Origin of the sequence: Mycobacterium sp. UM_11, from assembly GCF_001414075.1 — a bacterium.
Lineage (GTDB): Bacteria > Actinomycetota > Actinomycetes > Mycobacteriales > Mycobacteriaceae > Mycobacterium.
In genome coordinates this window covers 1-54,635 of sequence record NZ_LATC01000022.1, presented here as the reverse complement: position 1 = coordinate 54,635, position 54,635 = coordinate 1, and the positions used below count along the sequence as shown (strand labels likewise).

Here is a 54,635-nt window from a genome sequence, read left to right as displayed (position 1 = left end):
GGAAGGTGAACCACCAGTGGTGGGCGGGCGTGGCCATCGGACTCACGCTGACGCTCAAACCGGTGCTGGGCCCGCTGCTGTTGCTGCCGCTGCTGAACCGCCAGTGGCGGACGCTGGTGCCCGCGTTCGTCGTCCCGGTCGTCATCAATGTTGTGGCGTGGCCGCTGGTGAGCGACCCGATGGACTTCGTCACCAAGACGCTCCCCTACATCGGCGGCGTCCGCGACTATTTCAACAGTTCGATCGAGGGCAACGGCGTGTACTTCGGCCTACCCACGTGGCTGATCGTGTTCCTGCGGATCCTGTTCACGCTCCTGGCGATCGCCGCGCTGTGGCTGCTGTACCGCTACTACCGCACCCGCGACCCGCTGTTCTGGTTCACCAATTCGTCGGGCGTGCTGCTGCTGTGGTCGTGGCTGGCGCTGCCGCTGGCCCAGGGCTACTACTCGATGATGCTGTTCCCGTTCCTGATGACCGTCGTGCTGCGCAATTCGCTGATCCGCAATTGGCCGGCGTGGCTGGGAATCTACGGCTTCATGGCGCTGGACGACTGGCTGATCTACCGGTACATGAGGTACGGCCGGGCGCTGCACTACCTGAAGATCACCTACGGCTGGTCGCTGCTGCTGATCGTGGCGTTCACGGTGCTGTACTTCCGGTACCTGGACGCCAAGGCCGAGAACCGGCTGGAGGAGGGCATCGATCCTTCTTGGCTATCGGCTGAGTCCGATCGCGCTACCGTGGAGGCATGACTGAGATCGCCCCGCCGAAGCTGCAACTCTCCGACGACGAGTGGCGCAAGAAGCTGAGCCCGGAAGAGTTTCACGTGCTGCGCCGCGCCGGCACCGAGCGGCCGTTCACCGGTGAGTACACCGACACCAAAACCCAAGGCGTCTACCAATGCCGGGCGTGCGGCGCCGAATTGTTCCGCAGCACAGAGAAATTCGAGTCCCACTGCGGGTGGCCGTCGTTCTTCGACCCGGCGAACTCCGACGCGGTGATCCTGCGGCCCGACCACTCGATGGGGACGACGCGCACCGAGGTGCTGTGCGCGAACTGCCACAGCCACCTGGGCCACGTGTTCGCCGGCGAGGGGTACCCGACCCCCACCGATCAGCGCTACTGCATCAACTCCATCTCGCTGCGCCTGGTGCCGGCGTAGCGGTCTTCGCGGCCGGCCGCCGCGACACTGAAACGACGCACACGACACGCCGGAAAGCGCCGCCGTAGTTTCAGTTTCGCGGAGCCTCGGGGGCCGTCGTGGCGTCTTCCAGGTGTGGATGACGTGTTTGTCGGCAGCGAGGCCTTGCAGCAGGGGACCATCAGTCGGCACCTGCTGCGAGCCCAGTTCCGTGCCATCCATCCCGACGTCTACCTGCCGGCCTACGCGGTGCCCTCGCTATACACACGGTCGGTCGCCGCGTGGTTGTGGTCAGGTCGGCGCGGCGTGCTCGCCGGGCTGACCGCGGCGGCGCTGCACGGTTCCCGGTGGATTGACGACGACGAGCCGATCGAGCTGATCTGGCGCAATACTCGTCCCCCGGCCGGCGTGCTCACGCGCAATCAGCGCGTCGAGCAGGACGAGGTAACCCGCGCCAAGGGCTTGCCGGTGACCTCGCCCGCGCGGACGGCCTTCGACTTGGCCAGGCGACTGCCCACCGGCGAGGCGGTCATGCGACTCGACGCGTTGATGCGGGCAAAACCGTTCTCGAGCGAGGACGTAATGCTGCTCGCTGAGCGGTACGCACGGGCACGCGGCTTACGGAAACTGCGGACGGCACTCCCCCTGGTCGATCCGGGCGCCGCCTCACCCAAGGAAACCTGGCTGCGCCTGGTGCTGATCGACGCCGGCCTTCCGATCCCCACCACGCAGATCCCAGTACAGCGGAACTGGCGGTTGCTTGCCGTCCTCGATATGGGCTGGGAGAGATACAAAGTGGCCGTCGAGTACGACGGCGACCACCATCGCGCCGACCGCCGGCAGTACGCCCGCGACCAGCATCGGCTCCGCACTCTTGACGAACTTGGCTGGGTCGTCATCCGGGTGATCGCCGAGGACAACCCCGAAGACGTCATACGCCGGGTCCGCGGCGCGCTTCTCCGTCGCGGCTACCGCGACACTGAAACGACGCACACGACACGCCGTAAAGCGGCGCCGTAGTTTCAGTTTCGCGGAATGACCGGCCGCGAAAAGCGGCCCGGCGAACTCAGTCCAGCCGGGTGGCGTGCACTTCCCAGAACGGGGCGTGCACCCGGCCACCCTCCAGCCACGGCTCCATCGCCCGGAACCGCTTCAGCAGATCCTGCGCCTGCTCGGCCATGTCGGGGTTGCGCGCCGCCATCATCTCGATCTGCTCGGCGCTGATGTTCACCAGATAGGTCGTCGTCCCCAGGTAGGTGATCTCCCAGCCGCCCTGGGGCAGCACGTCGCGAAAGTCGTTCTCCGACAAGGACCGCATCATCTTGAAGCCGTTGACGTCGTGCTGCCCGAACTCGAACATGTACAGCCGCGCGCCCGGCTTGCTGGCCCGGTGCAACGCCTGGGCGTACGAGCGGGCGAGCTCGGGTTCGGTGCTGAAGGTGTGGTAGAACGCGCAGTCGACGACGGTGTCGAAGCGGCCGTCGAAACCGTCGAGCTTGGTCGCGTCGGCCACCTCGAAGTTCACCGATACCCCGGCCTTGCGCGCGTTCTCCCGCGCCCGTTCGATCGCGGCCGCCGAGCCGTCGATGCCGGTCGCCGAATAACCCTTGGACGCGTAGTAGATCGCGTGGTGGCCCGGTCCGGTTCCCGGGTCGAGCACCTCGCCCTTGATCGCGCCCAGCGCGACGAGCCGCTGCACCACCGGCTGCGGGCCGCCGATGTCCCACGGCGTGGCGGCGGGCAACCCGTGCGACGTCCGCTCGTCGCGGTACATCTCCTCGAAACGGGCGGGGTCGGTGACGTCGGGCTGACTCATATGGCGCCGCTCCTCCTCATCGCTTCGCTCTGCATCGTCACCGGCGCAGTCATATGGCGCCGCTCCTCCTCATCGCTTCGCTCTGCATCGTCACCGGCGCAGTCATGGCAGGGCGTTCACCAACTGCTCGACGGACACGCGCGGCCCGGTGAAGAACGGCGTCTCCTCCCGGGTGTGTCTGCGGGCGTCGGTGGCGCGCAGCTCGCGCATGAGGTCGACGATGCGGTGCAGTTCGGGGGCCTCGAACGCCAGGATCCATTCGTAGTCGCCGAGCGCGAACGCCGGCACCGTGTTCGCGCGCACGTCCTTGTATTCCCGGGCCGCCATGCCGTGTTCGGCGAGCATGCGGCGCCGCTCCTCGTCGGGCAGCAGGTACCACTCGTAGGACCGCACGAACGGATACACGCAGATGTAGTTGCCGGGCTCCTCTCCGGCCAAAAACGCCGGGATGTGGCTCTTGTTGAACTCGGCCGGCCGGTGCAGTGCGACGCTGCTCCACACCGGCGAGCAGGCCCGCCCCAGCGCGGTGGTGCGCCGGAAATCGGCGTAGGTGGCCTGCAGCGCCTCGACGGTTTCGGCGTGGGTCCAGATCATGAAATCGGCGTCGGCCCGCAGCCCCGCCACGTCGTAGAGGCCGCGCACCACCACCCCGCGCTCCTCCTGCTGCTTGAGGAACCGCGACGCTTCGTCGATCACGGCGTCGCGCTGTTCCCCGAGCTCGCCCGGGCGCACGGAGAACACCGAGAACATCAGGTAGCGGATCGTCGCGTTGAGGGTGTCGAAGTCGAGCTTGGCCATGGAACCTATCGTGCCACTTTCACTTCGAGGGCCTCGATCGCGCGCGTGGCCGACCCGATGCACGCCGGCACCCCGATGCCGTCGAGGTAGCTGCCGGCCACCGCAAGCGTCGGGGGCAGGCCCGCACGTATCTGGGCGACCAGCTGCGCGTGGCCCGGCCCGTACTGCGGCATGGCCCGGATCCAGCGCTGCACGCGGGCGTCGACCGGGTCGACGGCCAACCCGAAGACGGCGGCCAGGTCGTCCAGCGCCCAGGCCAGCAGCTCGTCGTCCGACGCCGTCTCGGCCAGGCCGTCACCGCACCGCCCGAACGACAACCGCAACAGCTGGTTCTCCCCGCGCGCACCCCACTTGCGCGACGAGAGGGTAATCGCCTTGGCGCGCAACGGTTCTCCGGTCGCTACCAGCACACCGGAACACTCCGGAAAGGGTGTGTCGCCCGGCACCGCGAGCGCGACCACCACCGACGACGCGCTGACGATCCGGCCGGCGGCCGCGGCGCCGGCCGGGGCGATGTCGGCGATCAGGCGTGCCACCCGCGGGGCGGGCACCGCGAGGACCACCGCGTCGGCGTGCCGGCGGGCGCCGCTGTCGTCCAGCACCGCCCACCCCGCCCCGTCGGGTTCCAGCCCCTGCACGGCGGCGGGAATCCAGTCGGGCCGGGCCCGCTCGACCAGCGCGTCGAGCAGCACGCGGTAGCCGCCGTCCAGCGCCCCGAACACCGGCGCGCCGGTGGCCGGCGGCAGCGCCCGCCGGACCGCGTCGGTCAGGCTGGTCGCGCCGCGGTCCAGGGCGGCGGCGACGCCGGGGGCCGCCGCGCGCAGGCCGATGGTGGCCGCCGAGCCCGCGTAGACCCCGCTCAGCAGCGGGTCCACCGACCGGGTGACGACCTGCTCGCCGAACCGCTCGCCCACCAGGTCGGCGGTGGCGGGGTCGCTTCCCGGTTGCCACGCCAACGCCCGGCCGGGCTCGGCCTCGATGCGCGCGACGGTCGCCTCGTCGACCAACCCCGCGACCGAGCCGGCCGCCGACGGGATGCCGATGACCGTGCCGGTGGGCAGCGGGTACAACTCCTGCCGGCTGTAGATCAGCGGCCGCGCGCCGGTGGACACCAGTTGGCGCCCCGCGAGGCCCAGCTCGGCCAGCAGCGCCGGCATCTCGGGGCGGCGCAGCACGAACGCCTCGGCGCCCAGGTCCATCGTCTGCCCGCCGACCCGCTCGGTGCGCAGGATCCCGCCCAGCCGGTCGCCGGGATCGAACAGCGTGATAGGCGCGTCGTCGCCCACCGCCGCGCGCAGCCGGTACGCCGCCGTCAGGCCCGAAATACCGCCCCCCACAACGCAATACGAGGCGGCGGTCATAGGGAGTGGACCAGCGACACCAGATCGGTCAGCACCCCGGGGTCGGTCTCGGGCAGCACGCCGTGGCCGAGGTTGAAGACGTGGCCGCGCGCCCCCGCGTCGACGGCGCAGCGTCCGTCGTCGACGACGGCCCGGGCGGCGCGTTCGACGGCCGGCCAGCCCGCCATCAGCACCACCGGGTCGAGGTTGCCCTGCAGCGCCGTGCCGGGCGCGACGCGCGTCGCCGCGTCGGCCAGGGAGGTCCGCCAATCCACCCCCACCACCGTCGCGCCGACCGTCGACATGGCCCCGAGCAGTTCGGCGGTGCCCACCCCGAAGTGCGTCATCGGCACGCCGTGCTCGGCCAGCGCCCCGAAAACGCGGGCGCTGTGCGGCTGCACGTAGGCGCGGTAGTCGGCGAGCGACAGGGCGCCCGCCCACGAGTCGAACACCTGGATGGCGTCCACCCCGGCGTCCAGCTGCGCCCGCAGGAAGCCGACGGTGATGTCGGTCAGCTTTTCCAGCAACGCGTGCCAGCTGCCCGGGTCGGCGAGCATCATCGCCTTGGTGCGGGCGTGGTGACGGCTCGGGCCGCCCTCGATCAGGTACGACGCCAGGGTGAACGGCGCACCCGCGAACCCGATCAGCGGGACGCCCCCGAGGGCGGCCACCAACAGCGTGACCGCGTCGGCCACCGGCTGAATGCGTTGCAGGTCAAGGGGTTTCATCGCGTCCACATCGGCGGCGGTGCGCACCGGCGACGCGATCACCGGCCCGACGCCCGCGACGATGTCCAGGTCGACGCCCGCGCCGAGCAGTGGCACCACGATGTCGGAGAACAGGATCGCCGCGTCGACGTCGTGCCGGCGCACCGGCTGCAGGGTGATCTCGCAGACCAACTCGGCGTCGAAACAGGCCGACAGCATGTCGGTCTGGGCCCGCAGCGCCCGGTATTCGGGCAGCGATCGACCCGCCTGCCGCATGAACCAGACCGGGAGCCGGCCGGGTTTGCGACCGGTGACGGCGGCCAGGTAAGGCGACTCGGGAAGGTCGCGGCGAGTAGTCATTGCGTTCAATGCTGCCACGGCGGCGGCCCCCTCCCCGCGCTGCGTACTATCACGACCGTGCCAGTCAGCCAGCCGCCCGTGAATTACGACGAGTTCCCCAGCCTGCGCTGCGAGGTGGACGACGACGGCATCCTGACCCTGGTTCTCGACTCCCCCGGCCTCAATTCCGTCGGGCCGCAGATGCACCGCGACCTCGCCGACATCTGGCCGGTGATCGGCCGCGACCCCGCGGTGCGCGTGGTGCTGGTCCGCGGCGAGGGGAAGGCCTTCTCCTCCGGCGGCAGCTTCGACCTGATCGACGAGACCATCGGCGACTACGAAGGCCGGATGCGCATCATGCGGGAGGCCCGCGATCTGGTGCTCAACATGGTCAACTTCGACAAGCCCGTCGTCTCGGCGATCCGCGGCCCGGCCGTCGGCGCGGGCCTGGTGGTGGCCCTGCTCGCCGACGTCTCGGTGGCCGGTCGGACCGCGAAGCTCATCGACGGGCACACCAAGCTGGGCGTGGCCGCCGGCGACCACGCCGCGATCTGCTGGCCCCTGCTGGTCGGCATGGCCAAGGCCAAGTACTACCTGCTCACCTGCGAGACGCTGCTGGGCGAGGAAGCCGAGCGCATCGGCCTGGTGTCCGTCTGCGTCGACGACGACGACGTGCTGCCCACCGCGACGCGAATCGCCGAGGACCTGGCGCGGGGGGCGCAGAACGCGATCCGCTGGACGAAGCGCAGCCTCAACTCCTGGTACCGCATGTTCGCGCCCACCTTCGAGACCTCGCTCGGCCTGGAATTCCTCAGCTTCAGCGGCCCCGACGTGCAGGAAGGGCTGGCCGCGCACCGGGAAAAGCGGCCCGCCCGATTTACCGGCGGAAACGCCTCCTGAGCAGCGGCGATACCGTCGGATGAGGTCTGGTAACGGGTTGGTAGCGGTCGGCGCGCCTGATTCCGCGTGTCGGCCGATGGGTCTACCGTCGGACCCTGTGACCCGTGCCGCGCCGACGAAGGACGGCCGGGATGAACAGGAGCGGCGTCAAGTGACCTCAGCTGAACCGGAGCCATTCCGCGAGGCAGTCGCGGCCATGAACGCCGTCACCGTGCGGCCCGAGCTGGAGTTGGGCCCCATCCGCCCGCCGCAGCGCCTGGCCCCCTACAGCTACGCGCTGGGGGCCGAGGTGAAACATCCCGACCGCGAGATTGTCCCCGAGCGATCCGACGGCGACGCCTTCGGCCGCCTGATCCTGCTCTACGACCCCGAAGGCGCCGACGCGTGGGACGGCACCATCCGGCTGGTCGCCTACATCCAGGCCGACCTGGATCCCAGCGAGGCCGTCGACCCCCTGCTGCCGGAGGTGGCGTGGAGCTGGCTGGTGGAGGCCCTGGAGTCGCGGATGGAACAGGTCACCGCCCTGGGCGGCACCGTCACCGCCACCACGTCGGTGCGCTACGGCGACATCTCCGGCCCGCCGCGCGCCCACCAGTTGGAGTTGCGGGCGTCCTGGACGGCGACCACGCCGCAGGTGGGCGTCCACGTCGAGGCCTTCTGTGAGGTACTGGAACACGCGGCGGGCCTCCCGCCGACGGGCGTCACGGATCTGAGCTCTCGGTCACGCGCCTGACATGTGCGAACCGGAGGCCGACGGGCCCGGCAGCACCGCGCCCGACAGCGCCGAACCGGAGCCCACGCCGCTGCTGCACCCGGCCGAAGGGATCCCCGATCTTTCGGTGACGGTCCGCCAGATCGAGGAGGCCGCGCGGCGCCTGGATCGGGGGCGCGGCCCGTTCGCGGTGGACGCCGAGCGGGCGTCGGGTTTCCGGTATTCCAACCGCGCGTATTTGATCCAGATCCGGCGGGCCGGTGCCGGCACCGTGCTCATCGACCCGGTCACCCACGGCGCCGACCCGCTGGAGGCGCTGCGGCCCGTCGCCGAGGTGCTGGGCGAGGACGAGTGGATCCTGCATTCCGCCGATCAGGACCTGCCCTGCCTGGCGGAGGTCGGCCTGCACCCGCCGGCCCTGTACGACACCGAGCTGGCCGGGCGGCTGGCCGGGTTCGAGCGGGTGAACCTGGCGACCATGGTGGAGCGGCTGCTGGGGGCCGGGCTGGCCAAGGGCCACGGCGCGGCGGATTGGTCCAAACGGCCCCTGCCCGAGGAATGGCTCAACTACGCGGCGCTGGACGTCGAACTTCTCATCGAACTGCGCGCCGCGATCGCCGACGTGCTGAACCAGCAGGGCAAAAGTGGTTGGGCCGCTGAGGAATTCGACTACCTACGCGCGGTCGGATCCCGCGATCCGAGCGCGGCGACGCGGCGGGACCGGTGGCGGCGCACGTCGGGAATCCACCGGGTGCGCGACCAGCGCGGCCTGGCAGCGGTCCGCGAACTGTGGCTGACGCGCGACCGCATCGCCCAGCGCCGCGACATCGCGCCGCGCCGCATCCTGCCGGACTCGGCCATCATCGAGGCCGCCATCGCCGACCCGAAGACGGTCGAGGAACTCACCGCGCTGCCGGTGTTCGGCGGGCGCAATCAACGGCGCAGCGCCGCCACGTGGCTGGGGGCGCTGGAAGCCGCCCGGCAGACCAAGAATCCGCCCGTGGACGCCGAACCGCCGAACGGGCCGCCGCCGCCGGCGCGGTGGAGCCGGCGCAAACCCGAGGCCGCCGCGCGGCTGGAGGCGGCGCGGGCCGCGCTGTCGGAGGTGTCGGAACGGGTCAACGTCCCCACCGAGAACCTGGTCTCGCCCGACCTGGTGCGGCGGCTGTGCTGGGACTGGGAGGCCGCGCCCGATCCCTTCGAGGCGGTCGAGACGTTCCTGCGCGCCGGGCAGGCCCGGCCGTGGCAGCGGGAATTGGTCGATCCCGTGCTGGCGCGCGCGCTGCAGCCGCCGGTCGAGGACGTCTAGTTCCGGAGTGTGCGCGCGTCGGGTGTGAATCGTGGGCATCGCGCGTGCGCGCAGGGCGGAAAAATCAGCTAAATCCCTCCCTGAGCGCACACTCAAAGCCCTGAATGCACTCCCGGTTGGGGCATTAGTCGGTGGTGACAACCCGGTTCGCACGGCTCCGCCGCGCTCCCGAGCGTCTAGTCGAGGTGCTCGCGGATCTCCGCCTCGGTGACGGGGCTGTTCAGGGCCGCGACCCAGCCGGTGATGCGGCGGGCCACGTCCTGATCCGTCAGCCCCAGGTCGGCCAGCAGCTCACCCCGCGCGGCGTGCTCGTAGAACCGCTGCGGCAGGCCGACGTCGCGGCACGGAACGTCGATGTCCGCGCCGCGCAGGGCCGACGACACCGCCGACCCGACACCGCCGTTGACCCCGTTGTCCTCGCAGGTGACGACGAGCTTGTGCTGCCGGGCCAGTTCCAGCACCGCGTCGGACACCGGGAGCACCCAGCGCGGGTCGATCACCGTCACGCCGATCCCCTGGTTATGCAGCCGCTTGGCCACCTCGAGCGCTATCGGGACGAACGCGCCGACACCCACCAGCAGCACGTCGTGGTTCAAGCCGGCGGCCGGCACGGCGAGCACGTCGACGCCCGACCGGCGCTCGAGGGCCGGAATGTCTTCCCCCACATCGCCTTTGGGGAACCGCAGTGCGGTCGGGCCGTCGTTGACGTCGAGGGCCTCGCCGAGTTCCTCACGCAGCCGGGTGGCATCCCTGGGCGCCGCCACCCGCATGCCGGGCACGATGCCCAGCATCGAGAGGTCCCACATGCCGTTGTGGCTCGCGCCGTCGTTGCCGGTGATCCCGGCCCGGTCCAGCACCATGGTGACGGGCAGCTTGTGCAGCGCGACGTCCATCATGATCTGGTCGAAGGCCCGGTTGAGGAACGTCGAGTAGATGGCCACCACCGGGTGCATGCCGCCCATCGCCAGGCCCGCGGCCGACGTCAGCGCGTGCTGCTCGGCGATGCCGACGTCGAACAGGCGATCGGGAAACTGTTGCCCGAACGCCGACAACCCCGTCGGGCCGGGCATCGCCGCGGTGATGGCAACGATGTCGCGGCGTTTCCTCGCGTAGCCGATGAGCGCTTCGGAGAACGTGGCGGTCCAGCCCGGGCCGGCGATCTTGGTGGCCTGCCCGGTGACCGGGTCGATCACGCCGCAGGAGTGCATCTGCTCGGCCTCGTCGTCCTCGGCCGGCGCGTAACCCATGCCCTTGCGGGTGACGACGTGCACGATCACCGGCCGGCCGAAGCCGCGCGCGTGGCGCAGTGCCATCTCCACCGCCCGTTCGTCGTGACCGTCGACCGGGCCGACGTACTTCAGGCCGAGGTCGGTGAACAGCAACTGCGGGGACAGCGAGTCCTTGATGCCGGCCTTGACGCTGTGCATGAAGCGATACGCCATCTGACCCACCAGCGGCAGCGAACGCACCGCGTCGCGGCCCCGCTCCAGGACCTGCTCGTAGGCCGGCTGCAGGCGCAGGGTGGCCAGGCGGTCGGCGACGCCGCCGATCGTCGGCGCATAGCTGCGCCCATTGTCGTTGACGACGATGATCACCGGCCGGCGCGACGCGGCGATGTTGTTCAGCGCCTCCCAGCACATGCCGCCGGTAAGCGCGCCGTCGCCGACCACGGCGACGACGTGCCGGTTGCGGTGGCCGGTCAGCTCGAACGCCTTGGCCAGGCCGTCGGCGTAGGACAGCGCCGCGCTGGCGTGGCTGGACTCCACCCAGTCGTGTTCGCTCTCGGCGCGTGACGGATAGCCCGACAGGCCGCCCTTCTTGCGCAGGCTCTCGAAGTCCTGCGAGCGCCCGGTCAACATCTTGTGCACGTAGGCCTGATGACCGGTGTCGAAGACGATCGGGTCGTGCGGCGAGTCGAAGACGCGGTGCAGCGCCAGCGTCAGTTCGACCACGCCCAGGTTGGGCCCCAGGTGTCCCCCGGTGGCAGCGACCTTGTGGATCAGGAACTGGCGAATCTCGGCGGCAAGTTCGCGCAGCTGCTGTTGGGACAGGTATTGCAGATCAGCGGGCCCGCGGATCTGTTCCAGCATCCCGACAGTCTACGCAGCCGGCGGGGGGTGGCGCCGGTGCGGAGTTTGCGATTTCGCTCGCCGTCGCCGCAGCCGCGCCTTTGGTAACCTCAGTCTCGCGGTGAGCCGGGAAGCCTGGTCGGCACGTTGTCCCGCCGACCCAGGAGTACGCCGTGGCCGCCGGCCCTCGCCGCACACCCCCCGCGGACGTATCGTCGCTTCATGCGCGCCGAGCAGATCGTCGAGGACTTTCCGGTGGTCAGCATCGACGCGAACGCCCTGGACGCCGCGCGAATGCTCGCGGAACACCGGCTGCCCGGGCTGCTGGTGACCGACAGCTCGGGACGCCCCTACGCCGTGCTGCCCGCCTCCCAGGTGGTCCGCTTCATCGTGCCCCAGTACGTCCAGGACGACCCGTCGCTGGCCGGCGTGCTCAACGAATCGATGGCCGACCGCTGCGCGGAGAAGTTGAGCGGCAAGAAGGTGCGCGACGTGTTGCCGGACCATCTGGTCGACATACCGCCGGCCAACTCCGACGACACCATCATCGAGGTGGCGGCGCTGATGGCGCGGCTGCGCAGCCCGCTGGTGGCGGTGGTCAAGGAGGGCCGGCTGATCGGGGTGATCACGGCGTCACGCGTGCTTGGGGCGGCGCTGAGGCATTGATCCGCACAGGTGAATAAATGAGCATCATCGCGATCCTGGTGTTCGTCATCGCGTATGCCCTGATTGCCAGCGATCGCGTCAACAAAACCTTCGTGGCGCTCGCCGGCGCGGCCATCGTGGTCATGTTGCCGATCATCCATTCCGACGACGTGTTCTATTCGCACGAGACCGGAATCGATTGGGACGTCATCTTTTTGCTGCTCGGCATGATGATCATCGTCAGCGTGCTGCGCCAGACGGGCGTCTTCGAATACGTGGCGATCTGGTCGGCCAAACGCGCCCGCGGTTCCGCGTTGCGCGTCATGATCCTGCTGGTCCTGGTCACCGCGATCGCGTCGGCCCTGCTGGACAACGTCACCACGGTGTTGCTGGTCGCCCCGGTGACGCTGCTGGTGTGCGACCGCCTGGCGGTCAACGCGGCGCCGTTTTTGATGGCCGAGGTATTCGCGTCAAACATCGGCGGCGCGGCCACGCTGGTGGGCGACCCGCCCAACATCATCATCGCCAGCAAGGCAGGCCTGACCTTCAACGACTTCCTGATCCATCTGGCGCCCATCGTGGTCATCGTCGTCGCCGTGCTGATTGCCTTGCTGCCGCGCCTTTTTCCCGGCGCCTTCACCGTCGACCCCGAGCGTGTCGCCGACGTGATGTCGCTGGAGGAAAAGGAGGCCATTCGCGATCCGCGGCTGCTCATCACGTGCGGCGTCGTGTTGCTGGCGGTGTTCACCGCGTTCATCGCGCACTCGCCGTTGCACATGGAGCCCTCGGTCATCGCGCTACTGGGCGCCGGCATCCTGATCGTCGCGTCCAGGCTGAAGTCCTCGGATTACCTGTCCAGCGTCGAGTGGGACACGCTGCTGTTCTTCGCCGGCCTGTTCATCATGGTCGGCGCCCTGGTGAAGACCGGTGTCGTCAAACAGCTTGCACGCGCGGCGATCACGGCCACCGGCGGCAACACCCTGATCGCGACGATGACCATACTCGTCGCGTCGGTGGTGATCAGCGGGATCGTCGACAACGTCCCGTATGCCGCCACCATGGCGCCCGTCGTCGCCGATCTGGCCCCCGCCCTGGGCGACCACGCCCACTCCGGCGTCCTGTGGTGGGCGCTGGCCCTGGGCACCGACTTCGGCGGCAACCTGACCGCCATCGGCGCCAGCGCCAACATCGTGCTGCTCGGAATCGCCCGGCGCGCCGACAATCCCATCTCGTTCTGGGAGTTCACCCGCAAGGGCGTGGTGGTCACCGCGGTGTCGTTGGCGCTCGCGGCCAGCTACCTGTGGCTGCGCTACACCGTGCTGGCCTGAGCGCGGGTCAGCAGCGCGACGCACTCGGTGTGATGGGTGAGCGGGAACGCGTCGAACACCTTGATCTGCTCGACGGCGTAGCCGTGGCCGAGGTAGAGCCCGATGTCGCGGGCGAAAGAGGCCGCCTCGCAACCAATGTGCACCATGCGCGGGACACCGGCGGCCGCGAGGAGGTCGATGATTTCCCGCCCGGCGCCCGCCCGCGGCGGGTCCAGCACCGCGACGTCCGCGCGCGATCGTTGGGCGCCGAGCGCACGCCGCACCGAGTCGGTGACGACCCGCACCTGGGGCAGATCGTCCAGCGCGGCGCGGGCGGCCCGCGTGGCGGCGCGCGAGGTGTCGACGCTCAGCACCCGCCCGGACTCCCCGACCGCCACCCCGAGCGCCGCGGCGAAAACGCCCGCGCCGCCGTAGAGATCCCAGGCGGTCATGCCGGCGCCCGCCTGCGCCCAGTCGGCGACCAGGCGGCTGTACACCGCGGCCGCGCCGCGGTGCGCCTGCCAGAAGGCGGTCACCGGTATCTGCCAGGTGCGCCCGCCCACTCGCTGCACCGCCTCGTAGGCGCCCTCCACGACCTTGGTCACGGTCCGTCTGCCCTGCCGCAGCGTGCGCACCACGTGGCGCGCACCGTCGTCGTCCACCACGACGTGCAGCTGCGCGGTTGGGGGCCAATCGGATTCGGCTAGCCCGTCGAGCATGCCGGCCGGCAATTGCGCGCAGCGCAGGTCGGTGACCAGCTCGTCGCTGTGGTAGCGGTGGAAGCCGGGGCGCCGGTCCGCGCCCACGTCGAGCCGGACGCGGGTGCGCCACCCCGTCGGCCCGGAACCCGGCAGCGGTTCGGCCTCGCCGTCCCAGTGGTGCCCGCCCAACCGCTCGAGCTGATTGGCCACCACCTGCGCCTTGAGCGCGCGGGCCGCCTCCGGCGCGGCGAACGCCAAGTCGCAACACCCGGCGCCGTCCACCCCGGCGATCGGGCACAGCGATTCGACACGGTCGTCCGACGGGTCGAGCACCTCGACAACCTCTGCGTGCCAATAGGATCCGCGGTCGGCGGTGACCCGCACCCGCACTCGCTCACCCGGCAGCGCGTAGCGGACGAACACCACGCGTCCTTCGTGATGCGCGACGCAACTGCCGCCGTTGGCCGGCGCGCCGGTGACCAGCGTCAGCTGCTCGCGCGCGGGCAGCACCGCGCCAGGTGATTCGCGGGTCAATCGAAGATTCCCCTGCGAGCGTCACCCGGGGCGGCGTGCGGCTGCAAGGTCTTCAGCCGCTCCGACGAAGTCAGTTGCCACGGAACGGAAGTCACCATCACGTTGGGCATGAACAGCAACCGGCCCTTGAGCCGCAGCGCGCTCTGGTTGTGCAGCACCTGTTCCCACCAGTGGCCCACCACGTACTCGGGGATGAACACGGTGACGACCGTTCGCGGCGACTCCTTGCTGACGCGTTTGACGTAATCGAGTATGGGCCGGGTGATTTCGCGGTACGGCGAGGCGATGACCTTCAGCGGCACGCTGATGTCGCTCTCTTCCCACTGGTGCACCAACTCGCGGGTTTCGCCCTCGTCGACGCTGACGGTGAGCGCCTCGAGGACATCGGGCCGGGTCGCGCGGGCGTAGGCCAGGGCGCGCAGCGTCGGCAGGTGCAGCTTGGACACCAGCACCAGGGCGTGATTGCGGCTGGGCAGCACCACGTCGTGCTGGGCGGCCGCCTGCTGCTCGAGTTCCCGGCTGACGGTGCGGTAGTGCCGGTGGATCATCTTCATCATCCCGAACAGCAAACCCATCGCGAACAACGCGATCCACGCACCGGCGACGAATTTGGTCACCAGGACGACCAGCAGAACGGCGCCGGTGGAAAGCAATCCGATGGTGTTCACCACCCGGGACCGCATCATCTTGCGGCGCGCCCGCGGATCGGTCTCGGTGCGCAGCAACCGGGTCCAGTGCCGCACCATGCCGATCTGGCTCAGCGTGAACGAAATGAACACGCCGACGATGTAGAGCTGGATCAGGGCGGTGACCTCCGCCCGGAACGCGATGATCGCCAGCAGCGCCGCCCCGGACAGAAACAGGATTCCGTTGGAGAACGCCAACCGGTCGCCGCGGGTGTGCAGCTGGCGCGGCAGGTAGCTGTGCTGCGCCAGGACCGAACCGAGCACCGGGAAACCGTTGAACGCGGTGTTGGCGGCGAGCACCAGGATGAGCGCCGTCACCGTGGCGATCAGCAGGAAGCCGATGTGGAAGCTGCCGAAGACCGTTTCGGCCAGCTGGGTGACCAGTGTCTTCTGGTAGTAACCCGGCGGGGCGCCGGTCAGTTGCCGGGCGGGATCCTCGACCAGCTGGACCTTGATCTGCTGGGCCAGCACGATGATCCCCATCAGCAGGGTCACCGCGATCCCGCCCAGCAGCAGCAGCGTCGTCGCCGCGTTGCGCGACTTGGGCTTCTCGAAGGCCGGGACGCCGTTGCTGATCGCCTCCACACCGGTGAGCGCCGCGCAGCCCGAGGAGAACGAGCGGGCCACCAGGAAGGCGAGCGCGAAGCCGACGACCTGGCCGTGCTCGGCGTGCATCTGGAACCCGGCGGACTCCGCCCGCAGCGGGTTGCCCAGCACGAAGATCCGGATCAGCCCCCAGCCGATCATCACGAAGACACCGACGATGAACGCGTACGTCGGGATGGCGAACGCCACCCCGGATTCGCGGATGCCCCGCAGGTTCAACGCCATCACCAGCAGGATGGCCGCCACGCAGAACCACACCTTGTGCTGGGCCACGATCGGGATCGCGGAGCCGATGTTGGACATCGCCGACGCCGTCGAAACGGCAACGGTCAGAACGTAATCCACCATCAGCGCGCTGGCGACCACCAGGCCGGCCGTATCGCCGAGGTTGGTGGTGACCACCTCGTAGTCACCCCCGCCGGACGGGTAGGCGTGCACGTTCTGCCGGTAGCTGGCCACCACGACCAACATCACCGCGGCCACGGCCAGACCGATCCACGGCGTCAGCGCGTACGCGGTGACGCCGGCCACCGACAGCATCAGGAAGACCTCTTCGGGGGCGTACGCCACCGAGGACAGCGCATCGGAGGCGAACACCGGCAAGGCGATCCGCTTGGGCAGCAGGGTGTGACTCAACCGGTCGCTGCGAAACGGCCGGCCAATTAGCAACCGACGCGCTGCGGTGGAAAGTTTGGACACGAGAGCCAACACTAAGCCCACCGGGGTGTGGCGGTAGCTTCGTAGGTGAGAATGTTTGCCGACCCGAAATCGGCTGGCCGACGTGGGTTGCCGATGGGGGCCGCAGGACGCAGCCGAGAGGATCGGAAATTGCGAGTAGTGGTGATGGGCTGCGGCCGCGTCGGTTCCTCGGTGGCCGACGGGCTGTCGCGGATCGGCCACGACGTCGCGGTCATCGACCGCGACAGCACGGCCTTCAACCGGCTCAGCCCGGAATACGGCGGGGAACGGGTGCTCGGCCAGGGGTTCGACCGCGACGTGTTGCTGCGGGCCGGCATCGAGGAGGCGGACGCGTTCGCCGCCGTGTCCTCCGGGGACAACTCGAACATCATCTCGGCGCGGCTGGCCCGGGAGACCTTCGGCGTGAAGCGCGTCGTGGCCCGGATCTACGACGCCAAGCGCGCGGAGGTGTACGAGCGCCTCGGCATCCCCACCATCGCCACCGTGCCCTGGACCACCGACCGCCTGCTCAACGCGCTGCTGCGGGACACCGAAACCGCCAAGTGGCGGGACCCGACCGGCACGGTGGCCGTCGCGGAGGTCGTCCTGCACGAGGAGTGGATCGGGCACCGGGTCACCGATCTCGAGCAGGCCACCGGCGCCCGGGTCGCCTTCCTGATCCGGTTCGGCGCCGGCGTCCTGCCCGAGCCCAAGACGGCCCTGCAGGCCGGCGATCAGGTCTACGTCGCGGCGATCTCGGGCCGCGCCGCCGAGGCCGTGGCCATCGCCGCGCTGCCACCCAGTGAAGAACTCGGTTAAGGAGCGGCGCAAATGAAGGTAGCTGTCGCCGGGGCCGGCGCGGTGGGCCGCTCCGTAAGTCGCGAACTCGTCGGCAACGGCCACGACGTGACGCTCATCGAGCGCAACCCCGATCACGTCGACGTCGACGCCATCCCCGCAGCGCACTGGCGGCTCGGCGACGCCTGCGAGCTGAGCCTGCTGGAATCGGTGCACCTGCAGGAGTTCGACGTGGTGGTGGCCGCGACCGGCGACGACAAGGCCAACGTCGTGCTCAGCCTGCTGGCCAAGACGGAATTCGCGGTGCCCCGGGTGGTGGCCCGGGTCAACGACCCCCGCAACGAATGGTTGTTCACCGACGCCTGGGGCGTGGATGTGGCGGTGTCCACCCCGCGCATGCTCGCCTCGCTGATCGAAGAGGCCGTGGCGGTCGGTGATCTGGTGCGGCTCATGGAATTCCGCAGAGGTCAGGCCAACCTCGTCGAGATCACCCTGCCCGACGACACCCCCTGGGGCGGCAAGCCGGTGCGCCGGCTGCAGCTGCCCCGGGACGCCTCGCTGGTGACCATCCTGCGCGGCCCGCGGGTGATCGTGCCCGAGGCGGACGAACCGCTGGAGGGCGGCGACGAGCTGCTGTTCGTCGCGGTCGCCGAGGCCGAAGAGGACCTGCGCAAGCTGCTACTGCCGGACGGCCCGGCGCTCAGCGACTAGGGCTAGGCCCATGGCGGTGACCCGCAGCGCCCGGCTCCGCCGCGCTCGCGATCACCGCTAGTCGCGGACCGGGTCGGCCGCGATCTGGGTGCCGGTGTCACCGGCCGCCAACATGGCACGCTGGGCCGACTTGATCGCCAGGTACGTGACCAGCGCGGCCGCCACGGTCAGCGGCCAGCCCATCGCGATGCGCGCGAACGCCAGCCAGCCGGTCTGGTCGGCGTCGTAGAGCATGCCCTGGACCACGAACCGGGCGGCGAAGACCAGCACCCAGAAGACCGATGCGATGTCGAACGCGTAGACGGCCCTCGGCACGTCGCGCCAGGCGCGGCCACGCCCGGTGGCCCAGCTCCACACGTAGCCGACCAGCGGCCGCCGGATGATCACCGACGCCGCGACCACCACCGCCCAGAGCAGCGACGTCCAGATGCCGATCAGGAAGTAGCCCTTGGACTCCCCGACGATGTAGGCGACCAGCGCGCAGATGGCCACGCCGAAGAACCCCGAGAATGCGGGCTGCGGCGATTCCCGTCGGATCAGCCGCCACAGCAGGACCAGCGCCGCCGCGGCCAGCGCGGCGCCGATGGCCACGAACAGGCCCCACAGGCTCGACGCGATGACGAAGATCACAACCGGCAGCGACGAATAGATGACGCCGCTGACCCCGCCCGCCTGTCGCAGCAGCCGTTCCGCGGTAAGCCGGTTAACGCTCGCGCGTTCGGGCGCGGTCGAATCGTGCGGTCCCGGACTCGACTCCCGATCGTCGGGAAGCGTCACCGCTGAATTTCGTAGTGCGGGTTGTAGATGGCCTTGGTGCCGTTCTCCAGCTTGCCCAGCCGCCCCCGCACCCGCAGCTTGCGGCCCGAGTCGATGCCCGGGATCCGCCGCTGGCCCAACCAGACCAGGGTGACCGTGTCGCTGCCGTCGAACAGCTCGGCGCGGACGCCGCCCGCGCAGGCCTTGCCGTTACATTCCACGCTGCGCAGCGTGCCGATCATGGTGACCTCTTGCCCACGCTCGCAATCGATAACCCGTTGCGCGCCGGTGCTTGCGACCTCGTCGGACAACTCTTCAGAGTCGCGTTGCTCCGGCGCCTCCGTCAACCGACGGGTGAGCCGGCGAAGATATCCTTGGGCCCCCATGGCCACTCCTGACAATGCTGATAAGCCTCGGCGCTTCCACTTATGCCAACGGACACCGTAGACCTGTTGGTTCCCGCGCGCCAACCGACTCAAACGTGGTGCCACTATCGGGGTGTGGCTGTCGATCTGCGGGGTGTCACGACGGTGTTGTTGCCCGGCACCGGGTCCGACGACGACTACGTCTACCGGGCCTTTTCCGGTCCGTTGCGCGGTGCCGGCGCCGTCCTGGTGGCCCCGCCGCCCCAGCCGGATCGGTTGATCGACGGCTACGTCTCGGCGTTGGACGCCGCCGCGCGCACCGGCCCGATCGCGGTCGGCGGCGTCTCGATCGGCGCGGCGGTGGCGGTCGCCTGGGCACTGACCCACGCGGACAAGGCGGTCGCGGTGCTGGCCGCGCTGCCGGCCTGGGCCGGGGCGCCGGAGGAGGCGCCCGCGGCGCTGGCGGCGCGGCACACCGCCGCGCAGCTGCGCGCCGACGGGCTGGAGGCGACGACCGGCCAGATGCGGGCGTCGAGCCCGGCGTGGCTGGCCGACGAGCTGGCCCGTTCGTGGCGCGCCCAGTGGCCGCAACTGCCCGACGCGATGGACGAGGCCGCCGCCCATGTGGCGCCGGACCACGCCGAGCTGGCCCGGCTGGCCGTGCCGATGGGTGTGGCGGCCGCCGTCGACGACCCCATCCATCCGTTGCGGGTGGGCGAGGAGTGGGTGCACGCCGCGCCGCGCGCGGCACTGCGGACGGTGACGCTCGACCAGATCGGCTCGGATCCGGCCGCGCTGGGCGCGGCGTGCCTGGCCGCCCTCGCCGACGTGGACTAGCCGGTTCGGGTCAGCCGCCGGTGGTGGTGCGCAGCTGCTGCATGGCCGAGCCATCGGCGCCGCGGCGCGCCGCCGGCTCGGGCGGCCCCTGCTCCGCGGCCTCTTGCGCGGCGGCCTGCTGGGCGGCCGCGGCCTCGCGCAGTTGCTGCGCCATCGGCTCGGGCAGCTGCACGGTCAACGGGGTGCGCACCGGCAGCGGTGTGTCACCGCGGCGAACGACGGTGTCCGCCAACGCCGCTCGCGCCTCCTGCTCGAGGGCTTCCATCGTCTCGTGCGCCCCGTTGACGACGCAGCGGATCATCCAGCGGTAGCCGTCGACGCCGATGAAGCGGACCGCGCCGGACGCGGAGCCGACCACCTCGCGGCCCCACGGGCCGTCCTTGATGCTCACTTGGGCCCCGTCCTTGCGCAGCGAGTCGGCGAGCTCGCTGGCCACCTCACGCCACAGCCCACCGGTTTTCGGTGCCGCGTAGGCGGCGATGGTGAACCGGCCGTTGGGCGTGACGACCCACACGGCGCTGGGGACCCCGGTCTCGGTCAGCTCGACCTGTAACTGGCCCGCCTCCGGCATCGGGATGAGCACCGAGCCCAGGTCCAGCCGCGCGAGCTCCGCGACGGAGGGGTCGTCGAAATCGTCGATGTCGAACGGGCCCTCGAGCTCTTCGTCGAACTCCTCGTCGATCGGGTCGGCGGCGGCTTCCGCGTCCACCGGTTTGTCACTGTCGTCGTTGTTTCTCTTAAGTGCCGCCATCAGTGCCGCTCCTCCTCCTCATCGCTCCGCTCTGCATCGTCGCTAGCGGTCACAAACTCGCATGTCCGCCGGAGGAACCGTGGCCACCGTCGCCACGGGATGTTTCGGCCAGGCCGGCCTCGTCGAACGACGACACCTCGACCAGCTCGACCAGCTCGACCCGCTGCACCAGCAGTTGGGCGATGCGGTCACCACGATGCACGACGATCGGCTCGGCGGGATCGAGGTTGATCAGCGCGACCTTGATCTCGCCGCGGTAGCCCGCGTCGATGGTGCCCGGGCTGTTGACGATCGAAAGCCCCACGCGCGACGCCAAACCCGAACGTGGGTGGACCAGCCCGACCATCCCGAACGGGATCGCGACCGCCACCCCCGTGCGCACCAGGGCGCGTCGCCCGGGTTCCAGCTTGAGGTCTTCCGCGCTGTAGAGATCCACCCCGGCGTCGCCCTCGTGGGCGCGCACGGGCATAGGGAGCTCGGGATCGAGGCGGACGATGGCCAGACTGGTCGACACGGGGCCACAGATTACCCTTGACTGCGTGTCCGGTACGCGCGTCGCGCCGCACAGTGTGCGATATCGCGAACGACTGTGGGTGCCCTGGTGGTGGTGGCCGTTGGCCTTCGGGCTGGCGGGGCTGCTCGCATTCGAAGTCAACATGGGCGTCGCCCCCCGGCCGTCCTGGCTGCCGTACGCAACGCTTTTCGCGGTGGCGACCGGAACCCTGCTGTGGCTGGGCCGCGTGGAGATCCGGGTGACCGCCGACCCGAGCGTGCCGGGCGGGGTGGAACTGTGGGCCGGCGAGGCCCACCTGCCGGTCACAGCGGTCGCCCGGTCCGCCGCGGTTGCGCCGTCGGCCAAATCCGCGGCGCTGGGCCGCCAGCTCGACCCCGCGGCTTTCGTGCTGCACCGGGCATGGGTCGGCCCGATGATTCTGGTCGTCCTGGACGACCCGGACGACCCCACGCCGTACTGGCTGGTGAGCTGCCGCCACCCCGAGCGGGTGCTGTCGGCATTGCGCAGCTGACCCGGGTCAAGCCGCGCAGTCGGTACAGATCATCAGGCCGTTCTTCTCGCTGGCCAGCCGGCTTCGGTGTTGCACCAGGAAACAGCTCGAGCAGGTGAACTCGTCAGCCTGCTTCGGAATGACGCGGACCGACAGTTCTTCTCCGGACAGGTCGGCACCGGGCAGTTCGAAAGATTCGGCGGTTTCGGATTCGTCGACGTCGACCACGGCCGAAGCCGCCTCGTTGCGTCGTGCTTTGAGCTCCTCCAGCGAGTCCTCCGAGACGTCATCAGTCTCGGTGCGCCGTGGAGCGTCATAGTCGGTAGGCATTGCCCTATCCCCTCACATGCCCTCATTGCTCAAGCATCGCTTTGTACCAGCGTCGAACGCATCCACCAAATGATTCGTGCCCGGATCACGGTCCGTTAATGTGTGATTTACGTCACACACTCATTCTGGGCCTTGCGTTCGCCTTTGAACAGTGCGTTTAGGGTGCGACTAGAGTGCACCTGTGGTCGCACAAATCACCGAGGGTACCGCCTTCGACAAGCACGGTCGGCCCTTCCGGCGACGCAATCCCCGGCCCGCCATCGTGGTGGTGATTTTCCTGGTCGTGGCGACGGCGGTGGTGTGGACCATCGCGCTGACCCGGCCGGCCAAGGTGCACGAGGTCGCGGTGTGCAACCCGCCGCCGAAGCCGAGCGGCTCGGGGACGGCTCAGCTCGGCGAGCAGGTGTCGCGCAGCGCGATGATGGACGTCACGCCCGCCAAGCTCGGCGACACCAAGGTCCGCGTGCTCAACGCCAGCGGCCGCGGCGGGCAGGCCGGCGACGTCGCGGGCGCGCTGAAAGACCTCGGGTTCGCCCAGCCGACCGCGGCCAACGATCCGCTGTACGCCGGCGCCCGGCTCACCTGCCAGGGGCAGATCCGGTTTGGCACCGCCGGGCAGGCCTCCGCGGCGACGGTCTGGCTGGTGGCGCCGTGCATGGAGCTGTTCAACGACAACCGCGCCGACGACTCCGTCGACCTGGCTTTGGGGACCGACTTCACCGCCCTGGCCCACAACGACGACATCGACGCCGCCCTGGCCGCCCTGCGCCCCGGCGCCACCGAGCCGTCGGATCCCGCGCTGCTCAACAAGATTCACGGCAGCGCCTGCTGACGTCAATCGAGGATCGGGTCCAGCCCGTCGATGTCGTCCAGGGCGGCCAGCAGCTCGTCGGCGATCCCCGGCGCGGCGGCCAGCACCAGGCCCGCACCCTCGATGTCGTTCGCCGGCAACGAAACTCGCGCGCCGGCCTCGGCGGCGATCAGCGCACCCGCGGCGCAATCCCACGGTTGCAGGCCGTGCTCGTAGAACGCGTCGAGCCGGCCCGCCGCGACCATGCACAAATCCAGGGCCGCCGAACCGATCCGGCGAACGTCGCGGACCAGCGGCAGCAGCCGGGCCAACAACGCCGCCTGCGTCGCCCGGCGCTGCCGTGAGTAGCCGAAACCGGTGCCCAGCAACGCCATCGACAAATCGTCGACCGCGGCGCACCGCAACGGTCTGACCCCCTGCCCGTCGCTGACATGCGCACCCAGGCCGGTTGCCGCCGAGTACACCTGGCCGCCGACGACGTCGGCGACCGCGCCCGCCACCGACACCCCGGCGACCTGGACACCGACCGACACCGCGTACGCCGGGATGCCGTAGACGAAGTTCACCGTGCCGTCGATGGGATCGAGCACCCAGGTGATCGCGTCGGCGGGGGTACCCGCCGGGTCGGCCGGGCCGCCGCCCTCCTCGCCGAGAATCGGGTCGCCCGGGCGCAATTCGGCCAACCGCTCCCGCAGCAGGCGCTCCGTTTCGGTGTCGACGACGGTCACCGGATCGGTCGGGGTGCTCTTGGAGCGCACCGCCCCGCCGCCGGTGACCGTCGAGCCCGAACCGAACACCTCGGCGCGACGACGGCGCACGAACGCGGCCGCTTCCGTGGCCAGCGACTCGGCCACCGTGCGCAACCGGGCGGGCTCGTCATCTCCTCGGCTCACCGGTCTATCGCATCACAGGCGGCGCGGCCGCGCAGATACCCCGTGGCCACATCGGCGCCGGGCTAAGGTGGGCGGACAGCCGCAGCCACGCCCAGGAGCTCCGATGACCAGCACCGACTCGACCACGGACACGCCCCGCACCGGCCCCGCCGGGGGCAGCCCACAGCGTCGGGGATTCGGCATCGACGTCGGCGGCAGCGGCATCAAGGGCGGCATCGTCGACATGGACACCGGGCAGCTGATCGGCGAACGGGTAAAGCTGTTGACCCCGCAGCCGGCGACCCCGGCCGCGGTCGCCAAGACCATCGCCGAGGTGGTCAACGCGTTCGGCTGGACCGGCCCGCTCGGCGTGACCTATCCCGGGGTCGTCACCCACGGCGTCGTCCAGACGGCGGCCAACGTGGACAAGGCGTGGATCGGCACCAACGCCCGCGACATCATCAGCGCCGAGCTGAACGGCCAGGACGTCACCGTGCTCAACGACGCCGACGCCGCCGGGCTGGCCGAGGAACACTACGGGGCCGGCCGCAACCAGTCCGGCCTGGTGGTGTTGCTGACGTTCGGCACGGGAATCGGCTCGGCCGTCATTCACAACGGCACGTTGATACCCAACACCGAGTTCGGGCACCTCGAGGTCGGCGGCAAGGAGGCCGAACTGCGGGCGGCGTCGTCGGTCAAGGAGCGCAACAACTGGACCTACGAAAAGTGGACCAAGCAGGTCACCCGGGTGCTGGTGGCGATCGAGAACGCGGTGTGGCCGGACCTGTTCATCGCCGGCGGCGGCATCAGCCGCAAGGCCGACAAGTGGCTGCCGCTGCTGGAAAACCGCACCCCGGTGGTGGCCGCGGCCCTGCTCAACACGGCCGGGATAGTGGGCGCGGCCATGGCCTCGACCTCCGACGTGACCCACTGATTTTCCCCGGCAGAGCCGTTCGGCCGCTCACTGTCGTTACAATGGTCATCGGCGACCGCCCGACCGACAGCGTACGAATGCCGACGCTGATCCAACGCCGACATCGACATAGCAGACACTTTCGGTTAACCATGCCCAATACCCACCGAAGGTGAGCCCAAACGAAGGGGTGTAAGTGGCAGCCACCAAGGCAAGCGCGGCAACCGATGCGCCGGTAAAACGGACCGCGACGAAGTCTTCGCCCTCCCCCGCCAAGCGACCCGCGGCCAAGGCCGCGCATGCCGCCGCCCCCGCGAAGCGCGCCGCCAAGGCGCCGGCCCGGGCGGCCAAGCCCGAGGCCGCCGGCGAGGCCAAGAAGCCCCGCGCGGCCAAGGCCCCGTCGGGCCGCGGAACGAAGGCGGCCAAGGCCGCCCCGGCGGACGCCGAGGTCGATCTGGAGGCCGTCGAAGATCTCGACGACGCCGAACTCGACGCTGAGCCCGGCGACGACCTGGAGATCGACGCCGGCGACCTGAACCTCGAGGACCTCGAGGACGACGTCGCGGCCGACGGCGACGAGGCGGAGATCGAGCCGGCCGACGCCGAGGACAGCGAGGAGGCGGCCGCCCCGGTCGCCGCGGCCGGCGAGGCCGCCGCCGAGGAGGACGAGGAGATCGCCGAGCCCTCCGAGAAGGACAAGGCCTCCGGCGATTTCGTCTGGGACGAAGACGAATCCGAGGCGCTGCGCCAGGCCCGCAAGGACGCCGAACTCACCGCCTCCGCGGACTCGGTCCGCGCCTACCTCAAGCAGATCGGCAAGGTGGCGCTGCTCAACGCCGAGGAAGAGGTGGAGCTGGCCAAGCGGATCGAGGCCGGCCTATACGCCACCCAGCTGATGAGCGAGATGGCCGAGCGCGGCGACAAGCTGCCCGCCGCTCAGCGCCGCGACATGATGTGGATCTGCCGCGACGGCGATCGCGCGAAAAACCATCTGCTGGAAGCCAACCTGCGTCTGGTGGTGTCGCTGGCCAAGCGCTACACCGGCCGGGGCATGGCGTTCCTCGACCTGATCCAGGAAGGCAACCTGGGCCTGATCCGCGCGGTCGAGAAGTTCGACTACACCAAGGGCTACAAGTTCTCCACCTATGCGACGTGGTGGATCCGCCAGGCGATCACCCGCGCGATGGCCGACCAGGCCCGGACCATCCGCATCCCGGTGCACATGGTCGAGGTGATCAACAAGCTGGGCCGCATCCAGCGCGAGCTGCTGCAGGACCTGGGCCGCGAGCCCACGCCCGAGGAGCTGGCCAAGGAGATGGACATCACGCCCGAAAAGGTGCTCGAGATCCAGCAGTACGCGCGCGAGCCGATCTCGCTGGACCAGACCATCGGCGACGAGGGCGACAGCCAGCTGGGTGACTTCATCGAGGACAGCGAGGCCGTGGTGGCCGTCGACGCGGTGTCCTTCACCCTGCTGCAGGACCAGCTCCAGTCCGTGCTCGAGACGCTGTCCGAGCGCGAGGCCGGCGTGGTACGGCTGCGCTTCGGCCTCACCGACGGCCAGCCGCGCACCCTCGACGAGATCGGCCAGGTGTACGGCGTGACCCGCGAGCGCATCCGTCAGATCGAGTCCAAGACGATGTCGAAGCTGCGCCACCCCAGCCGCTCCCAGGTGCTGCGCGACTACCTGGACTGACACTCACCGTCCGCGCGGCGAGTCCCAGGCACCCAGAACATACGAGGCGTCAGCCGCCACCGGATTTCCCGGTGGCGGGCCCGACGGCCGTGACGGCTTCAATGTCGTTGCGTCGCTTACATTTTCCGGGTCAACACGGGTGCGTGGCTCGGCGGCACCGGTCGATGGGGGTTCGTGCGCGCCGGCGCATCGGTGACCACCGTTTTCCCGCCCGTGCAGGTGACGAGCTTGCCCCCGACGATCACGCCCTGGCCCTCATCGATCGGGATGTCGTAGCCGTCAGGGTCGGTGTAGTGGCAGCCGCCGCTCGGGCCAGAGGACCCATTGGGCTCGGCGTAAGCGGTGGCAGGGGCCAACGCGGCAATGGCCAGAGCGCCAAACAGCGCGGCGGCGTAGTGGATGCGAGTGGGCTTGCGGGTGGCGTTCTTCATGGTGATCTCCTTGGGTCGTCGCGGCCCGTCCTTCGGGCTGCGTTCATCGACCTAGGGCAACCACGAGCACCTAAGGGGACACTTTCTTTTCGCCCGTGCGCGATCATCCAACTACAGAGCCAGCCGTCCGCCCACCGAACCGGTTGCCGCACAAGGGCGCTCAGCCGCAGAAGAAAACCCGTCGCGTCGGCGGCGCCACCGTCGTACGGTGACGGCCATGAATCGCACACTGGTCTCGTCTGGCTCCGAGTTCGAATCGGCCGTCGGTTATTCGCGCGCCGTCCGGGTCGGCCCGCACGTGGCCGTGGCCGGAACGACCGGCGCAGGGCGAGACATCGCGGCTCAGGCCCGAGATGCCTTGCGCCGCATCGAGATTGCGCTGCACGAAGCGGGTGCGTCGCTGACCGACGTGGTCCGCACCCGCGTCTACGTCACCGACATGTCCCGGTGGCGCGACGTCGCGGCGGTGCACGCGCAGGTCTTCGGCGCCATCCGGCCCGCGGCCACCATGGTGGAGGTGTCCGCGTTGATAGCCCCCCAGCTCCTGGTCGAGATCGAGGCCGACGCCTACGTGGACTCCCCCGCCGGCGCGAACGTGCCGTCGGCGCCGGGCCGGTAATCGGTGACCCGAATCACAGCGTCGATGGGCAACGGACCGTACAGGTGCGGGAACAGCATCGCCTCCGGGTCCGTTGCTACGCCTGGCTCCCAACGCACTTCGGAGTCCAGCCTCGCAGGGTCGATGGTCAGTAGCACCAAGTCATCGCGCCCGCGGTAGAGCCGGTTGGCCGGCAGGTGGACCTGTTCGGGGGCCGAAAGATGGATGAACTCACCACCGCCGGATGCGTCGGGACGAATCTCGCCGGTGGCGCGGGCCCGCGACCACGCGTCGCGGCCGCACAGATGTACCAGCACTTCAGGAGCGAAAGCCACGAATGATCAGCTTAGAAAGTTCGCCGAAACCAAACGTTTACAGGCCGTGAGAAACGACACACCCGATAACGATCGGGGAACAACGCGAAAACCCCATACGTCTGAGAGAGTGAATAAAAGCAAGAACGGAGAAGCCATGAATGCAACTCTGACCAGTCCCGAGCTAACCCGTGCGGACCGCTGCGATCGCTGCGGTGCCGCGGCTCGAGTCCGCGCCAAGCTGCCTTCCGGAGCCGAGCTTCTCTTCTGCCAGCACCACGCCAACGAGCACGAGGCGAAACTGACCGAGTTGTCGGCCGTCCTGGAGTTCAGCGGGAGCTGATTGCGCCCAACTCACCCGTGGGCAATGTGGCTGAGTGCGGCGGTCTTCGGTAATGCTGGACGGGTATGAGCGATCAAATCGCAAAACCGTCCCGCCATCACATCTGGCGACTCACTCTGAGGACCATCTCCAAAAGTTGGGATGACTCCATCTTTTCCGAGTCGGCGCAGGCGGGTTTCTGGTCGGCGCTGTCGCTCCCCCCATTGCTGTTGGGGATCCTGGGCAGCCTGGCCTACGTGGCGCCGCTGTTCGGCCCGGACACGATGATGTCGATCGAGAAGAGCATCATCTCCGCGATCCGCAGCTTCTTCTCGCCCAGCGTCGTCAACGAGATCATCGAGCCGACCATCCGGGACGTCACCGCCAACGCCCGTGGCGAGGTCGTGTCGGTCGGGTTCCTCATCTCGATGTGGGCCGGATCGTCGGCGATCTCGGCCTACGTCGACGCCGTCGTGGAGGCGCACGACCAGACCCCGCTGCGGCATCCCGTGCGGCAGCGGCTGTTCGCCCTGTTCCTGTACGTGGTGATGCTGGTTTTCGTGGTGTGCGCGGCGCCGGTGTTGGTGGTGGGTCCGCGCAAGGTGAGCGAGCACATCCCGGACAGCCTGGAAAACGTCCTGCGCTACGGCTACTACCCGGCACTCATCCTCGGCCTGCTGGTCGGGGTGGTGATCCTGTACAGGGTGGCGCTGCCCGAACCCCTGCCGACGCATCGCCTGATCTTCGGGGCCGTGCTCGCCACGGCCGTGTTCCTGATCGCCACGCTGGGCCTGCGGGTCTACCTGCGGTGGATCACCAGCACCGGCTACACCTACGGCGCGCTGGCCACCCCAATAGCGTTCCTGCTGTTCGCGTTCTTCGGCGGATTCGCCGTGATGCTGGGCGCCGAGCTGAACGCCGCGATCCAGGAGGAGTTCCCGGCGCCCAAGACGCACGCGCACCGGCTGCGCAAGTGGCTGGAACACCGCGTGCCCGTGCTGAAGCGGTCAATGGTTTCGGAGCCGGAGCCGGAGCCGGAGCCGGCGCCCGACAGCGCGACGCTGTGAGGGCCGGGCCTAGTCCTTCTTCATCCGGTCGTAGATCTGCTTGCAGTCCGGGCACACCGGTGAGCCGGGCTTGGCCGCCTTGGTGACGGGAAAGACCTCGCCGCACAGGGCCACCACGTGGCTGCCCATGACCGCGCTCTCGGCGATCTTGTCCTTCTTGACGTAGTGGAAGTACTTCGGCGTATCGCTGCCGGTCCCGTCGTCGACGCGTTCGTCGGTCTCGGTGCGTTCGATCGTCTGGGTCTGCATACCTGACATTGTGCCCCGTGACTCGCTCCTGCCGGAATTCCTCGGGTGTGGGACAGTGGAAAACGAGGCGCAGAAAGAAAAGAGGCGCGGGGAGATATGAAGCGCTCTGAGTTGGGTTTCGACGACGATGGCAGGCCAGTCCTCATCACCGGCGCGGCCCAGTCCTACGAGGAGCAGCACCGCGCGCGGGTGCGTAAATACCTGACGCTGATGGCGTTCCGCATTCCGGCGCTGATCCTGGCCGCCGTCGCCTACGGCGCCTGGCACAACGGTCTGATCTCGCTGGCGATCGTCGCGGTGTCGGTGCCGTTGCCGTGGATGGCGGTGCTGATCGCCAACGACCGGCCGCCCCGCCGCTCCGAGGAGCCCCGGCGGTTCGACGACGCCCACCGGCGCACCCCGCTGTTCCCGACGGCCGAGCGCCCGGCGCTCGAGCCGCGCCGCCAGCCGCAACCGGACTGGCCCCCGGGCCCCGGCGGCGACGCCTTTCCGTAGCCGAGAAGGGTGTCCCCCCGACTTCTCAGGACATTCTCAGGTCGGCGGCACATTTCTGCACGTCAAGACGTGTGAGATGGCAAGGGGCTGGGAACTCTCAGGGCTGATCTGTCGTTGAACTCAATGACAGTACAAGCCGAACGGGAGGTCGCTATGGCGAACGCCAGCACGAGCAGATTTGACGGCGATCTGGATGCTCAGAGCCCGGCCGCGGACCTCGTGCGCGTATATCTCAACGGCATCGGTAAGACGGCGCTGTTGAACGCCGCGGGCGAAGTGGAACTTGCCAAGCGCATCGAGGCCGGGCTGTATGCCGAGCATCTGCTCGAAACCCGTAAGCGGCTGGGCGAGAACCGTCGACGCGACCTGGAGGCCGTCGTGCGCGACGGCGCGGCGGCGCGGCGTCACCTGCTCGAAGCGAACCTGCGCCTGGTGGTGTCGCTGGCCAAGCGCTACACGGGTCGCGGGATGCCGCTGCTGGACCTGATCCAGGAGGGCAACCTGGGGCTGATCCGCGCGATGGAAAAGTTCGACTACACAAAGGGTTTCAAGTTCTCCACGTACGCGACGTGGTGGATTCGTCAGGCCATCACCCGCGGCATGGCCGACCAGAGCCGCACCATCCGGCTGCCCGTGCACCTGGTCGAGCAGGTCAACAAGCTGGCCCGGATCAAGCGGGAGATGCATCAGAACCTGGGTCGGGAGGCCACCGACGAGGAGCTGGCCGCCGAGTCCGGCATTCCGGTCGAGAAGATCAACGACCTGCTCGAGCACAGCCGCGACCCGGTGAGCCTGGACATGCCGGTCGGCTCCGAAGAGGAAGCGCCGCTGGGCGATTTCATCGAGGACGCCGAGGCGATGTCGGCCGAGAACGCGGTGATCGCCGAGCTGCTGCACACCGACATCCGCAGCGTGCTGGCCACTCTCGACGAGCGCGAGCATCAGGTGATCCGGCTGCGCTTCGGCCTCGACGACGGTCAGCCACGCACCCTCGACCAGATCGGCAAGCTGTTCGGGCTGTCGCGTGAGCGGGTCCGGCAGATCGAGCGGGACGTGATGTCCAAACTCCGCCACGGCGAGCGCGCCGACCGGCTACGGTCGTACGCAAGCTGAGGCCGCAACGTAAGAGATCGCGGCGACCCGCGGCGCCCGGCTCCCGCCGCGCCTGCGATCGCCGCCCGAGCTAGGTAGCAGACGGTATGCCCGCCGCACACGCGGCGGGCATACTGCTTGTCGGGGAAGCGTTACACCCATTCGCGCAGCTGGCCAAGTAGACTCGGCGTCGATGGAGGGTGCTGAATGAACGACCTGGTTGACACCACCGAGATGTACTTGCGGACCATCTACGACCTCGAAGAAGAGGGCGTGACGCCGCTGCGTGCCCGCATCGCCGAACGCCTCGAGCAGAGCGGGCCGACCGTCAGCCAGACCGTATCCCGCATGGAGCGCGACGGGCTGCTCCACGTCGCCGGCGACCGCCACCTCGAGCTCACCGACAAGGGCCGGGCGCTGGCCATCGCCGTCATGCGCAAGCACCGGCTGGCCGAACGATTGCTCGTCGACGTCATCGGGGTGCCCTGGGAGGAAGTGCACGCCGAGGCGTGCCGCTGGGAGCACGTGATGAGCGAGGACGTCGAACGGCGGCTGGTGAAGGTGCTCAACCACCCGACCACCTCCCCCTTCGGCAACCCGATCCCGGGGCTGTTGGACCTGGGCGTGGGCCCCGACTCCGGTGCCGACGACGCCAACCTGGTCCGGCTGACCGAGTTGCCGCCCGGCTCGCCGGTGGCCGTCGTCGTCCGCCAACTGACCGAGCACGTGCAGGGCGACATCGACCTGATCACCCGCCTCAAGGACGCCGGCGTCGTCCCCAACGCCCGGGTCACCGTCGAGACCGGTCCCGCCGGGGTCACCATCGTCATCCCCGGCCACGAGAACGTCACCCTGCCGCACGAGATGGCGCACGCGGTCAAGGTCGAGAAGGTCTAGCACGCGCGGCGGCCGAACGGCCGCCGCGGGGGTAACCGCACACCCAGCTGTTTGGCCAGCCGATAGCCGGTGAGCGCCAATTCGCGGATGTCCTCCGGCCGCAGCCCCGACTGCAACGCCGTGTCCAGCATCCCTGCCATCCGATGCTCCGGCTCGCAACGCAGCGCGGCCTCCAGCGACACCCCGGCCAGCGGACCGTCGCCGCGGGCGTAGGCGCTGAACGCCAGCAGGACCAGGGCCTCGACCCGCCAGGGCGGGGGCAGGGTGCGCGCCAGCAGCGCCCACAACGACTCGGCCGCGCCGGCGCTCTCGCCGACCGCCAGGGCGTAGAAGATGTCGCGCACCTGCGCGTCGCCCAGCGCGCAGCTCAGCTTCGCGAGCTGCCCCCGGGACAGTGCCTGGCCGGCGGCCACCCGCGAGGCGGCCGCCATGGCCTGCTTGACGTCGGCGCGCGCGCAGCGGGCCGGGTCCGCGAGATGGGCCGCCCGGCGCCTGCCCTCCTGCCGGTCGATGGCGCCGGCCAAGGCGGCGCTGCGCGCCGTGTCCTGCACCGCGATCACCGCCTGCAGGTCGGCGCGCCGCGCGTAGAGCCGCCTGCCGTCGAGCACCGCGGCGGCCGCCAGTGGCGAGGCCGACGGATCGTCGACGAGGCCGCTCGCGCCGCAGTTGTCCACGCAGTGCCAGCGCCCCCCGGCCGCGACCCGGTCCACCACGTGGGTGGCCCACAGCTCGATATCGTTGTCCGACAACGACTTTGCCAGGTTTTCGGACAGCTGCCGGTATTCCTCGGTGCAGCAGGGACAGTCCGCCCCGTCCGCGTCGACGATCACCGCGATGGCGCCGTCGGGCCGGGCGGCGGCGGCGACCTGGGCCAGGTGTCCCACCCGGGCTGCGAGTTCATCGGAGAGGTCGACCCGCAGCACGGCTCCCAGCTCGCCACGGTCCAAAGACACCAGGACCAATGAATTTTCGGGAACGAAGCCGAGAACGGCCGGCAGTGCGGCGATGAGTGCGCCGGGTCGGTTGAGCTTGAAGTCGGGTCGATGCGTCGTCATGGGGACCACGCTGGTGGCCCGCACCGTCAGCCGGTGCTCGCGGGAACCGGTCGGATCCCGGGCCTGTGAATGAACCCAGCACTGTGAGTTGTGCTGATCTACTGTTGTTCGCATGGGTTCGGCGCAAGAGTACGACATGGTGGTCATCGGTTCGGGGCCCGGCGGGCAGAAGGCCGCCATCGCCTCGGCCAAGCTCGGCAAGTCGGTCGCGGTCGTCGAACGCGGCCAGATGCTCGGCGGCGTGTGCGTCCAAACCGGCACCATCCCGTCAAAGACGTTGCGCGAGGCCGTGCTTTACCTCACCGGGATGAGCCAGCGCGAACTGTACGGCGCGAGCTACCGGGTCAAGGAGAAGATCACGCCGGCCGACCTGCTGGCCCGCACCCAGCACGTGATCGGCAAGGAAGTCGACGTGGTGCGCAACCAGCTGATGCGCAACCGCATCGACCTGTTGCTGGGCCACGGGCGGTTCCTCGACCCGCACACCATCGAGGTCGAAGACCCGTCCCGCCGCGAAAAGCTAACGGTCACCGGCGAACACATCGTCATCGCCACCGGCACCCGGCCGGCGCGACCGTCGGGTGTCGAGTTCGACGAGGAGCGGGTGCTGGACTCCGACGGGATCCTCGACCTCAAGTCGCTGCCCACCTCGATGGTGGTGGTCGGCGCCGGGGTGATCGGCATCGAATACGCCTCGATGTTCGCGGCGCTGGGCACCAAGGTCACCGTCGTGGAGAAGCGCAGCGACATGCTGGACTTCTGCGACCCCGAGGTCGTGGAGGCCCTGAAATTCCACCTGCGCGACCTCGCGGTGACGTTCCGGTTCGGTGAGGAGGTGACCGCGGTCGACGTCGGCTCGGCTGGCACGGTCACCACCTTGGCCAGCGGCAAGCAGATCCCCGCCGAGACGGTGATGTACTCCGCCGGGCGGCAGGGCCAGACCGACCACCTCGACCTGCACAACGCCGAACTGGAGGCCGACAACCGCGGCCGGATCTTCGTCGACGACTTCTTCCAGACCAAGGTGCCGCACATCTACGCCGTCGGCGACGTGATCGGCTTCCCCGCGCTGGCCGCGACGTCCATGGAGCAGGGCCGGCTGGCCGCCTACCACGCCTTCGGGGAGCCGACCGACGGCATCACCGAACTGCAGCCGATCGGCATCTACTCCATCCCCGAGGTGTCCTACGTGGGGGCCACCGAGGTCGAGCTGACGAAGAACGCGATCCCCTACGAGGTCGGGGTGGCCCGGTACCGGGAACTGGCCCGCGGCCAGATCGCCGGCGACTCCTACGGCATGCTCAAGCTGCTGGTGTCCACCGACGACCTCAAGCTGCTGGGCGTGCACATCTTCGGGACCAGTGCCACCGAGATGGTGCACATAGGGCAGGCCGTCATGGGCTGCGGCGGCACGGTCGAATACCTGGTGGACGCCGTGTTCAACTACCCCACTTTTTCCGAGGCCTACAAGGTGGCCGCGCTCGACGTGATGAACAAGGTGCGCGCGCTCAACCAGTTCCGCAGCTAACAGCTGTCGTCGAGCTGGCCGGTGAGCGGGTCGCCGGGGCCGCCCGCCTCGGCGCGGGCCAGCAACTGCGCGGTCTGGGCGTCGAACGGCGCCGAATACGACACGTTCGCGGCGCAACCGCCGCGTTCGAAACCACCGATCACCCCGGTGAGCATGGTGCCGCTGACCCAGGGCGCGCCGCTGGTGCCGTCGACCAGCCCCTCGCACGGGAACGACGGGAACCCGCCCTCGGTCAACGACGTGCTGGCCTGACACCCGATCGGCGCGCCACCCACGCCGGCCGGATAGCCCATCACGGTGACGTGGCTGCCGGGCGGCGGCGTTTTGCCCAGGGTCAGCGCCAGGCCGGCGCGCGACTCCACCGAGCCCCCGGCGTCGTTGCTGAGCCGCGCGATCGCATAGTCGGCGTTGGGATCCTTGCTGGCCGACCAGCGGGGGTCGAGGTAGACCGCGTCGGCCTTCCACACGTCGGCCGGGGCGGGCGGCGCGTCGCCGGCGAACCCCGGCACGAAGGTGATCTGCGAGGCCCCGGCCAGGCAGTGCGCCGCGGTCATCATCAGGTTCCCGCCCGTCGAATGCACCACCGAACCCGTGCAGACGTGCAGCGGCCCGCCGTCGATGAAAATGGCGCCGACGCGCTTGTCCGGGTCCACCGGCGCCGCCACCGCCTTTTGCTTCGGCTGACCCATGTGCTGCACCGGTGTGCTGCTGCGCGCGGGGGACGGCGACGGGACCAGCGCACGGTCGCCGGGCGGCCGCTTGCACGACGTCACCGACGTCGCCACGGCGACCACCAGGCACAGCATCACGGTCGGTACGCGCATCGGTTTCATCATGCCTGACGCCCGCTCAGCGGGCCGACTCCCACGCGTCGCGCGCCTGCCCGCTCGTCCGGCCGACGTCGAAAGATGTTCGCCTCCGGATGAAACGCGAACTTCACACCGCTGTTTGATATTGGTGCCCCGTGATTCGGGGGACACTGGTAGGGCACGCTGGCGACACCCCCGACAGGAGGCGAGCGGTGATGGCTGACGAACAGGACCCGCAGGGACAGGCCGGGATGTACGAACTGGAGCTGCCGGCGCCGCAGTTGTCGACGTCGGACGGCCGGGGCCCGGTGCTGGTGCACGCGCTGGAGGGGTTCTCGGACGCCGGGCACGCCATCCGGCTGGCGTCGTCGCACCTGAAGGCGGCGCTGGACACCGAGCTCGTCGCGTCGTTTGCCATCGACGAGCTGCTGGACTACCGCTCGCGGCGCCCGCTGATGACCTTCAAGACCGATCACTTCACCAACTACGACGAGCCGGAACTGAGCCTGTACGCGCTGCGCGACACCATCGGCACCCCGTTCCTGCTGCTCGCCGGCATGGAACCGGATCTGAAGTGGGAGCGCTTCATCACCGCCGTGCGCTTGCTGGCCGAACGGCTGAATGTGCGTCAGACCATCGGCCTGGGCACCGTCCCGATGGCGGTACCGCACACGCGGCCCATCACGATGACCGCGCACTCCAACAAGCCCGAGCTGATCGCCGAGTTCACGCCGTGGATCTCCGAGATCCAGGTCCCCGGCAGCGCGTCCAACCTGCTGGAATACCGGATGGCCCAACACGGTCACGAGGTCGTCGGCTACACCGTGCACGTGCCGCACTACCTGACGCAGACCGACTACCCGGCCGCCGCCGAGGCCTTGCTCGAGCAGGTGGCCAAGATCGCGTCGCTCGAGTTGCCGCTGACGGCGTTGACCGAAGCAGCGGCGGTGATCCGGACCAAGATCGACGAGCAGGTCGAGGCGAGCGCGGAGGTTGCCCAAGTGGTGACGGCGCTCGAGCGCCAGTACGATGCCTTCATCGACGCTCAGGAGAACAGGTCGTTACTAACTCGCGACGAGGACCTGCCTAGCGGAGACGAGCTTGGTGCAGAGTTCGAGCGATTCCTCGCCCAGCAGGCGGAGAAGAAGCGCGACGACGACGACCAGGTCTGACCTTTTCACGGCCCTAGGCCCGACACCAAGGTTGGCGACATGACCGAGCGGAAGCGCAAGAGCACTCTCCGCCCGGTGCGTGAGGTCACCGCGCCCCGGCTGGAATTCCGCACCATCCACGGCTACAAGCGGGCCTACCGCATCGCCGGTGACGGGCCGGCGATCCTGTTGGTGCACGGCATCGGTGACAACTCCACCACCTGGAACACCGTGCAGGCCAAGCTCGCTCAGCGGTTCACGGTCATCGCCCCGGACCTGCTCGGCCACGGGCGATCCGACAAACCGCGCGCCGACTACTCCGTCGCCGCCTACGCGAACGGGATGCGTGACCTGCTCAGCGTCCTCGACATCGAGCGGGTGACGGTCGTCGGGCATTCGCTGGGGGGCGGCGTGGCCATGCAATTCGCCTACCAGTTCCCGCATTTGGTCGACCGGCTCATTCTGGTCGCCGCGGGTGGTGTCACCAAGGACGTGAACGTCGCGCTCCGGCTCGCGTCGCTGCCGATGGGCAGCGAGGCGCTGGCCCTGCTGCGGCTCCCCCTCGTACTGCCCGCCGTGCAGCTGGCCGGGCGAATAGCGGGCCTGGCGATCGGCTCGACCGGCCTGGGCCGCGACCTGCCCAACGTCTTGCGGATCCTCGACGATCTGCCGGAGCCGACCGCCTCGGCGGCCTTCAGCCGGACCCTGCGGGCGGTGGTCGACTGGCGCGGGCAGATCGTCACCATGCTCGACCGATGCTATTTGACCGAGGCCATCCCGGTGCAGATCGTCTGGGGCACCAAGGATGTGGTCGTCCCGGTCCGACACGCCTGGATGGCACACGCCGCGATGCCCGGCTCCCGCCTGGAGATCTTTCAAGGCTCCGGACACTTCCCGTTCCACGACGACCCGGCCCGCTTCATCGACGTGGTCGAACGCTTCATCGACACCACCGCGCCCGCCGAATACGATCAGGCCGCCCTGCGCGCGCTGCTCCGCAGCGGCGGCGGTGAGAAGGCCGTCAGCGGCCCCGCGCCCACGCGCGTCGCCGTGCTGAACGCGATGGGTTCCGACGAACGCAGCGCCACCTGAACCACCTTGCTCGATGCGGCCCCGCCGGGGGTCGTACAGTCGGGCCATGGCTATCGACGTCACAGTGTTGCGGGTGTTCACCGACGCGGAGGGCAATTTCGGCAATCCGCTCGGCGTAGTGGATGCCGCTCAGGTCCAGCCCGCCGACCGGCAACGGCTGGCCACCCAATTGGGCTACAGCGAAACGGTTTTCGTCGACCTGCCCGCCGCCGGTTCCACCACCGCGCACGCCACCATCTACACGCCGCTGGTCCAGATCGCATTCGCCGGGCACCCCATCGTCGGCGCGTCGTGGTGGCTGCGGGAGAACGGCACGCCGATCAACACGCTGCACGTGCCGGCCGGTCTCGTGCAGGTGAGCTACGCCGGCGACCGCACGCGCGTCAGCGCGCGCTCGGATTGGGCGCCCGAGGTCGCCCTGCACGAATTCGGTTCAGCCGACGAGCTTCTCGCCGCCGACCCGGGCGATTTCCCCGACGACACGGCGCACTACCTGTGGGCCTGGACCGACCGGGAAGCCGGAGCCCTGCGCTCCCGCGGCTTTTTCGCGAACCTCGGTGTGCCGGAAGACGAAGCGACCGGCTCGGCTGCGATGCGGATCACCGACTACCTCAGCCGCGACCTGCACGTGACCCAGGGCAGGGGGTCGGTCATCGAGACGACGTGGAACGCCGAGGGCTGGGTCGGGGTGGCCGGACGCGTCGTCAATGACGGTGTGAGGCAACTGGATTGACCGCAGGCCGCGCTCAGGCCTGCCGGCGCAGCGCCGCGCTGAGGTGATGCTGCAGGGGCTGCCCGACAGCGCCCATCCGCACCGAATACGACAGCTCGTCGCCGTCAACGCGGATGGTGCGGCCCAGCGCGGTCACCTCTTTGGCGGTGGGCGTGAGTCCGACGTCCGTTGTGGACAGCTCGATTTCGATGACACCGTCGCTGACCGTCAAGGTGCCCACCTCGATTTCGGTGATGCCGCTCGGGTGGGCGAGCACCAGTTCGACCTGACCGGGCTGCGGCGCGCGCAGGTATCCGACCTCGGCGTGCAACGGCTTGCCGTCGGCCACCGCCTTGGTCCTTTGGGCGTACGCCAGAAAGGGCTTGCCGACGTGGGAGAACACGACCTCTTCGAGGTAGTCGAAGGGCTGGATCGTCGGATACTCGCCCGAGCCCTGGCCCGCCCACGTCCCCAGGAGCGGTGCGAGGGCAGCGATATCGGGATGCAAGTCGGGGGGCATGAAACTGAGACTAGCCCGGCGACGACGCAGCCCGCCGTGCCGTCAGGTCGGCGTCGTCACCTGGCGGTGTTCGCGCAGCGCCTGGATCTCACGCTCGAAGTCGTCCGCCGACTCAAAGGAGCGATACACCGACGCGAACCGCAGGTAGGCCACCTCATCGAGGTCGCGCAGCGGGCCGAGGATGGCCAGGCCGACCTCGTGGCTGGCGACCTCGGGGGAACCCGCGGCACGCACCGTGTCCTCGACCTGCTGGGCCAGCAGGTTCAGCGCGTCGTCGTCCACCTGGCGGCCCTGGCAGGCCCGGCGGACACCGCTGATCACCTTCTCCCTGCTGAAGGGTTCGGTGACTCCGCTGCGTTTGACCACGGCGAGCACCGCCGTCTCCACGGTGGTGAAACGCCGCCCGCACTCGGGGCACGATCGGCGGCGCCGAATGGCCTGCCCCTCATCGGTTTCCCTCGAATCGATCACCCGGGAATCGGGATGGCGACAGAACGGGCAATGCATGACCGCTCCTTCGCCGTGCCGACATCCAGGTACCGCAGCACTTCGAGCGTACTCGCGCCGTTAGCCGACCGGGGCGATCAGGGTCTGGCCGGCCACCAGGGCCGGCGAGTTCATGTCGTTGAGTTCGCGGATGCGGTCGGCGACTTGGCGCGCCGGCGCGTCGGGTGCCACCCGGTGGGCGACGTCCTGCAGCGACTCCCCCGCCTCGACGCGGACGACGGCCAGCCGGTCCGGGACGTGAGCGGCCGAGCTGCCCGAGTCGCCGTTTAGCACCTGGCCGACGTTGCCGACGAGGCCCAGCCACAGGGTGATGGCGCCGGCGGCCAGCGCGAGCCAAATGGTGGTCGTCACCGTGACGGGCCGCTTGCGGTGCGGCGCGCCGGACATCGCGACCCCGGTGCCGTGATAGCGGGTGGGCGCGCCGGCCGGGCGCGTCGGGCCGGGCCTACGGGAGCGGGCCAGGCCCTCCCGGCCGTAGCGAAGCCCCTGAACCGGTCCGTTGACCGGACGCCGAGGGTTGCTGGTACGCGGCGCCAGCGTGTGGATGGTTGTCATCTGCGTTCCTCCGGTCAACTATTCTTCGCTCAGCTGTTCGACTGTATCGCTCGTGTGTTCGAAATCCGAACATGTGAGCGAAGCGTGTCGCACGAGTCGAACGCTAGACCACCCCACCGACAAGTCCGTGGGCGCTAGAGCTGACATGCGGCTGAAATACCCGATCCGTCGAAGAGTTACACCTTTGTGATTCAAGACATCAGACGTCGTTTTGGCGGAGTCGGTAGGATCCCGACACGCTAGTCGAACACATGTTTGATTCTTGGGCCCGGTGGGGTTACATTCAGTGCCATGAGCGACAGCAACGACACCTCATCGGCGGGCACGGACGGTCGGCTGCACGCCGTGGATTCGACGCTGACCGAACGGCAGCGCACCATCTTGAACGTCATTCGCGCGTCGGTCACCAGCCGCGGTTACCCGCCGAGCATCCGGGAGATCGGCGACGCCGTCGGCCTGACGTCGACGTCTTCGGTGGCCCATCAGCTGCGCACCCTCGAGCGCAAGGGCTACCTGCGCCGCGATCCGAACCGTCCCCGGGCGGTCGACGTCCGCGGCGCCGACGACGAGATGGCGGCGCCGGCCACGGAAGTCGCCGGTTCGGACGCCCTTCCGGAGCCGACGTTCGTTCCCGTCCTGGGCCGCATCGCGGCCGGCGGGCCCATCCTCGCCGAGGAAGCCGTCGAGGACGTCTTTCCGTTGCCGCGCGAGCTGGTCGGCGAGGGGACGCTGTTCTTGCTCAAGGTCGTCGGGGACTCGATGGTCGAGGCGGCCATCTGCGACGGCGACTGGGTGGTGGTCCGGCAGCAGAACGTCGCCGACAACGGCGACATCGTGGCGGCCATGCTCGACGGGGAGGCCACCGTCAAGACGTTCAAGCGTGCGGGCGGTCAGGTGTGGCTGATGCCGCACAACCCGGCGTTCGATCCCATTCCCGGCAATGACGCGACCGTGCTCGGCAAGGTCGTCACGGTGATCCGCAAGGTATAGCCGGCGGCCGGGGTCAGTCCGCCTTGTGGAAGCCGTTGGCCTGCGCCACTTCTTCGCTGGACAACCAGAGTTCGGCGAGCGTGTCGTGGTAGAGCTCGCTGCCCGGCGTGTAGTACAGCCCGAAGCGGGCGCTCGCCTTGATCGGGTAGCCCTCGGGCACCTGGTAGGGGTCCTCGAGCGGTAGGTGGATCGTGGGGCGCCCGGCCGGACCGGCCCCGGCTCCGCTGTCCTCGTCCTCCGCGGCCGCGTGCCGCCCGCCGCGCTGTTCGGCCGCCGGGGCCGCGGGCACGGCGTCGGCCTCGACATCTTCCACGGCATCTTCCACGGCATCGCCAACGTCCGCCGGGACGTGCGGTACGGCGACGTCCGGGTACTCGGCCTCGGGGGCGCCGGCCTCGGGGACGCCGGGCTCGAATTCGGTGTCCGGGGGCGTGTGTGGCACGGCGACGTCGAGGTATTCGGCCTCGACGTAGTCATCGTCGGCCCGGACGGGCTCCGGGTAGGCGGGCTCGGGCAGGTCGTCGACGTACTCGGCTTCGACGTAATCGGACTCGGCGTAGTCGGCTTGCGCGTAGCCGGGTTCGGCGTGATCCGGTTCGGCATAGTCGGATTCGGCGTATTCGGACTCGGGGTAGCCGGAATCGGGGTAACCGGGTTCGGCCTCGGCGTAATCGGATTCGGCCTCGGGGTAGCCGGCCTCCGCCAACGTGGCCGGCGAGACGGCGGCGAAGGAGTCGGTGTCCACCGCGTCGGGATCCTCGTCGGCCCGGTAGGAATCCTCGTCCGCACCGCCCCGGCGCCAGCTCACCCGGCCGCCGCCCTCGGCATCGGCCGCTTCCGGCTGGCGGGCGAAGTGGTCGGTGGCGACTTCGTCGCGTCCCCAGTGTTGGTCGCCCGCGGCGTCGTAACCGGCATCGAGGTCGCGGTGGGGCTCGTAGCCGACGTCCGCGCGGGCGGCGCGGCGCCGGCGCCAGCCGAGGGCCAGCAATCCCGCCAGGACGATCAGCACGAGCACCGGAATGGCGGCCAGCAGCCACCACCACTGCCAGGTGAACTTCTTGGCGTGGCTGGGCATCGCCGAGTTGCTCGGCTGGTTCTGCCCCGAGACCTGCAGGCCGGACAGCAGCGGCGCCAGATTGGCCGGGTCGGTGCTGAACGTGTTCTTCGCCCGGTTCCACGAGACCTTGCCGCCGGTGAACTGCTGGGAGACGACGTCGCCGTCGACGGCCTGGTCGCCGACGGGCGCGCCCAGCTTGCCGGTCGGCCCGCGAAGCTTGTCCCACGCCGCCTTCATGGCGCCGCGCACCACGAACGCGCCGTGCTCGGACGTCCAGAAGATCACCGGCTTGTCGGCACCGGAGAAGGGGACGACGCGGCTGGACGGGATGCCGCCGTCGGATTCGTTGGCGGTGGGGAAACCCAAATCGCTGCCGGCCGGCCCGCCCAGCGCGTCGTATTTGGCCAGGATGTTGCTCTCGATGGCGTTCGCGCCGGTGGCGGGGCTGAAGTACACCTTCCCGTTGGCGAAGTCCTGGACGATCCCGTCGCCGCCGATCGGGTACTGCGCGCCCTTCTTGACCCCCAGCATCCCATTCGGTCCGCCGGCGGCGCGCCACGCCATGTTGATGGCCGCGGTGGGATCGATCGCCACCTGCAGGCCCTTCAACTGGTCGGCCAACGCCGGCGGTTCGGTGGTGAACTGCTTCGTCTGCCTGTTCCACGAGACCTGACCGCCGCTGAACTTCTGCGCGGACACCTCGCCGTTGTACGTCTCATCGCCGACCGGGACCCCGAGCACGCCGCCGGAACTGCCGAGCTTGTCCCAGGCGGCGTTGATCGCGCCGCGCACCACGAACGCGCCGTGGTCGGGCGTCCAGAAGATCACCGGCTTGTCACTCGCCGAGAAGGTCGCCACCCGGCTGTCGGGTCCGGCGAGGCCGGGCACCTCATTGATGGCGGGGAAGCCCAAGTCGCTGCCGGCGGGGCCGCCCAGCATCTCGTATTTGTCCAGGATCGGACCGTAGACGAATTTGGCGCCCGTCGCCGGGGTGAAAAACATCTTGCCGCCGTCGAAATTCAGCTCGAAACCGTCACCGGCGGGGTACACATCGCCCTTGCGGGGGCCCAGGGGCGAACCGTCGCCGCCCGCCTTCTCCCACGCGGCCATCATGGCGGCCTCGGCGTCGCCGATCGGAGACGCCGCCGCCGGTGAGGCCAGCAAGCCGAGGGCCAGTGCCGTGGCGGCCAAGCTGACCAGCGCGCTCACGATCAGCCCGCGCATGTGACCTCTCTGCCCGTTCACCAAGCCTCCCAGCCGACGGCTGCGCCCCGACCTGCGGCCATGCCCGTGCCTGCACAGCCGGCGAGCGGGCCGTCGCACGACCGCGGGGACGCGGCCCCGTTCCGATCCGCGTTATCGCCGCGCTCGGACAACTTTGCTCCCGCCGACGAACAATGCGAAGTCAAATCACGAATATTACAAAAACGGATACCACGCCGATGTCGAAATGATGCCGAGCCACGCTCAAATCCCAATACGGCACAGCCTCGGCGGTGCGCCATTACGCCGCCGACGAACCCAAAACGCATGGGGCGACGGTACGTGAAGCCATTAACTGGTCAACGATCCACCCGAACAAACGGACCCGGCCCGCGCAGCGGTTTGCCGTCGAGGTCCGAATTGGCCGTTTCCGCTGACTAAGTGCTAGACCCCGAGGCTGCGGCCGATGATCTCTTTCATGATCTCGGTCGTGCCGCCGTAGATGGTCTGCACCCGCGCGTCCAGATAGGCACGGGCGACGGAGTATTCGCGCATGTAGCCGTACCCGCCGTGCAATTGCAGGCAACGGTCGATCAGGTGCACCTGCTTTTCGGTCGAGTACCACTTGGCCATCGCCGCTTGTTCCGCGGTCAGCTTCTTGTCCAGGTGCAACCGGATGAACTCGTCGACCATGATGCGCACGACGGTGGCCTCGGTCGCGAGCTCGGCAAGCACGAAGCGGCTGTTCTGGAAACTGCCGATCGGCTTGCCAAAAGCCTTGCGCTCCTTGGTGTATTGCAGCGTGTGCTCGAGCACCTGCTCCATGGCCGCGGCCGCCATGATGGCGATCGAGATGCGCTCCTGCGGCAGGTTCTGCATCAGGTAGATGAACCCCATGCCCTCCTGCCCCAGCAGGTTCTCGGCGGGAACCTTGACGTCAGTGAACGACAACTCGGCGGTGTCCTGCGCGTCCAGCCCGATCTTGTCCAGGTGCCGGCCGCGTTCAAAGCCCTCCATGCCGCGTTCCACCACGAGCAACGAAAAGCCCTGCGCCCCTTTGTCGGGATCGGTCTGCGCCACCACGATCACCAGGTCGGCGTTGATTCCGTTGGTGATGAACGTCTTTGCGCCGTTGAGCACGTAATGGTCGCCCTGCTTGACGGCGCGTGTCTTGATGCCCTGCAAGTCGCTGCCGGTGCCGGGCTCGGTCATCGCGATCGCCGTGATGAGTTCGCCGGTGCAGAATTTCGGCAGCCAGCGCTGCTTCTGCTCCTCGGTGGCCAGGGCCAGCAGGTAGGGCGCGACGATGTCGTTGTGCAGGCCGAAGCCGATCCCGCTGTAGCGACCGGCGGTGGTCTCCTCGGTGATGATCGTGTTGTACCGGAAGTCGGGGTTGCCGCCGCCGCCGTACTCCTCGGGCACGGCCATGCCCAGGAAGCCCTGCTTGCCGGCCTCCAGCCACACGCCGCGGTCGACGATCTTCGCCTTCTCCCATTCGTCGTGATGGGGCGCGACGTGACGGTCGAGGAAGCCCCGGTAGGACTCGCGGAACAGGTCGTGTTCCGGCTCGAAAAGAGTGCGCTGGTACTTGACGGCACTGCCCATGTGGATGACCTCCGGCGACTGGAAACTCTGCCGCCCAACATATACCAACCAGACGGTTGGTCGGCAGCGGCCCGGGGCCCGGTCACCCCGGTAGGTCAGTCGGCCGAGAACTCCTGCAGGCGGCCGGCCAGCGCCACCGGAACCCGGGCCTTGATCCGGGTGCCGTCGGGGCTGTGCTCCTCTTCCTGCACCCGCCCGTCGGCGTGCAGCCGGGCCACCAGGTCACCGCGGTGATACGGGATCACCACGTCCACGGCCGTGTCGGCGGGGACGGCCAGCTCGCCCATCCGGCGCCGCAGCGCGGCGATGCCCTCACCCGTCCTGGCCGAGACGAAGACGGCGCCGGGCAGCGCGTGCCGAAGCTCGGCAAGCGTGAGGCCGCTCGCGGCGTCGACCTTGTTCACCACCAACAACTCGGGCGGCGGGTCGCCGTGATGGTCGGCGATGACGTCGGAGATCACCTCTCGAACCGCGTTGATCTGGGCCAGCGGGTTGGCGTCGGAGCCGTCCACCACGTGCAGCAGCAGGTCGGCGTCGACGACCTCCTCCAGCGTGGAGCGGAACGCCTCGACCAGTTGCGTGGGCAGGTGGCGGACGAACCCGACGGTGTCGGTGAGCACCAGCGGGCGACCGTCGTCGAATTCGGCGCGTCGCGTGGTGGGCTCCAGCGTGGCGAACAGCGCGTCCTGCACCAGCACACCCGCCCCGGTCAGCGCGTTGAGCAGGCTCGACTTGCCGGCGTTGGTATAGCCGACGATGGCGATCGACGGCACCTCGCTGCGCAGGCGGCGGCTGCGCTGGGTGTCGCGAACCTGCTTCATGTCCTTGATTTCGCGGCGCAGCTTCGCCATGCGTTCGCGAATGCGGCGGCGGTCGGTCTCGATCTTGGTTTCACCGGGACCGCGCAGGCCCACGCCGCCCCCGCTGCCACCGGCGCGGCCACCGGCCTGCCGGGACATCGACTCACCCCAGCCGCGCAGCCGCGGCAGCATGTACTCCATCTGCGCCAGCGACACCTGGGCCTTGCCTTCCCGGCTGGTGGCGTGCTGGGCGAAGATGTCCAGGATCAGCGCGGTGCGGTCGATGACCTTGACCTTCACCGCCTTTTCCAGTGCGGTCAGCTGCGCCGGGGACAGCTCACCGTCACAGATCACGGTGTCGGCGCCGGTCGCCAGCACGACCTCGCGCAACTCCTGGGCCTTGCCCGAGCCGATGTAGGTCGACGGGTCGGGCTTGTCGCGGCGCTGGATGAGACCCTCGAGCACCTGGGAGCCGGCGGTCTCCGCGAGGGCGGCCAACTCGGCCATGCTGGCCTCGCTGTCGGCGGCGGTGCCGTCGGTCCACACGCCGACCAGGACGACGCGCTCCAGCCGAAGCTGGCGGTACTCGACCTCGGAGACGTCGGTGAGTTCCGTGGACAGGCCGGCGACGCGGCGCAGCGCCGACCGTTCTTCCAGGGCGAGCTCGCCGGTGCTTGGCTCCTCAACTGCGGGAGCGAAATTGAGCGATTCAGGATGTGTCATAGGCAATACAAGATGATGCACGGCGAATCGGCGCCGCGCACTCGAATTAACGCTCCTGCGCGTCCCACCATTCCCCGCTGACCTCCCCGTGCGCAACCAATACCGACGGCCCCCGCAGGTAGCTGGTGGCGTCGGTGACGGTGACGACGACCTCGCCGCCGGGCACCCGCACCGTCAGCGTGCCGGTGGCCGCCCCGCCGGCCGCCAGCGCGGCCACGGTGGCCGCGACCGTGCCGGTGCCGCAGGAGCGGGTCTCGCCCACGCCCCGCTCGTGTACCCGCATCCGCACCGCGCCATCCGTCGGCGCGGTGAGAACTTCGACGTTGACCCCCTCCGGGAACTGGGCGTGGTCGAAGTCCACCGGGGCCGCCACGTCGAGGCGGGCCAGCTCCTCGGCGGTCAGGCCGGGGTCCACGCACGCCAGGTGGGGATTGCCGACGTCGACGGCCAGGCCGGAGAACCGGCGGCCGCCCACCACGGCGCTTCCGCCGCCGAGCGTGTTGGCCTTGCCCATGTCGACGGTGATGTCGGCGTGGGTCGCGTCGGCACCGTGCACCGTGATCGGTCGGGCGCCGGCCGGCGATCCGACGACGAACTCGTCGCGGGCCTCCATGCCGCTGGCGCGCAGGTAATGGGCGAACACCCGGACGCCGTTGCCGCACATCTGGGCGATGGAACCGTCGGCGTTGCGGTAGTCCATGTACCAGTCGGCCGGGGCCACGCCGTCGGGCAGCCGGTCGAGCACGCCGGCCGACAGGGCGGCGCCCGCGGTGGTGACCCGAAGCACGCCGTCGGCGCCCAATCCGCGCCGCCGGTCGCACAGGGCGGTGACCCGGGCGGGGGTGAGATCGAGCGTGGCCTGCGCGTCCGGGAGCAGCACGAAGTCGTTCTCCGTACCGTGGCCCTTCGCGAATCTCACGTGCTCAGGATACGTGGCCCCAGGCCCGCAGGGCCCCGTCGACGAGCGTGGCCGGGTCCGCCGCGTCCAGCCAGGTCACCCGGTGGTCGCGGCGGAACCACGACCGCTGCCGCCGCACGTAGCGCCGGGTGCCGACGTAGGTCAGTTCTCGCGCGTCGCGCAGTCGGTCGGCGCCGCCGCCGGCGTCGAGCGCCGCGATCACCTGCGCGTAGCCCAGGGCCCGCGACGCCGTCACCCCGTCGCGCAGACCCGCGTCCAGCAGCGCGACCACCTCGCCGACCAGGCCCCGGTCGAACATGTCGTCGGTGCGCCGGGCCAGCCGCTCGTCGAGGACCGTTGTCTCGCAATCGAGGCCGACAATCGCGGTGCCCCATCTCGGGGAACCGATGCGGGGTGCGGACGCGGCGAACGGCCGGCCGGTCAGCTCGATTACCTCGAGCGCGCGCACGGTCCGCCGCGCGTCGGTGGGCAGGATGGCCGCGGCCGCGGCCGGGTCGCGGCGCGCCAGCTCGGCGTGCAATCCGCCCACCCCCACCTCGGCCAGCCGCTGTTCCCAGCGCGCCCGCACGGCGGGATCGGTGGCCGGGAACGACCACCCGTCGAGCAGGGATTGCACGTAGAGCATGGACCCGCCCACGATGATGGGCACCGCGCCGCGGGCCGCGATCGCCTCGATGTCCGCGGCGGCGGCGCTCTGGTAGCGGGCGACGGTCGCGGTCTCGGTGACGTCGAGGACGTCGAGCTGGTGGTGCGGGATGCCGCGGCGCTGGTCGGCGGGCAACTTCGCGGTGCCGATGTCCATCCCGCGATACAGCTGCATCGCGTCGGCGTTGACGATTTCGGCGCCAGGGTCGAGCCGTTCGGCCACGTCGAGCGCCAGCTGCGACTTGCCGGTGCCGGTGGGGCCGATGATCGCCAGTGGTCGCACGGCCACCTCAGGGCTGCCAGGCGCCCGCGAAGTAGCCGACGCCGTAGGGCGCACCGCGGTACAGCTCCTTTGCCGACCGCGGCCCGGGCTCGGCCAGGCCCGCGAGCACCTGAAAGGCCACGCGCCCGAGGATCTGTCGCGGCAGCCGCGTCAGAGCGGCGATGTCGCCGGTTGCCAGCGCGTCGTCGAGGGCCAGCTGCGCGTCGGCGTTGGCCGGGTCGTAGCCGCCGGGGGCGGCCGGTGTCAGGGTGTTCGCGCCGTCGGCCACCACCAGCACCCCGATGGGTTCCGGCGCCCGGTCGATCTCGGCGCGCAGGTCGCGGCCGCGCGCCAGCGCGGTGCCCGCGTCAAGACCGGCGGGGTAGATCCGCGCCTCCGCGGTCGCGTCGGGCCGGACCCGGCCCCGGACCCAGCCGGCCAGCAACGCGCACACGGGCAACTCGGCAGGCGGTTCGGGGTGGGCCCGCGGGGAAAGCCGAACCCCGACGTCCGCGCCGAAGCCCGCGAACGTCCCGGCCGTGTCGGGACCCCACAGTTGGTCACGCTCGCCGGTCCCGACGACGGCCCAGCGCGCGGGCAGGAAGGCGGCCGCCGCCAGCACCGCGGCCGCCAGGTCGGTCACCTCCGCGGCGGCCGCTCCGGCGAGCTCGGGCACGAGCAGCGGGGTCGACGGAACGATCGCGATGCCGCTGAGCACGCCACCAAACTAACGTTTCGCCGTCGCGAGGCGGTCAGGCCTCGGCCGGCGCCGCCAAGACCGGATCGTTAAAAGGGTCGGCCAGGCTCCCGTCGTCTCGCCCGACCTCGGCGACCATGGTGGCGGCCTCGCCGCGGGCCAGCATGACGGTGGCGACGATCACCATCGCGATCGCGGCGACCAGAAGTACGGCCTTCGGCCCGTCGGCGTTCAGGGTTTCGTCGAGCACAAAGATGCCGAGCAAACCGGCGACGACGGGCTTGGCCACCGTCATCGTCGGCATGGACGCCGTCAGCGCGCCGGCGCGGAACGCCGACTGCTGGAAGATCATCCCGGTCAGCGCCAGCAGCAGCCATGGCACGAACTCGGGCGAGGTCACGACGGCCAGTGCGCCGTCCTCGCCCAGCTCGACGATGCCCTTGGTGAGCACCGCGAACAACGCGAGCGCCGAGCCCGCCACCACCGCGAGCAGCGCGGCCGCGATCGGGCTGCCCTTCCAGATCCGCGCGGCGACCACGCACGCCACCAGCAGCGGCACCATGACCGCGGCCACGATGGCCCACGTCTCGACCGAGGCGCGCTGGTTCCCGGAGGCCGGGTCGCCGACGATGATGACCACCGCCAACGCGCCGGCCAACACGATCGCCCACACCCACTCAAAGCGGGTCACCGGGCGCTTGGTCAGGCGCGCGTAGATCGGCAGGGCGAACAGCAGGGCGGTGACCTGCAGCGCGGTCACCAGCACCACCGAGCCCCAGGCGAGGGCCCCGGCCTGCAGGCTGTAGTTGACGATGGCCGCCAGGCCTCCCAGCCACCAACGGGTGTCCCGCAGCGACATCCGGAACAGCTCGAGGTGGCCGACCTCCTTGTCGGTGATCTCCTGTGCCGAGCGCTGACGGATCACGTCGCCGATCGCGGATGCCAACGCCGCGCACAACGCGATCAACGCAGCGACGTCAACTTTCGACATGAGCGGACCCCTCACCTCATGATTGCCCCGACCAGCTTTCCCTGGGGCCCCCGGAAATACACGCAAAATTTGCGATCAGTTCAGCAACAACTGTATGACGTTGCCCACGCTGCTGCTCGCCGACAAAATCATCCTTCAGTTGATACGCGATCAACCTATGCAACGGCTGTGGGCAACCTTCGGTTCAGCCCCGGGGGCGGCCGCCCGTTTCCTCGTCCGGGCCGGATACGGATCACAGACACCCGATGCGTCCGCGCCGAGGCATCTTGCGCGGGATCGTCAGGGTGGCGGCGCGTGGGCCGCCAAGCTGCTTGAATACTGTTGAGCAGCTGTTGGGAGGGCCGAGCCGGCGTACCGACGGGTGCAGCAGACGGTGCCGCTACGCGCGGCAGGTGCGCGGAATCTCGACCGCGCGAAGGGTAGGTGACGAGCGCATGACGACAGACGAACCCCGCGGCGGAGACCCGGCTGGGCCGGTGCCCCAACCGGTTTCGCGCCCGGTGCCCCGCCCGGGACCGCGTCCCGGTCCCCGACCGTCGAGCGCCCCGCGACCCACCGCCCACCCGGTGCCGGCGCCCCCGCGCAGCAATCCGCACCAGTTCGGGCGCGTCGACGACGACGGCACGGTCTGGCTGATCACCGCCGGCGGAGAGCGCATCGTCGGCTCGTGGCAGGCCGGTGACCGGGAAGCCGCTTTCGCCCACTTCGGCCGCCGCTTCGACGACCTCAGCACCGAGGTCACGCTGATGGAGGAGCGGCTCGCGGCGGGAACCGGTGACGCCCGCAAGATCAAAGCCCACGCCTCCGAACTGGCCGAATCGTTGCCGACCGCGGCCGTGCTGGGCGACCTGGACGCGCTGGCCGGCCGGCTGAGCAGCGTCGTCGAGCAGGCCGAGGCCGCCGTCGCCGAGGAGCGTTCGCGCCGCGACGAGCTTCGCGCCACCCAGACCGCGCGCAAGGAGGCGCTGGCCGCCGAGGCCGAGGAGTTGGCCGCCAACTCGACGCAGTGGAAGGCCGCCGGCGACCGGCTGCGGGCCATCCTCGACGAGTGGAAGACCATCAGCGGCCTGGATCGCAAGGTCGATGACGCGCTGTGGAAGCGCTATTCGGCGGCCCGGGAGGCCTTCAACCGCCGCCGCGGCTCCCATTTCGCCGAGCTGGACCGGGAACGCATGGGCGTGCGCCAGGCCAAGGAGCGGCTGTGCGAACGCGCCGAGGAGTTGTCCGATTCGACGGACTGGACCGCCACCAGCGCCGAGTTCCGCAAGCTGCTCACGGAGTGGAAGGCGGCCGGGCGCGCGGCCCGGGACGTCGACGACGCCCTGTGGCGGCGGTTCAAGGCGGCCCAGGACGTGTTCTTCACGGCCCGCAACGCGGCGACGGCGGAGAAGGACGCCGAGTTGCGGGCCAACGCCACCGCCAAGGAGGCGCTGCTGGCCGAGGCGGAAAAGATCGACACCAGCAACCACGACACGGCCCGGGCGGCGCTGCGCTCGATCGCCGAGAAGTGGGACGCGATCGGCAAGGTGCCGCGGGAACGGTCCGCCGAATTGGAACGCCGGCTGCGGGCGGTCGAGAAGAAGGTGCGCGACGCGGGCGAGGCCGATTGGTCGGATCCGCAGGCGCAGGCGCGCGCCGAGCAGTTCCGCGTTCGCGCCGAACAGTACGAGCAGCAGGCGCAGAAGGCCGAGGCGGCCGGCCGCACCAAGGAGGCCGAAGAGGCCAAGGCGAACGCCGAACAGTGGCGGCAGTGGGCGCAGGCGGCCGCGGAGGCGTTGACCCGTAAGCCCTAGGCGTCGGGGTCCGGGGGCGCCGGCTTGACCGTGTCGTCGTCCAGGCTGTCGAGCAGCGTCCTCGACTGTTGCTGCGCCGCGACCCGGCGCCGCTGCTCTTCGGCGGCGAGCTGCACGATGGTGCGCGACCACACCACCCGCGCCCATTGGTAGGTCAGCGCCAGGACGACGATCCAGGCCGCGATCAGGCCGACCCCGGGACCGGGATGGCCGGCGGCCACCGTCTGGCGCGACCAGATGGCCAGCAGCCCCGCGGCGCCGGCGAGGGCGGATCCCGCCAGCGCGGTCCAGGCCAGCGCCCAGCGCCGCGTGACCAGCGCCAGCATCGAGAACCCGACGCCGAACACCAGGGCCAGCCAGGCGAATACGCGCGACGGCAGCGCCACCGCGGCCGCGCCGGCCCCGTGGCTACTGAACAACACGTCCCAGCCGCGGACGGCGCCGGTGTGCGGCAGGATGAACGACCCCAGCAGCACGAAGACCAGGATCGCCACCACGAAACCGCGTGGGCCCGGGTCGAATCCGCGCGCCACCCGGCGCTCGGCGGCCTCGATCTCGGTTCGCAGGGCGTTGAGGTCCGGGTGTTCTTCGTTCATCGGGCACATCCCATTGGTTCTATCGGTTCGGCGGGGTCGGCGGGCGGTCCGACGGCGGGCATGCCCAGGCCGATCCCGCGCGGGCGCTGGCCCGCGGCGTGTGCGTCGCCCGCGCGGGTGCGGCGGTGGCTGAGGACGCCGGCGTCGGCGATCAGGTGGTGCGGGGCGGCCTGGGTGATCACCGCCGTGACGACGTCGCCGGGTCGCACCGTGTCCTCGGCGCTGAAGTGCACCAGGCGGCCGTCGCGGGCTCGGCCGGTCATCCGCGCCGTGCGGCTGTCCTTGCGCCCCTCGCCGGCGGCGACCAGCAATTCCACGGTCTGGCCGACCAGTGCGAGATTGCCCTCCAGCGAGATCTGCTCCTGCAGCTCGACCAGGCGCCCGTAGCGTTCCTGCACAACGGCTTTCGGCAGCTGCCCGTCGAGTTCGGCGGCCGGGGTGCCGGGCCGCTTGGAGTACTGGAAGGTGAAGGCGGCCGCGAACCGGGCCTGCCGCACCACGTCCAGCGTGGCGGCGAAGTCCTCTTCCGTCTCACCGGGGAAGCCGACGATCAGGTCGGTGGTGATGGCGGCGTGCGGCATGGCCGCGCGCACGCGGTCGATGATGCCGAGGTACCGCTCGGCGCGGTAGGAGCGCCGCATCGCGCGCAGCACCCGGTCGGAACCCGACTGCAGCGGCATGTGCAGTGCGGGGCAGACATTGGGCGTCTGCGCCATCGCCTCGATGACGTCGTCGGTGAATTCGGCCGGATGCGGGGAAGTGAACCGCACCCGCTCCAGCCCGTCTACGTCCCCACACGCCCGCAGCAGCCGCGCGAACGCGCCGCGATCGCGGGGCAGCGCCGGGTCGGCGAATGACACGCCGTAGGCGTTGACGTTCTGGCCCAACAGCGTGACTTCGAGCACGCCGTCGTCCACCAGCGCCCGCACCTCGGCCAGGACGTCCGCCGGGCTGCGGTCGACCTCCTTGCCGCGCAGCGACGGGACGATGCAGAACGTGCAGCTGTTGTTACACCCGACCGAGACGGAAACCCAAGCGGCGTAGGCGGATTCGCGGGCACTCGGCAGCGAGGACGGAAACTCCTGCAGCGACTCGGCGATCTCCACCTGGGCGGCCCGGTTGTGCCGGGCCCGTTCGAGCAGCGTCGGCAGGGACCCGATGTTGTGCGTGCCGAAGACGACGTCGACCCACGGCGCCTTGCGCAGCAGGGCGTGCCGGTCCTTCTGGGCCAGGCACCCACCGACCGCGATCTGCATCTCGGGATTGCCGCGCTTGCGCGGGGCCAGGTGGCTGAGGTTGCCGTACAGCTTGTTGTCGGCGTTCTCGCGCACGGCGCACGTGTTGAAGACGACCACGTCGGCGTCGGCCCCATCGGGCGCCCGCTGGTAACCGGCCGCTTCCAGCAGCCCCGCCAACCGCTCGGAATCGTGGACGTTCATCTGGCAGCCGTAGGTGCGCACCTGGTAGGTGCGCGCGGGAGCCAGCGTCGAAGTCACGGGGCCATGGTACGGCGAGCGCTCGGCACGCGAGAAACCGCACGTCACCGGCCTAGACTCGGCGGCGCTCCCGTTCGGCGGCCAGCTCGGCGAGGACGACCTCGCACGCCAGATTCTGGCTGTAGCCGCGCCGCGCCAGCATCCCGACCAGCCGGCGGGTCACCCGCGCGTCGTCACCGTCGAGCGCCTCGCGCCGCAGCTTGGTCCGCACCAACTGCTCGGCCCGGTCCCGTTCGGCGCCGGCGTCGATCTCCGACAGCGCCGCGGCGATGACCTCCCGGTCGACCCCCTTGGTGCGCAGCTCGGCGGCCAGCGCCCGCCTGCTTTTGCCGGCCGTCGCCCGGCGCGACCGCACCCACTGTTCGGCAAAGTCGGTGTCATCGACCAGGCCGACCGCGGCGAGCCGGTCGAGCACCGAGGCGCTGACGTCCTCGGGGTAGCCGCGCTTGGCCAGTTGGCCGTGCAGCTCGGACCGGGTGCGCGCTCTCGCGGTGAGCAGGCGCAGGCACAGCGTCCGCGCCTGCTCCTCGCGGGAGGGCTCAGAAATCGACGGGGGCGGGCAGGACGCTGTCATCGGACAAGCCATCGGTCACGACCGCGCCAATGCCGAGCTTTTCCTTGATCTTCTTCTCGATCTCGTTGGCGACCTCGTCGTTTTCCATCAGGAAGGTGCGAGCGTTCTCCTTGCCCTGGCCGAGCTGCTCGCCCTCGTAGGTGAACCAGGAGCCGGACTTGCGGATGAAGCCCTGCTCCACACCCATGTCGATCAGCGAGCCTTCCTTGCTGATCCCCTGGCCGTAGAGGATGTCGAACTCGGCCTGCTTGAAGGGCGGCGCCACCTTGTTCTTGACGATCTTGACCCGGGTGCGGTTGCCGACCGCGTTGGTGCCGTCCTTGAGCGTCTCGATCCGGCGCACGTCCATGCGCACCGACGCGTAGAACTTCAATGCCTTTCCACCGGTGGTGGTTTCGGGGCTGCCGAACATCACCCCGATCTTCTCGCGCAGCTGGTTGATGAAGATCGCGGTGGTGCCCGAATTGTTCAGCGCGCCAGTCATTTTCCGCAACGCCTGGCTCATCAGCCGGGCCTGCAGCCCGACGTGGCTGTCCCCCATCTCGCCCTCGAGCTCCGCGCGCGGCACCAGCGCCGCCACCGAGTCGATGACCAGGATGTCCAGGGCGCCGGAGCGGATCAGCATGTCGGCGATCTCGAGGGCCTGCTCCCCCGTGTCGGGCTGGCTGACCAGCAGGGAATCGGTGTCCACGCCGAGCTTCTTGGCGTACTCCGGGTCCAGGGCGTGCTCGGCGTCGATGAAGGCCGCGACGCCGCCC

General features: G+C 69.7%; 59 protein-coding genes (1 of these 59 running past the window's edge). 27 read left to right on the top strand and 32 right to left on the bottom strand.

The window, feature by feature from the left end:
• From aftC to WU80_RS08340, 3 genes are all read left to right on the top strand, one after another.
• Positions 1-752, top strand: partial view of an arabinofuranan 3-O-arabinosyltransferase gene (gene aftC / locus WU80_RS08350; RefSeq protein ID WP_055401599.1) — the 3' portion only. The gene continues 553 nt to the left of window position 1, outside the view; the window shows 752 of its 1,305 coding nt (coding positions 554-1,305); the start codon falls outside the window, past its left edge; its stop codon occupies positions 750-752.
• A 5-nt stretch (positions 753-757) separates the two neighbouring features.
• Positions 758-1,162 carry a peptide-methionine (R)-S-oxide reductase MsrB gene (msrB, locus tag WU80_RS08345; RefSeq protein WP_156349486.1) on the top strand — a complete coding sequence of 135 codons (405 nt, stop codon included), beginning with the start codon at positions 758-760 and terminating at the stop codon, positions 1,160-1,162.
• 114 nt (positions 1,163-1,276) lie between these two features.
• On the top strand, positions 1,277-2,161 hold the full coding sequence (locus WU80_RS08340; RefSeq protein ID WP_055401604.1) for a DUF559 domain-containing protein: 885 nt from the start codon (positions 1,277-1,279) through the stop codon (positions 2,159-2,161).
• 46 nt (positions 2,162-2,207) lie between these two features.
• On the opposite strand, the gene WU80_RS08335 is transcribed toward WU80_RS08340, so the two are convergent.
• The 4 genes from WU80_RS08335 to hemE all read right to left on the bottom strand — a co-directional run bounded on the left by WU80_RS08335 (position 2,208) and on the right by hemE (position 6,162).
• A complete protein-coding gene (locus tag WU80_RS08335; protein ID WP_055401606.1) occupies positions 2,208-2,957 on the bottom strand; it encodes a class I SAM-dependent methyltransferase in 750 nt (249 codons plus the stop codon).
• A gap of 102 nt (positions 2,958-3,059) precedes the next feature.
• Entirely contained in the window at positions 3,060-3,755 is a 696-nt protein-coding gene (hemQ, locus tag WU80_RS08330) for a hydrogen peroxide-dependent heme synthase (RefSeq protein ID WP_055401607.1), read from the bottom strand.
• Between the two features lie 5 nt (positions 3,756-3,760).
• Complete coding sequence (locus tag WU80_RS08325) at positions 3,761-5,116, bottom strand: protoporphyrinogen oxidase (RefSeq protein WP_055401609.1); 1,356 nt, start codon at positions 5,114-5,116, stop codon at positions 3,761-3,763.
• Positions 5,113-6,162, bottom strand: coding sequence for a uroporphyrinogen decarboxylase (gene hemE / locus WU80_RS08320; protein ID WP_055401612.1), 1,050 nt, complete (start codon positions 6,160-6,162; stop codon positions 5,113-5,115). The genes WU80_RS08325 and hemE overlap by 4 nt, the downstream gene beginning before the upstream one ends.
• A 57-nt stretch (positions 6,163-6,219) precedes the next feature.
• Between hemE and WU80_RS08315 the strand changes: the two genes are divergently transcribed.
• The 3 genes from WU80_RS08315 (at position 6,220) to WU80_RS08305 (ending at position 9,062) form a co-directional block, all read left to right on the top strand.
• On the top strand, positions 6,220-7,041 hold the full coding sequence (locus tag WU80_RS08315; protein WP_055401614.1) for an enoyl-CoA hydratase/isomerase family protein: 822 nt from the start codon (positions 6,220-6,222) through the stop codon (positions 7,039-7,041).
• A 76-nt stretch (positions 7,042-7,117) separates the two neighbouring features.
• On the top strand, positions 7,118-7,774 hold the full coding sequence (locus WU80_RS08310) for a DUF3000 domain-containing protein (RefSeq protein ID WP_082459790.1): 657 nt from the start codon (positions 7,118-7,120) through the stop codon (positions 7,772-7,774).
• Position 7,775: 1 nt separating this feature from the next.
• Complete coding sequence (locus tag WU80_RS08305; protein ID WP_055401616.1) at positions 7,776-9,062, top strand: ribonuclease D; 1,287 nt, start codon at positions 7,776-7,778, stop codon at positions 9,060-9,062.
• Between the two features lie 176 nt (positions 9,063-9,238).
• On the opposite strand, the gene dxs is transcribed toward WU80_RS08305, so the two are convergent.
• Positions 9,239-11,152: a 1-deoxy-D-xylulose-5-phosphate synthase gene (dxs, locus tag WU80_RS08300; RefSeq protein WP_055401617.1), complete on the bottom strand. Its 1,914-nt coding sequence runs from the start codon at positions 11,150-11,152 to the stop codon at positions 9,239-9,241.
• A gap of 201 nt (positions 11,153-11,353) precedes the next feature.
• Between dxs and WU80_RS08295 the strand changes: the two genes are divergently transcribed.
• Both WU80_RS08295 and WU80_RS08290 read left to right on the top strand, forming a co-directional pair.
• A complete protein-coding gene (locus WU80_RS08295) occupies positions 11,354-11,797 on the top strand; it encodes a CBS domain-containing protein (protein WP_055401619.1) in 444 nt (147 codons plus the stop codon).
• Between the two features lie 17 nt (positions 11,798-11,814).
• A complete protein-coding gene (locus WU80_RS08290) occupies positions 11,815-13,104 on the top strand; it encodes an ArsB/NhaD family transporter (RefSeq protein WP_055401621.1) in 1,290 nt (429 codons plus the stop codon).
• On the opposite strand, the gene WU80_RS08285 is transcribed toward WU80_RS08290, so the two are convergent.
• The gene (locus tag WU80_RS08285) at positions 13,086-14,294 is read right to left on the bottom strand and encodes a class I SAM-dependent RNA methyltransferase (RefSeq protein ID WP_055401623.1); all 1,209 of its coding nucleotides are present in this window, start codon (positions 14,292-14,294) and stop codon (positions 13,086-13,088) included. The two genes, WU80_RS08290 and WU80_RS08285, sit on opposite strands and share 19 nt — an antisense overlap.
• Positions 14,295-14,314: 20 nt before the next feature.
• Positions 14,315-16,309, bottom strand: a complete 1,995-nt coding sequence (locus WU80_RS08280) for an APC family permease (protein WP_055401625.1) — start codon at positions 16,307-16,309, stop codon at positions 14,315-14,317.
• A gap of 129 nt (positions 16,310-16,438) precedes the next feature.
• On the opposite strand from WU80_RS08280, the gene WU80_RS08275 reads away from it, so the two are divergent.
• Both WU80_RS08275 and WU80_RS08270 read left to right on the top strand, forming a co-directional pair.
• Entirely contained in the window at positions 16,439-17,107 is a 669-nt protein-coding gene (locus tag WU80_RS08275; RefSeq protein ID WP_156349484.1) for a TrkA family potassium uptake protein, read from the top strand.
• Positions 17,108-17,119: 12 nt separating this feature from the next.
• Positions 17,120-17,797, top strand: a complete 678-nt coding sequence (locus tag WU80_RS08270; protein ID WP_055401627.1) for a TrkA family potassium uptake protein — start codon at positions 17,120-17,122, stop codon at positions 17,795-17,797.
• Positions 17,798-17,854: 57 nt separating this feature from the next.
• Here WU80_RS08270 and WU80_RS08265 read toward each other — a convergent pair whose 3' ends face one another.
• The gene (locus WU80_RS08265) at positions 17,855-18,481 is read right to left on the bottom strand and encodes a DUF3159 domain-containing protein (RefSeq protein WP_055401707.1); all 627 of its coding nucleotides are present in this window, start codon (positions 18,479-18,481) and stop codon (positions 17,855-17,857) included.
• An 89-nt stretch (positions 18,482-18,570) separates the two neighbouring features.
• A complete protein-coding gene (locus tag WU80_RS08260) occupies positions 18,571-18,939 on the bottom strand; it encodes an OB-fold nucleic acid binding domain-containing protein (RefSeq protein ID WP_055401629.1) in 369 nt (122 codons plus the stop codon).
• A gap of 114 nt (positions 18,940-19,053) precedes the next feature.
• Between WU80_RS08260 and WU80_RS08255 the strand changes: the two genes are divergently transcribed.
• Positions 19,054-19,755 (top strand): hypothetical protein, encoded by a 702-nt coding sequence (locus WU80_RS08255; protein WP_055401631.1) that lies wholly within the window; start codon positions 19,054-19,056, stop codon positions 19,753-19,755.
• Between the two features lie 10 nt (positions 19,756-19,765).
• On the opposite strand, the gene WU80_RS08250 is transcribed toward WU80_RS08255, so the two are convergent.
• A complete protein-coding gene (locus tag WU80_RS08250) occupies positions 19,766-20,506 on the bottom strand; it encodes a DUF3710 domain-containing protein (RefSeq protein ID WP_055401632.1) in 741 nt (246 codons plus the stop codon).
• A gap of 49 nt (positions 20,507-20,555) precedes the next feature.
• Positions 20,556-21,020, bottom strand: coding sequence for a dUTP diphosphatase (gene dut, locus WU80_RS08245; RefSeq protein WP_055401634.1), 465 nt, complete (start codon positions 21,018-21,020; stop codon positions 20,556-20,558).
• Positions 21,021-21,045: 25 nt separating this feature from the next.
• Between dut and WU80_RS08240 the strand changes: the two genes are divergently transcribed.
• Entirely contained in the window at positions 21,046-21,531 is a 486-nt protein-coding gene (locus WU80_RS08240) for a DUF3093 domain-containing protein (protein ID WP_055401637.1), read from the top strand.
• Positions 21,532-21,537: 6 nt separating this feature from the next.
• On the opposite strand, the gene WU80_RS08235 is transcribed toward WU80_RS08240, so the two are convergent.
• Entirely contained in the window at positions 21,538-21,840 is a 303-nt protein-coding gene (locus WU80_RS08235) for a DUF4193 domain-containing protein (protein ID WP_007171590.1), read from the bottom strand.
• Between the two features lie 181 nt (positions 21,841-22,021).
• Here WU80_RS08235 and cei point away from each other — a divergent pair, with 181 nt between their 5' ends.
• Positions 22,022-22,672 (top strand): envelope integrity protein Cei, encoded by a 651-nt coding sequence (cei, locus tag WU80_RS08230; protein ID WP_055401639.1) that lies wholly within the window; start codon positions 22,022-22,024, stop codon positions 22,670-22,672.
• 2 nt (positions 22,673-22,674) lie between these two features.
• On the opposite strand, the gene WU80_RS08225 is transcribed toward cei, so the two are convergent.
• On the bottom strand, positions 22,675-23,544 hold the full coding sequence (locus tag WU80_RS08225) for an inositol monophosphatase family protein (RefSeq protein ID WP_055401641.1): 870 nt from the start codon (positions 23,542-23,544) through the stop codon (positions 22,675-22,677).
• A gap of 103 nt (positions 23,545-23,647) precedes the next feature.
• Here WU80_RS08225 and ppgK point away from each other — a divergent pair, with 103 nt between their 5' ends.
• Positions 23,648-24,457 carry a polyphosphate--glucose phosphotransferase gene (gene ppgK, locus WU80_RS08220; RefSeq protein WP_055401643.1) on the top strand — a complete coding sequence of 270 codons (810 nt, stop codon included), beginning with the start codon at positions 23,648-23,650 and terminating at the stop codon, positions 24,455-24,457.
• A 175-nt stretch (positions 24,458-24,632) separates the two neighbouring features.
• Positions 24,633-26,132: an RNA polymerase sigma factor gene (locus WU80_RS08215; protein WP_055401645.1), complete on the top strand. Its 1,500-nt coding sequence runs from the start codon at positions 24,633-24,635 to the stop codon at positions 26,130-26,132.
• A 116-nt stretch (positions 26,133-26,248) separates the two neighbouring features.
• Here the strand turns inward: WU80_RS08215 and WU80_RS08210 are convergent, their stop codons facing one another.
• Positions 26,249-26,563 carry a hypothetical protein gene (locus tag WU80_RS08210; RefSeq protein ID WP_055401647.1) on the bottom strand — a complete coding sequence of 105 codons (315 nt, stop codon included), beginning with the start codon at positions 26,561-26,563 and terminating at the stop codon, positions 26,249-26,251.
• A 217-nt stretch (positions 26,564-26,780) separates the two neighbouring features.
• On the opposite strand from WU80_RS08210, the gene WU80_RS08205 reads away from it, so the two are divergent.
• Entirely contained in the window at positions 26,781-27,182 is a 402-nt protein-coding gene (locus tag WU80_RS08205; protein WP_055401649.1) for a RidA family protein, read from the top strand.
• Here the strand turns inward: WU80_RS08205 and WU80_RS08200 are convergent.
• Positions 27,131-27,496 carry a DUF952 domain-containing protein gene (locus WU80_RS08200; protein WP_055401651.1) on the bottom strand — a complete coding sequence of 122 codons (366 nt, stop codon included), beginning with the start codon at positions 27,494-27,496 and terminating at the stop codon, positions 27,131-27,133. The two genes, WU80_RS08205 and WU80_RS08200, sit on opposite strands and share 52 nt — an antisense overlap.
• 136 nt (positions 27,497-27,632) lie before the next feature.
• Here WU80_RS08200 and WU80_RS25315 point away from each other — a divergent pair, with 136 nt between their 5' ends.
• Both WU80_RS25315 and WU80_RS08195 read left to right on the top strand, forming a co-directional pair.
• Positions 27,633-27,818, top strand: a complete 186-nt coding sequence (locus WU80_RS25315) for a hypothetical protein (protein WP_082459792.1) — start codon at positions 27,633-27,635, stop codon at positions 27,816-27,818.
• Between the two features lie 65 nt (positions 27,819-27,883).
• Positions 27,884-28,864 (top strand): YihY/virulence factor BrkB family protein, encoded by a 981-nt coding sequence (locus WU80_RS08195; RefSeq protein WP_055401653.1) that lies wholly within the window; start codon positions 27,884-27,886, stop codon positions 28,862-28,864.
• 9 nt (positions 28,865-28,873) lie between these two features.
• Here WU80_RS08195 and WU80_RS08190 read toward each other — a convergent pair whose 3' ends face one another.
• Positions 28,874-29,113 carry a DUF3039 domain-containing protein gene (locus WU80_RS08190; RefSeq protein WP_055401655.1) on the bottom strand — a complete coding sequence of 80 codons (240 nt, stop codon included), beginning with the start codon at positions 29,111-29,113 and terminating at the stop codon, positions 28,874-28,876.
• A 96-nt stretch (positions 29,114-29,209) separates the two neighbouring features.
• Here WU80_RS08190 and WU80_RS08185 point away from each other — a divergent pair, with 96 nt between their 5' ends.
• The 3 genes from WU80_RS08185 (at position 29,210) to WU80_RS08175 (ending at position 31,597) form a co-directional block, all read left to right on the top strand.
• Positions 29,210-29,608 (top strand): DUF3099 domain-containing protein, encoded by a 399-nt coding sequence (locus tag WU80_RS08185; RefSeq protein WP_055401657.1) that lies wholly within the window; start codon positions 29,210-29,212, stop codon positions 29,606-29,608.
• A gap of 123 nt (positions 29,609-29,731) precedes the next feature.
• Complete coding sequence (gene sigB / locus WU80_RS08180) at positions 29,732-30,721, top strand: sigma-70 family RNA polymerase sigma factor SigB (protein WP_082459793.1); 990 nt, start codon at positions 29,732-29,734, stop codon at positions 30,719-30,721.
• A gap of 186 nt (positions 30,722-30,907) precedes the next feature.
• Positions 30,908-31,597, top strand: coding sequence for a metal-dependent transcriptional regulator (locus WU80_RS08175; protein ID WP_055401662.1), 690 nt, complete (start codon positions 30,908-30,910; stop codon positions 31,595-31,597).
• Here the strand turns inward: WU80_RS08175 and WU80_RS08170 are convergent.
• Complete coding sequence (locus WU80_RS08170) at positions 31,594-32,652, bottom strand: DUF4192 domain-containing protein (RefSeq protein WP_055401709.1); 1,059 nt, start codon at positions 32,650-32,652, stop codon at positions 31,594-31,596. The genes WU80_RS08175 and WU80_RS08170 overlap by 4 nt on opposite strands.
• A gap of 112 nt (positions 32,653-32,764) precedes the next feature.
• Between WU80_RS08170 and sthA the strand changes: the two genes are divergently transcribed.
• Positions 32,765-34,180, top strand: a complete 1,416-nt coding sequence (sthA, locus tag WU80_RS08165) for a Si-specific NAD(P)(+) transhydrogenase (protein WP_055401664.1) — start codon at positions 32,765-32,767, stop codon at positions 34,178-34,180.
• On the opposite strand, the gene WU80_RS08160 is transcribed toward sthA, so the two are convergent.
• Complete coding sequence (locus WU80_RS08160) at positions 34,177-35,016, bottom strand: serine protease (RefSeq protein WP_055401666.1); 840 nt, start codon at positions 35,014-35,016, stop codon at positions 34,177-34,179. The genes sthA and WU80_RS08160 overlap by 4 nt on opposite strands.
• Before the next feature lie 188 nt (positions 35,017-35,204).
• On the opposite strand from WU80_RS08160, the gene WU80_RS08155 reads away from it, so the two are divergent.
• Genes WU80_RS08155 through WU80_RS08145 form a run of 3 tightly spaced genes read left to right on the top strand, consistent with a single transcriptional unit; the run spans position 35,205 to position 37,965 of the window.
• Positions 35,205-36,161, top strand: coding sequence for a proteasome assembly chaperone family protein (locus tag WU80_RS08155; RefSeq protein ID WP_055401668.1), 957 nt, complete (start codon positions 35,205-35,207; stop codon positions 36,159-36,161).
• Positions 36,162-36,200: 39 nt separating this feature from the next.
• A complete protein-coding gene (locus WU80_RS08150; RefSeq protein ID WP_055401670.1) occupies positions 36,201-37,232 on the top strand; it encodes an alpha/beta fold hydrolase in 1,032 nt (343 codons plus the stop codon).
• Between the two features lie 46 nt (positions 37,233-37,278).
• The gene (locus tag WU80_RS08145; protein ID WP_055401672.1) at positions 37,279-37,965 is read left to right on the top strand and encodes a PhzF family phenazine biosynthesis protein; all 687 of its coding nucleotides are present in this window, start codon (positions 37,279-37,281) and stop codon (positions 37,963-37,965) included.
• A gap of 13 nt (positions 37,966-37,978) precedes the next feature.
• Here WU80_RS08145 and WU80_RS08140 read toward each other — a convergent pair whose 3' ends face one another.
• Genes WU80_RS08140 through WU80_RS08130 form a run of 3 tightly spaced genes read right to left on the bottom strand, consistent with a single transcriptional unit; the run spans position 37,979 to position 39,526 of the window.
• Positions 37,979-38,464 (bottom strand): peroxynitrite isomerase, encoded by a 486-nt coding sequence (locus tag WU80_RS08140; protein ID WP_055401674.1) that lies wholly within the window; start codon positions 38,462-38,464, stop codon positions 37,979-37,981.
• 42 nt (positions 38,465-38,506) lie between these two features.
• The gene (nrdR, locus tag WU80_RS08135) at positions 38,507-38,971 is read right to left on the bottom strand and encodes a transcriptional regulator NrdR (RefSeq protein ID WP_055401676.1); all 465 of its coding nucleotides are present in this window, start codon (positions 38,969-38,971) and stop codon (positions 38,507-38,509) included.
• Between the two features lie 60 nt (positions 38,972-39,031).
• Positions 39,032-39,526, bottom strand: coding sequence for a LysM peptidoglycan-binding domain-containing protein (locus tag WU80_RS08130; RefSeq protein ID WP_055401678.1), 495 nt, complete (start codon positions 39,524-39,526; stop codon positions 39,032-39,034).
• A gap of 291 nt (positions 39,527-39,817) precedes the next feature.
• Between WU80_RS08130 and lexA the strand changes: the two genes are divergently transcribed.
• The gene (gene lexA, locus WU80_RS08125; protein ID WP_055401680.1) at positions 39,818-40,516 is read left to right on the top strand and encodes a transcriptional repressor LexA; all 699 of its coding nucleotides are present in this window, start codon (positions 39,818-39,820) and stop codon (positions 40,514-40,516) included.
• Positions 40,517-40,529: 13 nt separating this feature from the next.
• Here lexA and WU80_RS08120 read toward each other — a convergent pair whose 3' ends face one another.
• The 7 genes from WU80_RS08120 to WU80_RS08090 form a co-directional block, all read right to left on the bottom strand.
• Positions 40,530-42,797 (bottom strand): LGFP repeat-containing protein, encoded by a 2,268-nt coding sequence (locus WU80_RS08120; protein WP_055401682.1) that lies wholly within the window; start codon positions 42,795-42,797, stop codon positions 40,530-40,532.
• Between the two features lie 423 nt (positions 42,798-43,220).
• The gene (locus WU80_RS08115; RefSeq protein WP_055401684.1) at positions 43,221-44,381 is read right to left on the bottom strand and encodes an acyl-CoA dehydrogenase family protein; all 1,161 of its coding nucleotides are present in this window, start codon (positions 44,379-44,381) and stop codon (positions 43,221-43,223) included.
• Positions 44,382-44,476: 95 nt separating this feature from the next.
• A complete protein-coding gene (gene hflX / locus WU80_RS08110; RefSeq protein WP_055401686.1) occupies positions 44,477-45,904 on the bottom strand; it encodes a GTPase HflX in 1,428 nt (475 codons plus the stop codon).
• 46 nt (positions 45,905-45,950) lie between these two features.
• On the bottom strand, positions 45,951-46,823 hold the full coding sequence (dapF, locus tag WU80_RS08105; RefSeq protein ID WP_055401688.1) for a diaminopimelate epimerase: 873 nt from the start codon (positions 46,821-46,823) through the stop codon (positions 45,951-45,953).
• A 4-nt stretch (positions 46,824-46,827) separates the two neighbouring features.
• Positions 46,828-47,751, bottom strand: a complete 924-nt coding sequence (gene miaA, locus WU80_RS08100) for a tRNA (adenosine(37)-N6)-dimethylallyltransferase MiaA (RefSeq protein ID WP_055401711.1) — start codon at positions 47,749-47,751, stop codon at positions 46,828-46,830.
• Between the two features lie 7 nt (positions 47,752-47,758).
• Entirely contained in the window at positions 47,759-48,448 is a 690-nt protein-coding gene (locus WU80_RS08095) for a hypothetical protein (protein WP_055401690.1), read from the bottom strand.
• A 34-nt stretch (positions 48,449-48,482) separates the two neighbouring features.
• Positions 48,483-49,418, bottom strand: a complete 936-nt coding sequence (locus tag WU80_RS08090; RefSeq protein ID WP_055401692.1) for a DMT family transporter — start codon at positions 49,416-49,418, stop codon at positions 48,483-48,485.
• Between the two features lie 434 nt (positions 49,419-49,852).
• Here WU80_RS08090 and WU80_RS08085 point away from each other — a divergent pair, with 434 nt between their 5' ends.
• Positions 49,853-51,211 carry a DUF349 domain-containing protein gene (locus tag WU80_RS08085; protein ID WP_055401695.1) on the top strand — a complete coding sequence of 453 codons (1,359 nt, stop codon included), beginning with the start codon at positions 49,853-49,855 and terminating at the stop codon, positions 51,209-51,211.
• Here the strand turns inward: WU80_RS08085 and WU80_RS08080 are convergent.
• From WU80_RS08080 to recA, 4 genes are all read right to left on the bottom strand, one after another.
• Positions 51,208-51,807, bottom strand: a complete 600-nt coding sequence (locus tag WU80_RS08080; protein ID WP_055401697.1) for a hypothetical protein — start codon at positions 51,805-51,807, stop codon at positions 51,208-51,210. The two genes, WU80_RS08085 and WU80_RS08080, sit on opposite strands and share 4 nt — an antisense overlap.
• Positions 51,804-53,303 carry a tRNA (N6-isopentenyl adenosine(37)-C2)-methylthiotransferase MiaB gene (miaB, locus tag WU80_RS08075; protein WP_255353601.1) on the bottom strand — a complete coding sequence of 500 codons (1,500 nt, stop codon included), beginning with the start codon at positions 53,301-53,303 and terminating at the stop codon, positions 51,804-51,806. The genes WU80_RS08080 and miaB overlap by 4 nt, the downstream gene beginning before the upstream one ends.
• 52 nt (positions 53,304-53,355) lie before the next feature.
• Positions 53,356-53,877, bottom strand: a complete 522-nt coding sequence (recX, locus tag WU80_RS08070; protein ID WP_055401701.1) for a recombination regulator RecX — start codon at positions 53,875-53,877, stop codon at positions 53,356-53,358.
• Positions 53,843-54,635, bottom strand: a 793-nt coding sequence (gene recA / locus WU80_RS08065; RefSeq protein WP_055405745.1) for a recombinase RecA, incomplete at its 5' end; no start/stop codon positions are given. The genes recA and recX, both read right to left, overlap by 35 nt.

What these genes read in the sequence shown, in the direction of transcription:
- WU80_RS08335 (WP_055401606.1), bottom strand. Translation starts at nt 2,957, where the DNA reads ATGAGTCAGCCCGACGTCACCGACCCCGCCCGTTTCGAGGAGATGTAC.
- hemQ (WP_055401607.1), bottom strand. Translation starts at nt 3,755, where the DNA reads ATGGCCAAGCTCGACTTCGACACCCTCAACGCGACGATCCGCTACCTG.
- WU80_RS08325 (WP_055401609.1), bottom strand. Translation starts at nt 5,116, where the DNA reads ATGACCGCCGCCTCGTATTGCGTTGTGGGGGGCGGTATTTCGGGCCTG.
- hemE (WP_055401612.1), bottom strand. Translation starts at nt 6,162, where the DNA reads ATGACTACTCGCCGCGACCTTCCCGAGTCGCCTTACCTGGCCGCCGTC.
- WU80_RS08310 (WP_082459790.1), top strand. Translation starts at nt 7,118, where the DNA reads ATGGGTCTACCGTCGGACCCTGTGACCCGTGCCGCGCCGACGAAGGAC.
- WU80_RS08305 (WP_055401616.1), top strand. Translation starts at nt 7,776, where the DNA reads ATGTGCGAACCGGAGGCCGACGGGCCCGGCAGCACCGCGCCCGACAGC.
- dxs (WP_055401617.1), bottom strand. Translation starts at nt 11,152, where the DNA reads ATGCTGGAACAGATCCGCGGGCCCGCTGATCTGCAATACCTGTCCCAA.
- WU80_RS08295 (WP_055401619.1), top strand. Translation starts at nt 11,354, where the DNA reads ATGCGCGCCGAGCAGATCGTCGAGGACTTTCCGGTGGTCAGCATCGAC.
- WU80_RS08290 (WP_055401621.1), top strand. Translation starts at nt 11,815, where the DNA reads ATGAGCATCATCGCGATCCTGGTGTTCGTCATCGCGTATGCCCTGATT.
- WU80_RS08270 (WP_055401627.1), top strand. Translation starts at nt 17,120, where the DNA reads ATGAAGGTAGCTGTCGCCGGGGCCGGCGCGGTGGGCCGCTCCGTAAGT.
- WU80_RS08260 (WP_055401629.1), bottom strand. Translation starts at nt 18,939, where the DNA reads ATGGGGGCCCAAGGATATCTTCGCCGGCTCACCCGTCGGTTGACGGAG.
- WU80_RS08250 (WP_055401632.1), bottom strand. Translation starts at nt 20,506, where the DNA reads ATGGCGGCACTTAAGAGAAACAACGACGACAGTGACAAACCGGTGGAC.
- WU80_RS08235 (WP_007171590.1), bottom strand. Translation starts at nt 21,840, where the DNA reads ATGCCTACCGACTATGACGCTCCACGGCGCACCGAGACTGATGACGTC.
- ppgK (WP_055401643.1), top strand. Translation starts at nt 23,648, where the DNA reads ATGACCAGCACCGACTCGACCACGGACACGCCCCGCACCGGCCCCGCC.
- WU80_RS08210 (WP_055401647.1), bottom strand. Translation starts at nt 26,563, where the DNA reads ATGAAGAACGCCACCCGCAAGCCCACTCGCATCCACTACGCCGCCGCG.
- WU80_RS08205 (WP_055401649.1), top strand. Translation starts at nt 26,781, where the DNA reads ATGAATCGCACACTGGTCTCGTCTGGCTCCGAGTTCGAATCGGCCGTC.
- WU80_RS25315 (WP_082459792.1), top strand. Translation starts at nt 27,633, where the DNA reads ATGAATGCAACTCTGACCAGTCCCGAGCTAACCCGTGCGGACCGCTGC.
- WU80_RS08195 (WP_055401653.1), top strand. Translation starts at nt 27,884, where the DNA reads ATGAGCGATCAAATCGCAAAACCGTCCCGCCATCACATCTGGCGACTC.
- WU80_RS08190 (WP_055401655.1), bottom strand. Translation starts at nt 29,113, where the DNA reads ATGCAGACCCAGACGATCGAACGCACCGAGACCGACGAACGCGTCGAC.
- WU80_RS08185 (WP_055401657.1), top strand. Translation starts at nt 29,210, where the DNA reads ATGAAGCGCTCTGAGTTGGGTTTCGACGACGATGGCAGGCCAGTCCTC.
- sigB (WP_082459793.1), top strand. Translation starts at nt 29,732, where the DNA reads ATGACAGTACAAGCCGAACGGGAGGTCGCTATGGCGAACGCCAGCACG.
- WU80_RS08175 (WP_055401662.1), top strand. Translation starts at nt 30,908, where the DNA reads ATGAACGACCTGGTTGACACCACCGAGATGTACTTGCGGACCATCTAC.
- WU80_RS08170 (WP_055401709.1), bottom strand. Translation starts at nt 32,652, where the DNA reads ATGACGACGCATCGACCCGACTTCAAGCTCAACCGACCCGGCGCACTC.
- sthA (WP_055401664.1), top strand. Translation starts at nt 32,765, where the DNA reads ATGGGTTCGGCGCAAGAGTACGACATGGTGGTCATCGGTTCGGGGCCC.
- WU80_RS08160 (WP_055401666.1), bottom strand. Translation starts at nt 35,016, where the DNA reads ATGATGAAACCGATGCGCGTACCGACCGTGATGCTGTGCCTGGTGGTC.
- WU80_RS08155 (WP_055401668.1), top strand. Translation starts at nt 35,205, where the DNA reads ATGGCTGACGAACAGGACCCGCAGGGACAGGCCGGGATGTACGAACTG.
- WU80_RS08150 (WP_055401670.1), top strand. Translation starts at nt 36,201, where the DNA reads ATGACCGAGCGGAAGCGCAAGAGCACTCTCCGCCCGGTGCGTGAGGTC.
- WU80_RS08145 (WP_055401672.1), top strand. Translation starts at nt 37,279, where the DNA reads ATGGCTATCGACGTCACAGTGTTGCGGGTGTTCACCGACGCGGAGGGC.
- WU80_RS08140 (WP_055401674.1), bottom strand. Translation starts at nt 38,464, where the DNA reads ATGCCCCCCGACTTGCATCCCGATATCGCTGCCCTCGCACCGCTCCTG.
- nrdR (WP_055401676.1), bottom strand. Translation starts at nt 38,971, where the DNA reads ATGCATTGCCCGTTCTGTCGCCATCCCGATTCCCGGGTGATCGATTCG.
- WU80_RS08130 (WP_055401678.1), bottom strand. Translation starts at nt 39,526, where the DNA reads ATGACAACCATCCACACGCTGGCGCCGCGTACCAGCAACCCTCGGCGT.
- lexA (WP_055401680.1), top strand. Translation starts at nt 39,818, where the DNA reads ATGAGCGACAGCAACGACACCTCATCGGCGGGCACGGACGGTCGGCTG.
- WU80_RS08120 (WP_055401682.1), bottom strand. Translation starts at nt 42,797, where the DNA reads ATGCGCGGGCTGATCGTGAGCGCGCTGGTCAGCTTGGCCGCCACGGCA.
- WU80_RS08115 (WP_055401684.1), bottom strand. Translation starts at nt 44,381, where the DNA reads ATGGGCAGTGCCGTCAAGTACCAGCGCACTCTTTTCGAGCCGGAACAC.
- hflX (WP_055401686.1), bottom strand. Translation starts at nt 45,904, where the DNA reads ATGACACATCCTGAATCGCTCAATTTCGCTCCCGCAGTTGAGGAGCCA.
- WU80_RS08090 (WP_055401692.1), bottom strand. Translation starts at nt 49,418, where the DNA reads ATGTCGAAAGTTGACGTCGCTGCGTTGATCGCGTTGTGCGCGGCGTTG.
- WU80_RS08085 (WP_055401695.1), top strand. Translation starts at nt 49,853, where the DNA reads ATGACGACAGACGAACCCCGCGGCGGAGACCCGGCTGGGCCGGTGCCC.
- WU80_RS08080 (WP_055401697.1), bottom strand. Translation starts at nt 51,807, where the DNA reads ATGAACGAAGAACACCCGGACCTCAACGCCCTGCGAACCGAGATCGAG.
- recX (WP_055401701.1), bottom strand. Translation starts at nt 53,877, where the DNA reads ATGACAGCGTCCTGCCCGCCCCCGTCGATTTCTGAGCCCTCCCGCGAG.